Source organism: Roseinatronobacter thiooxidans, from assembly GCF_001870675.1.
In the GTDB taxonomy this organism is placed as follows: domain Bacteria; phylum Pseudomonadota; class Alphaproteobacteria; order Rhodobacterales; family Rhodobacteraceae; genus Roseinatronobacter; species Roseinatronobacter thiooxidans.
The window spans coordinates 1-57,323 of record NZ_MEHT01000010.1; the positions used below are offsets into that span (position 1 = coordinate 1).

Here is a 57,323-nt window from a genome sequence, read left to right on the forward strand (position 1 = left end):
GCGGCTGTTTCTTAGGAAGGCACCGTTTCAGGGACACCAGACCATATAGCAGACCAAGTTTGTCAGCTGGCAATGGTGAGGGGCAGTCACCGAGTTTAAACTAACTTCGTTTCATTATTAGTGACTTACATTAATCTCGGTCAAATTTTTGGAACGAGGTGCATTTACCTCTTGTTGTCGGATCACGTCCAAACCACCGCAAGAGGAGTTCAACCCATGCTTGAGAAAACGACGCGAGCCGCCCTTCTGGGCTCTGTCGCAGCGTTCGTCATCGGCGGCGCACATGCCCAGACTGCAGATCAGGCCGAAGGCGATATGTCATCGGAAGCCTGTGTCGCGCTGGCTGATCGCCTTTCGGGCGACGACGAGATCGAAGCAGATATGCGGACCGACATCGAAACCGTCATCGCTTCAGGGGATGTCACGCAATGCCAGGTCGTATTCACAGCGTGGGAAGAAGAAGGAACGATCAGCCGGGAATCTCTCGAACTTGTCGGCAGCGAACAGGTCACCGAGCGCATGATCGTGCAACAGGAGATCGAGGTTGATGCCGACGTTGCTGTATATCAGCCGCCTGCTGAAGTCGATGTGGATACAGGAACGCCGGAAGTCGTCTGGACGATGCCACGCCAAAGCGCGACAGTGAACGAGCAGGCACCGGAGATCACCATTCGGCAGGCCCGGCCCACAGTGCATGTCGAGCTCCCGCAACCGCGGATCACGGTTATGATCCCGGAGCCTGAAATCACAGTCACCTGGCCTGACTCGACGCTCGATATGTCCGAGCTGGAACCGATGATCGAAGTGCGCATACCCGAACCAGTTGTGACGGTCAGCATGCCGGACCCGGTGATCGAGCTGACGATCGGCGGCGCTGGCCCGTCCGAACTGACAGAACTTGAAGATGGCCGTTTCGCGCCGCAAGGCGCAACAGAAAGTGACCTTGAGCCTCGGATCACGCTTCACGGGCAAGACGCGACAGTGAGTCCTGGCCAGGAAGCAGAGTCACCCGAGATCGTTTTCAATCGGGGCGAACCGGTAATCACCTATGAAGGGCAAGACCCGGAAGTGACCGTTGAAGTTGTCGGTGAACCAGAAGTTCGTATCTCCACAGGGCGGCAGGATGGCAACGAGGATGCAATTGCCCCCGACGATGCGGTGGATCGGGACGACGCCGCCGCTGATGACGGTGCATCTGCCTTGCAGGATGGTGCTGCGGACGGTGATGCGCAAATGCAGGACTGACTTTCCTGGATCAACTGAACTTCAGTTTTGGATGAAAAAGACTTCCAGTCAGCAATAAACCGCCCTTCACGCCGGGGCGCTGCGCAAAACGAGGAGCGGGGCCTGCATTCCCGCCCCCTTTTCGACCGCTGAAAAGGAACATTGAACGACACTCCGAAAGCCTTGGTTCTGTTTGTCCCCCACTCCGAAATTTGAAAGGACTGAATATGTCACATACGTCACCGACGCTCGCAACCTTTACGATTGCTCTGTTTGCGACGCACGCTCAGGCTTCCCCACCGGTGGAGACATCTCAGAGCACTGATACATCTGGCCTTTACCTTGCTCAGGCAGAGACAGGAGATAATTCAGCTGCGCCCGACGCAGAGAATGATACGCCCGATATTGAACCCCAGGCCGCTGCGTCAGGGTCACTCGAAGACAGGGATCAAAGCGGGATGATCACACCAGAGGCGTTCCGTTTCTCGGGGTCGATGGCATCCTTGTGGACGCCGCAAATGGTCGAAGCCATAAATCAGGACATTCATGTCACCATGCCCCTGATGATCCATTCGCAAGAGTATTTTGATGAAGGGACTTATGTCTGGGACGCTTGGCCGATCCGTAATCCGGACGGCTCCGTCACTGAATTTGACGGTTGGGTGGTCATGGTGGCACTGAGTTCAACCTGGAACGAAGTCGAGGAAACGGGCAACGCCTTCTACACTCTTTCGGAACTGCGCTATTGGTATACCCGCGATGGGGAATGGCGCCCAGGCGGCAGGATCTTCGAGCGCGAAGAGGGTCTTGGGTCGCGCCAATGGGCAGGCTCAGCATTGTATGATCCTAATACGGATGAGGTCACGTTGTTCTACACCGCCGTGGGCGATCCAGATGCCGCAAGCCTTGAGGAAGACGAAGCGCCGGGCACAGTTTCGATCTTCAACGAAGCGATAGGTCGCCCGTCAACTGTGCAGCGCCTTGCCTCTGCGACCGCGACAGTGGCCGTGACGGATGATGGCATTGCTTTTGAAAATGTCGGGGACCATCGCATCATCGGCGAAGCGGATAGATTCTGGTATGACACCTATGAGACCTACCTTGCTTCCGAAGCGGTTTATGGCTTCCGCGACCCGGAATTCTTTGTCAATCCACTGACGGGCGAAGAACACATCCTGTTCACTGCCAACGCAGCCGGTGTACCGGGGCCGTATAATGGCACGGTCGGGATGCTGACGCGCAATGACGAAGGCGACTGGGACATGGAGCCGCCGATCCTGATCTCGGCCGGGGTGAATTCGCAGCTTGAGCGGCCTCATGTTGTGACGCGCGAAGACGGGCTGTATCTGTTCTTCTCAACCCATGACTTCACTTTTTCGCCCGAAGTTGCCGGACCACGCGGGCTTTATGGATTTCGGGCCGCTTCGGGCAATATTCGCGGGCATCTCGTGCCGCTGAACGAGCACGGGCTGGTTGCCGCCAACCCGCGCAGTGCGCCCGCGCAAGTCTACTCTTACCTCGTTCTGCCAGATGGCCGCGTTATGAGTTATCTTAATGTGCTTTGGGGCTTTGCCCAGCGTCCGGAATACGAAGATCTTGAGATGTTCGGCGCACCTGCCCCGATGTTCCAACTTTCGCTGGACGGGAACACGGCCATGGTTGCCGCGCAGGATGCCGATGCGGATGATTAAGCTCTTGCCGCCAGTGGTCGCGCTGGCGGCGTCCCTTGCCATTATGGCAAGTGCCGATACGCTTGTGCAGCGCGGTGACGGCTGGACCCTTGGCGAAATCAGCTTGACGAGCCCCTATGCACAGCGCGCGCTGGTTCCGATTGACGGCGCTGACGACATGTTTCGTTTTGACGGCAACTCCAACTGGCTGGAAGCGGAGGCAGGTATATCACTTGACCCGTCGCGCGGCGTGGCCGCAGGGGCGTGGCTTGCACTTGCCTCCCCACCCGGTGACACGGCGGCCATTGTGTACCTTGCCGAAGATGGCTTTCTCCTTGGCCTCAATCGTTGGCGGCAACCCGAAATCCGATTGGGCGGCCTTAGGGTCGCAGGCAATGATCCCCTGCCGGTCGGAGAATGGGTTCACGTTGCAGGCGATTACGATGGCGAAACGCTGCGCCTGCGGGTGGACGGTGAAGAGGTGGCGCAAGCCAATGGAGATTTCACTGACCCGGTTGAAGGCCTTTTCGCTATCGGTCGGGCGCTGGATGCGGGATTTCAACAAGGCACGCATCCCCTGGGCGTGATAAACGGTGTGATGAGTGAGATCACATTCCGGCAAACTGATGATCCCGTGGTGCCCCGGCAATCGCCCCCAAGGCCCCCCAATCTGGACACCCCCGAAAGTTGGTTTGCAGATGATCCTGACAGGCCCCGCACTTTCACGCTGGGTGCAACCGGCTGGGCAAACGAGCCGCACGCCCTGACATGGCGCAACGGCATGTGGCATGTTTATTTTCAGGCCAATCCAAACGGAGCCTTCTGGCGTGACATTGTTTGGGGGCATCAAACCTCGGCTGATCTGGCGGAATGGACACGACAGAAACCTGCGTTGATGCCAACCACCGGATTTGACCGGCGCGGTGTTTGGGTGGGCAACTGGATTCCTGACTACGATCCGCCATCTGTTGTCTACACCGGCGTGAACGGTGAATGGGCCGGCATCGGGTTGGCTAGGGCAGATGAGCACGGTAGCCTGAACCTTGTGCAGGTCGTCGAGCATGATACACCTTCCGAGCTTCAGGACATGCGTGACCCTTGGGTCGTGCGCATCGATGATGGCTGGCTCATGCTGATCGGCACAGGGTCGGCAGACCATACTGAAGCACTCGTCTACAGTTATCGCTCGGACGATGGCGAAACATGGAAAAGGGCGGGGCTGTTTGATACCGGCGGCACCCAGATGCCGGGCCAGTATTGGGAATTGCCAGTCTTGCTGGAGATGGGTGACACTTGGATGCTGATGGGAACACCTGTGGTCGAAGGCGTGCCCGCGCGCACGCTGTATTGGCTGGGGTCGTTCGACGGAACCCGGTTTGTGCCTGACGACCCCGAACCCCGGCAGCTTGATATCCTTGCCACCTACCGTGCCCCTACATTTGCGCGCGGCCCCGAGGGTGATCTGATTGCCATCGGGATAATCGCAGATGAAATACGAAATGAACAGCAGCGCCACGAGTCGGGCTGGGTGCATGTCCTGACCCCTGCGACACAACTTGCGCTTTGCGGGACGGAACTGCGCACTCTTTGCCAAACTTTTGCACAGCCCTATGCAGACCGCTTTTCGCAGACGCTGGACGAAGGCAAGGATGCGACGCAGGTCAGTTTTGCGACTGAAGGGCAGCCCATCCTTATGAGCGCCGAAATTGACGCACCCGGTGTTGGACTGGTCCGGATTGCAGTGCGGGTTGCCGCAGATGGAGAGCCAAGTGCCGAGTTGACAATTGATGCGAGAACAGGCGTTGTCCAGTTGGATTATTCGCGCGGGGCGACCAAGCCTCTCGGGCGGCCTTCCATCATCCGGGGTAGCATAGACTCAAGTGATACTCTCAAACTGGATTTGTTGATAGACGGTGCCGCCGTGTTCGGGACCATCAACGGACGACCCCTTGCATTTCTTGCTTTTGCGATAGCCCAAGACCGGAACGAGTTGACGCTTTCAGCCGAAAATGGTGCAAGTATCAGGTTGTACCATTTCGCTGGAGAAGAGCAGCGGTTGTAAGTGTCAGCATCATGCGAATTTCCAAAGTAACTGCGTTCACTGATTGTGGGCACAATGCCTTGGCCCTGATTCAAAACGGCGAGGCTCTCGCGCCAATACGGATGATGTGGGTCAACCATGGGTCACGCTCAATCATCTGACCACGCCGACTTTTCCAGCGCCGGGTCGCCTGTAGGAGATGCTGCGACCTGCACCTGTGATCGCTAACGGCGATACATGAGACAACCAAGCAACAGCTTGGCCGGATGTGATTGTGATCTTCGATCCGGCTGCGCGCATCGCGGTCACGATGATCACCGTGCAGTCCATTTTGGTGTGGCCAGGCAGCAGCTAGGCCGCGCACAAGTTCCTTGCCTCCTTGCCTCCTTGCCTCCTTGCCTCCTTGCCTCCTTGCCTCCTTGCCTCCTTGTTGATCTGGGTCACCTTCGTGCGGCGAATGGAATGCGTGCCATAGGCCCTCGGCACCAAGCCGACCGAATCTTACGATTTGTGCCTGTACTGGGTGTTGACCAAGCTGGTCATGGCATCCTTGTTGATTATCGTTTGCGAAACCATTCCAGAGCGTTTGCCCAAATCATGTTCCTGCTAACCCTCTCGGGATTCGATCTCCCGAAGCATCTTGTCCAGTTCGGTCTCGATCTCCTCTCGTGCGGCTGTTTCGGCGAGCAACTCGTTTGCTGACCGCGCCAGTTGCTGCATTTGCCGGACACATGCGTCTACCATCTCCTGACGGGACGCGGCAGAGGCCAGCGCCTTCAGAACGTTGAGGGCGTGAAGCGTCGCGGTCCGGTCGGCGGCTACATACTGCCGCATTTCGTCGAACGATCTGTCCAGTATGTCCTCGAAGGAAACGCGACGATAGAGGACCGGATCGTGCGTCCCCGCCTGTTGCACCGGAGCACGCTGCACAAAGGCCACCAGACCAGCGCGAAGCCAATTGAGGCATAGAATCGCCGATTGTGGGTCATTGACACCGGAAGAGAGGGCGCGCCCGAGAACTTCCACAAGTTGGTCGGACAGAAAGAGGATATCCTGCACATCCGTCCGGTTGGCACCCTGTGTATAGCAGTCACGCATATAATTCGAGACAGACTTGTCGCCGCTGCGCGCGTGACGCGCACTCAAGACGGGTTCGCCCGCCACAAGAAAATCTCCGGGAGCCCGATGCAAGATGAACTGTACACAGTGTTTTCGGGCGAAATCAGAAAGATCCTCAATATCAAATTCTTGAATGAACCCAGCAGTCTTCGCGTAAATTGTTAATTCGTCCTTGAATTGCGGGTTTTCGCGCCATGGCTCGATGCTGGCATCTTGAGTGTGACGACCGAGCTGATCTTCCTCCTCCAGCATTCGGACGATCGCGCGATGAAGCTTGTTTCCAATTCCCGCCGTCAGGTTCATGATGTTGATCGATTCAGGAATGTGGTGGATGTAGATAATCAGCGCGCCCACGGCGGCGAGTGTGAACAGGAGCGCGACATAAACCGAAATATGGGGAACGAAGGCGTCAAAGGTGGTGTCAGAGGTTTCCGTGCTCGAGTGGACTGTGCTGAGGACTGTGATGCAATAGACGAAGGTCGCGACAAACACTCCCAGAATAATCTGGTTTGTACGATCGGCCATGAAGTTGCCAATCAGCCGAGGCCCGTAATTGGAACTCGCGAAAGACACGGCGACAATGGTGACCGAAAAGGCAACACCCGCCACACCGAGCGTGGCGCCTGCGAGCGTCGTGAGGATTGCACGGGCCCCATCGACCCCCGTGGCCCGGATAAAGCCGACTGCCTGAATCCAGTCCGAGCCTAACCAAGTATCGATGACTGGTATAAGAATGCCAAGAAAGACGGCACCAAATGTCATCGTGCTCGGCAAGAACCAATAGTTCTGCCGCAGCGTGGCAATCCAACGGAAAATGAAATTATGCATCAATCTTGTCCGAAACTGAGATAGGGCAAGCGACAGCACAGGCTGTGTTTTGAGCGAGTGCTGTCCAAACTGAACGCAAGGGAACAGAATGCGTTCCGCGACACTGCTTCGCATAGCAGATGGGCTTAAAACCGTGACGCGAAGGCTTGAATCTACGCACAGTTGCTTTGCTCGGCAGCCGCTTCTCACAATTACTAAGAGGTGAGTGCCGCATTCGCACCTGACTGCTTTGCGACATCAGTAAAAGCCGCACTGGGTAGAGCAGTAATCTTGCCAATTGGGTGAAGAGAGACTGGTCCCTATCGTATCCAATCCTAGTGGCATTGCGAGGGCGAGAGTGAAACTTCAGACCCTTTGGGTTCGCCATCACTTAGGATCAGCGGGCATGCGCTCGGGCCGGACTTCTCCGCGCAGTGTGTTGGCGGGTGGGGTTGTGATCCGCGCGTGCGGCACGGTGAAGATGGTTTCGGCTAGGGTTGGCATCAATTAGCTTTCGACGCAAATAACGTGACGCGACATCGTGCCTTGATCAGCCGTTTGCTCTGGACGGCTATCATTCGTGTGCCTTCTGTGCTTGTGTCGAAGGGAGGAGTTCCCATGGTCATTATCCAATCGATCAAGCTGGCGTTATTGTTTGTCGGGTTGTCCACTCTCGGGTTGCAGGCGGCAGAGACGAGTTCACCTGCCTCGGCGTTCACCGGGTTGGAGGCGCTGCAGCCTGATATGCCGTCAACTGATCTTAGCCGCTATGCCGGTCATGCAACGCTGATCGTGATCTTTGCGAACAGTCTGGACGATGCAGAATTTATTGCACAACTCGACATCCTTCGCCCGCATGCAGAATATCTGGCGGCGCAGAACGTGGTGCTGCTGACGGACACTTCACCATCTGCAAACGGCCCCCTGCGACAGGCATTGCACCCGCGCGGGTTCAGCTTGCTTCTTATAAATTCACTTGGAACGTTGGCGCAGCGTCGCGGTACCGTGACAGATGCTCAACGGCTGATCCGCCAAATTGATCAAATGCCATAAAATTTCCTGTCAGGATTTTGTCAACGTCGGCCAAGCACAAGCTTGATTGCGATCCAGATTGGATGCAGCATGGGCTGTCAACCATCCGCACGTCTGGTTGACATAGGGGGGAGACGGGCATGCTTGACAAATCCCAGCAGAGCGTAATGCTTGAAATGCGGCGCAAACTGTTTGGCTATGCCTGCGCACTCAGTCGCGACATTGCCAGCGCAGAAGATCTTTACCAGGACACCCTGTTACGCGCCATGTCCGCAAGGGCCGCACCGGATAACCAAATTGCTTACCGCGTCTGGTTGTTTCGGATCATGCGTAATCTCTGGATTGACAGGCTGCGCGCCGAAGGACGGCTTCCGGAATTTGATGACACCACCGAAATCGATGATCTGTCGGCCAGCAAAGGCGATGACCTTGTGGTGAATGCACTGGCTGTGCGGCAGGCGTTTCAACGTTTGTCCAAGGCGCATCGCGATATTCTGGCGCTGGTTGATATTTGTGGCTTCAGTTATGCAGATGCTGCAGAAATGCTTGATGTACCGACCGGGACGATCATGAGCAGAATAAGTCGCGCCAGAAAAACTCTTGCAGAACTCATGCAAGAGGAGGTTCACATCATCAGCTTGCCATTGCGCCGCGTGCAACGAAAGCTGGGAAACACAAGATGAAGCCCGAGGTTTCCGACCTTGTTCTCAATGCCTTTGTCGATGGCGAATTGCCCTCGGCTGAAGCTGCGCGGATTGCAACGATGGTCGCGTCAGATCCTTTGATTGCGCAACGGGTCGCGCATTTGCATCATATGAAAGCTGCCTTGTCCACGATGTCAGATGATCTGGTGTTGCCAGCATCAGAGCTGCCAATAGGCACAACACACACCCTTAGAGGCGTGCGCGGGTTAGCTGCAGTGTGCGTGTTGCTCTTGGTGGTGTTCTGGTCCGCCCCGGTCTCTCGGCCCGCACAACAAGGCGGCAACCTGCCATTTATGGCGCAACATGACCATTGGGTTTTGCATGGTGCCGAAAGTGCCACTGTTGTTTTACCCGAGAGCTTTGATTGGCTTCGTCCGCTGATGCATGCAAGCGGGTTCACGCTGGTTCATTATGCTCAAGCAGGCAATCTTCAGCACTTTGGCTTCAAAGGGGTAAATGCCTGCCGCCTGAGCCTGTTTGTCACCACGCAGGCTGGCGCTGTCAGCCCCTTGCAGCTGTCATTGACCGAGAAAGTGCAACATGCGCAATGGCATCTCGACACAAAAGCATTCGAAATGATTGCGCGCGACATGGCGCCTGCACGCTTTGCGACAGTTGCGACAAGTCTGCACCGTAACAGCCGCGATCATGCCGCATATGAGGCCTTTCAGATCGCGCTTTTGCAAGCAGCGCGCCTGCCTTGCACAGCTTGATCCGATATTTTTTAGGGGTCCGTGGAATAATGTTCATCCGCAAGACGTCTATCTTGCTAGGGAGGTGGGCTGCGACAAATTGTCCTGGACCTTCCGGCACCGGCACTGAACATGGGAGGATGAACAGCATGCCACGGAAAGAACGCGGACTTATCGAGCTTTATCACGACGATCCGGAACGCGCGGAATATCTTGTTTTTGGGCGGAAGGCTGGCCCGGACCGGCGCGGATTTCTTAAGGGGGCAGGCCTTGCCTCGATGGGGGCCGTGCTGGGCACGACGATCCCCTTCAGCAGCAACATGCCAGCGGGGTTGATGCCCGCGGCACTGGCTGAAACCCTGAGTGAATTCAGCATCGACAGCAAGCATTCCGATATGATCGTGCATAATGACCGTCCGATGAATGTCGAGGCGGCCGCACATCTTCTGGATGACGACGTCACCCCGTTTGACAAGCACTTCATCCGCAACAATGGCACCATGCCGATGCCGATAAGCAAGGCCGACTGGCGGCTGACGATTGACGGCGAGGTGAATGAGGAGCTGGAGTTGAGCTATGATCAGCTGATGGATGACTTCGAGCATGTCACCTTCCGCGCGCAGCTTGAATGCGGCGGCAACGGACGCGCGGGCTTCAATCCGCTTCCACGCGGCAACCCTTGGACAATCGGCGCGATCGGCAATGCCGAATGGACAGGCGTTCGGGTCAGTGACATTCTGCGGCGCGCGGGGCTGCAGCCGTCTGCGGTCTACACCGGGCATTTCAGCTATGACGAGCATCTCTCCGGCGATCCTGATCGCCCGTCGATCTCGCGCGGTGGCCCCATCGACAAGATGATGGACCCGCACACGATTGTCGCGCTGAAGATGAATGGCGAAGATATCCCGATTGAACATGGTTATCCCGCGCGGATCGTTGCGCCGGGCTGGGCAGGCTCTGTCAGCCAGAAATGGCTCACCCGAATCTGGGTGCGCGACCGCGAGCATGACGGGCCGGGCATGACGGGCCTCAGCTACCGAGTGCCGCGCCATCCGGTAGAGGCAGGCGCAGAAGTCGCGCATGAAGACATGATGGTCATGGGGTCAATGATAGTAAAATCTGCGATCACCAATCCTGTGGCAGGTGCCGAGGTGCGCGCCGGCGCGCCCTTTGAGATTCGTGGTCAGGCATGGGCGGGCGACAATCACGTCGTGCGGATGGAAACATCGATCGATTTCGGTGCCACATGGCAAACGGCCGAATTGCACGCGCCACCGAACCGCTATTCATGGCAGCGCTGGCAGCAAACCGTTATCCCGCCAATGGCTGGATATTACGAGGTCTGGGCGCGCGCGACCGACAATCAGGGCAACAGCCAGCCCATGGTCGTGCCGGGATGGAACCCGCGCGGGTATCTGAACAATTCCTGCCACCGCATTCATTTCACGGCTGTGTAAGGGCTAACAGAAAACATGAAGAAACTCTTTTCAACATGCGGGGCGGCCTTTGCCGCCCTGCTCCTCGCAGCGCCGATACAGGCAAGCGCAGAAAACCGCATTACGCGTCTGGCCGATGTGCCCGAGGATTTTGAATTCTACCCCCTTCCCCCCGGTGAAGGCGTTGATGAAGTCTACTATGGCTGCATCGCCTGCCATTCGTTGCGCACAGTCACGAATGGGGGTTATTCGCGGCGGGTGTGGGATGAACTCTTGGACTGGATGGTCGAGGATCAAGGCATGATGGTGCCTGAACCCGATATACGCGAGATCATGCTGGACTATCTGGCAACGTATATCGACGAAGACTGGGAAGGATAATCTGGCATAATGGCTGGAATCTTCCAATGATTGGACAGCACCGCACCGATATTTTTCGCTGCGGTGGCCGCTCTGATACTGCCCCGAGTTTCGCGGTGATAACCGGCTGATTTTCTGCATAAGCGACGTTGAGCAGTAAAGATCGCTGCAACGAACATGAGTGGCCGGCTTGGCGACGCTGCATTGCAGCATGCAATTTCCGCTGAAGGGCAGTAAAGGGCCGGGCACGATGCTGCAACAGCGAAGAAGCCTTCCATGCTGCGGCATGCCTGAATGTCGCTGATGGGCTCAAACCTGTCATTGCGCATCTTTTGTCAGATGGCGAATACAAGGCTATGCCCTCTGATACATGGGTCTGGCTCTGTGTCGGGGATGAACCTGGGGGGCCAAGGTCAAGGGCCGGCGCTGCGGTGCTGGGCCCTGCATCTGCAAACCCGCATCAGGGTTTTCTGCCTTAGCGCTTGGGTGTCTTGCACGCGCCGTCCAGCAGGCGCGCGGCCACTTGGGCGCGGCCGAAGCTGCGGGCGGTCCGGGCGCGCTGTTCCAGCGCAGCGGCGCGCTGCCCGGCCAGCGTGATGTTCAGGCGCATTTGCTGCGTGCTGACCCAGCGCATATGCGCCTGTTGCACGGCAAACATTGCCGCATCGGGGCTGGGGGGCTGATCTGCGCGCAGGCGGGCCAGTTTCTCGCGCGTGTGGGTGCAGGCGGCATTCAGCCGGTTCAGCCGCGCCATGTCACGCTCGCACACCAATTGTGCAAGGGCGCATAGCCGCTGCATGCGTGTCTTGCGGCTCATCTCCATCCGGTTGCTGCCTTTTGGCGCATCGCTTCGGCAAACCGGATGGCGGCGGCCACGGCGCCGTAATGCTCGGGGCGGATTTCCTGATCCAGTTCAACTGTGGCATGCAAGGCGCGGGCGGTCGGGGGGTCGGAATGGATTGGAATGCCTGCATCTTGTGCCCGCTCGCGGATGCGGGCGGCGATTTCATCAACGCCCTTGGCCAGACAGACGGGCGCGCCCGCGTCCGTTGCGGCCCATTTCAGCGCCACCGCGTAATGTGTCGGGTTCACAATGACCACGCTGGCCTCGGCCACGGCATCCAGCATGCGATTGCTTGCAATCTCGCGCCCGCGCCGACCCCGCTCGGCCTTGGCATGGGGGTCGCCCTCGGATTGTTTATGCTCGTCGCGCATGTCTTTGTGGGACATTCGGTTGCGGCGCAGATGCTCGGCGCGTTGCCAGAAGAAATCGATCACGCCGATGGAGAGTTTGACCACAAAGACCAGCGCCAGAAAGCGGATGACAAGGTGCAGCAATTCGGAACTGGCCAGTGCCGGTGTCAGCTGCATGCTGGTCAGAATAAAGGGCAGATTCTGCAACAAAAACAGCCACATAACTGCCGAGATGACCGCCAGTTTGACCGCGCTTTTGGCAAATTCAAACAAGCCCGTGCGCCCGAATTTGTTTTTTGCATTGGCGACAGGGTTGATGCGCGCGGCTTTGGGCAGCAGCTTTTCAGGGGCAAAGATAACTGCTCGCTGCGCGAATAATCCCGCCCAGACCAGCAGAAAGGGGATAAGCAGCATTGGCAAGACCGCCAGCGCGACATGGCCGATCAGCGCGCCTGCCACAGGCGCTGCATTCTCGCGCATCAGGGCAGAATGTCGCTCTGCTTGTGAGAGTAAAACCAGCCCTGAATCGCCCAGTTGCGTTACGGAAAAATGCCCGGTTGTGAGAGCGGCAATCAACAGGCCCAGAAACGCGGCAGCGGCGTTGAGGTCGGTCGAGCGGGGAATCTCGCCCTTTTGGCGCTGTTGCTGCAGCTTGCGTTCTGTCGGCTCGAACTGTTTTTCGCCGCTTTGGTCGTCTTCGCTCATGGGGGTAGCCCTGCAGGGTCGAACAGGAAGCCGGTAAAGGCCGCGTGCCAGATCGGCAGCATGAGGGGGGCTGTCAGAAACAGCACCGCCAGGCCCGCCCATGTGATGGCGGGTGCGCCGACAAAGGCCACCATAAGCTGCGGCATGGCTTTGTTGATGGCCCCAAGTGCCACATAGAAGATCAGCGACAGGATCACGAAAGGCATGGCAAGTGTGAATGCCAGCGAGAACGCGCGCGCAATATGGGCGGTGCCCCATTGCCCAAGGCTGGAGGCATCTGGAAACCGCGCGGGCGGGAAGATGCTGTAGGACAAGATGATCAGTTCCGCCAAAGATATGTGCAGCCCCAGCGTGACCGCCAGCGCAAGCCCCGCCACGACAAGGATTTGCGACATGGCAGGCTGCGGGTCCACGCCCGCGCCGCCGAAGAATTGCGACAGCGATGTGGCTTGCGCCGCAATGGAACCGGCCGTCTGCAAGGCGATTGTGAACAGTCGCAAGCCTATGCCCAGAACCAGACCGGCCAGCGCCTCGGCGGTGATGAGGGTTAGCAGCGCGCCGGGATGCGTGGGGGCGGCGGGCATCATTGGTGCGAGTGCCGGGGCCGTGATGGCAGTAAAGGCCAGTGTTATGCCCAGCCGCACCCTGACGGGGATGACCTGCTCTCCAAAGGCGGGAACCAGTGCCATCATCGCGCCGATGCGGATGAAAACGCCGAAACTACTGGCGGCGGTGCCCGCCAGTTCCGTACTCAGCGCCTCCAGCAGTTGGAAAATCTCGGAATTCATGGCGCGATGGTTCCGACCAGCGCGGGCCGTGCATCTGCCCCGATTTCTTCATAGGACAGCACCGCGGCCGCAAGGCCCTTGGCGGACAGGGCCGTGTGCAGGAACCGGCGGCGACGGGCCGATGTGACAAGGGCAGGGCTGACGCCTGTCTGTGCCAATTCGCCAAGCTTGCGGGCAATCTGGTCGGTCAGGCGGGTGAAATCTTCGGGTGGCAGCGCGACATCGCTGGCGCCAAACTCGCCCGATAACTGATAGGTCGCAAACACCTCTTCCCAGTCTGGCGCAAGCTGGATCAGGGGCAATGTGCCATCGGCGCGTTTCAGGGGGGCGACCAGTTGGAAGCCAAGGCGCTGGCGCACATGTTCGCACACGGCCTCTGGCCCTTGCAACAGGGTGCGGACTTCGGACATCGCTTCAAGGATAAGGGGCAGATTGCGGATAGAGACACGTTCATCCAGCAGCAGGCGCAAAACACCCAGCAGCAGATCGACCGGCACTTTGTCGGGGATCATCTCTCCCAGCAGGCGCTTGTTTGCCTCGGCGCGGGCGGTATCGGAGATGCTGGTCAATTCATCCAGCACGCAGTGCAGGCTTTTGAAGGTCAGAAGGCGCGCGAAATTGGATTTCAGAACTTCCAGCAGATGGGTGGCCAGAACCTCGACAGGGCTGACGACCGTGGTGCCCGACAGGGTGGCATCTTCCTGATGTGCGGGGTCGATCCAGCGCGCCGGGGCTTGATAGACCGGCTCTTTCACGCTTTCGCCCGCGATCGCAAATGCGGCGTCATCTTGCACAAGCGCAAGCATTTTGGTGGGGCGCAAACGGGCGCGGCCCTGCTCGACCCCGTGGATGAGAATGGCATAGGTGCCTGCGGGCAGCGATGCGTCATCGGTCAGGCGGATTTCCGGCAGGATCAGGCCAAATTCGCGCGCCACATGGGTGCGGATATTCGAGATGCGCCCGTCCAGACCAAGGGCAGGGTCCAGCACCATCGGCACAAGGTCGGGGGCAAATTGAACATGGATTTCATCAAGTTCCAGAACATCGCCCATGCCGCGCTTTGGCGGCTCTGGCAACGTGTCGGGCGGGGTGGCGGCGGCGAGGTCCGCTTGGGCAAGCCTGCCTTGCGCCAGCCATGCCAGCCCCACCAGCACGGCGGCACCTGTCACAAAGGGGATGAAGGGCAGGCCGGGGATGAAGGCGAACAAGGCCATCAGAAACCCCACTGTGGCAATCGCCGAAGGGTAGCGGCCAAGCTGTTCAAACAGTTGCGCATCTGTCGCCCCGTTCGCGCCGCCGCGTGCCAGCAGCAGGGCGGCAGCGATAGAGATGATGACGGCGGGAATCTGGCTGACCAGCCCATCGCCCACTGTCAGGATGGCATAGGTTTCAAAGGCCGCGCCAATGCTCATCCCATGCATCAGGGTGCCGTTGATCAGGCCCATGACGATATTGAGAAGCGTGATCAGCAAACCTGCAATCGCGTCGCCCTTCACGAATTTGGACGCCCCGTCGAGCGAGCCGTAGAAATTCGTCTCGGCCTGTTCGGTTTCGCGCCGCCTGCGTGCCTCGGCGTGGTCGATGGCCCCTGCCGACATGTCGCTGTCAATGGCCAACTGTTTGCCCGGCATCCCGTCGAGTGCGAAACGCGCGCCCACTTCGGCCATGCGGCCCGCACCTTTGGTAATGACAATGAAATTGACGATCAGCAGCACAAGAAAGATGACCACGCCCAAGAAAACAGAGCCGCTCATCACAAAACTGGCGAATCCCTGAATGACCCCGCCCGCTGCATGGGTGCCGGTATGGCCTTCGCCAATGATCAGCTTGGTGGAGGAGACATTGAGTGACAGCCGCAACATGAGCGAGGCCAGCAGAACCGTTGGAAAAATCGAGAAATCCAGCGGGCGCTGGATGAACAGGGTGACCGTGAACATGAGGATCGCAAGCGCGAAAGAGGCCGCAAGCCCAAGGTCGAGCACCCAAGCAGGGATGGGCAGGATCATCATGGCGATCACCGCCATAAGGGCGAGGGCCAGCAGGATTGTCGGTTTGAAGATTTCCTGCGCGCTGGGCATGGTCATGGCCTGCCCTGCGCAAGGTCGATCAGACGGCGGCTGTGGCCCAGCCCGTTGATCGGCACAAGCGATCCCATATGCGCGCCATCTGCCGGTGCCAGCACAGCATAAGGGTTGGTTCGGCTTGGCGGGGGGGCGGTTTGTGCCTGTGTTGAAGTTCGGGCGCGCATTGCGCGGAAGCGCGCCATATAGCGTTGGGCATGCTGGGGCGTGGCTGAATGATAGGCCCCTGCGGCAAGATCCCATGCGCCAAGTCGTGCCTTGTGCCGCGCCAGCAGGCGGGCGGCGTAATCGGCGTTTTGCGCGGGGTCGAGCATGGCATCGACAGACGAAAAATTTTGCCCATGCCAGCGATAATTGATCTGGAAACACCCCAGATCGATATTGCGATACCCTGCATCCAAGCTGGCGCGGGCATGGGCGCGCGCGTCAGCGCGGGTGCCAAACCAATGGCCCCGACCTGTGGCATGAATGGCCCAAGGCCAAGGTTCCAACTGTCCCGCGCGGGTGCGGCCTGTTTCCACCAGCGCCACTGCGCGCAGCACATCCAGCGGCACGCCGTGGCGCGTTGCCGCCCTTTGGGCTGCAACCTCGCACAGGTGGGCGGGTTGGGTGGCGCGCCCAAGGACAGGCCAGACCAGAATGCCAAGAATAATCGCGCCCGCAGAGATAAAGCAGGCCAGTTGCAGCAGTTTTCGTGCGGTGCGGTTGTAAGGTGGCGTCATGCTTGGTCCTGCGAAATCGGCGCGGTGGCGCGGGTGCAGGAGGGATTAAGCCTGATTCTGGTTTACATCCGGTAACCGCAGCGCATGTTCGCGCGGCAAAAATACATTCTGTCAGGTCACCTTGGCGCGCTGGTGGAATTCGGGCCTGTCCCAGCGGTTTTCCCGAAGGATGGCGCAAAGCTTATCTGCCGCCTGTTCTACATCCTGCTGTGACAGATAAAGCGGCGTGAACCCGAAGCGCAGGATATCGGGCGCGCGGAAATCGCCAATCACGCCTTCGGCGATCAGCGCCTGAATGATGGCATAGCCATGCGGATGACGAAAACTGACCTGAGAGCCGCGCTGTGTGCCCTCGCGCGGAGAGGCCAGCGCCAGATCGGGGCACTCTGCCGCGACACGGGTGATGAAAATTTCCTGCAATTCCAGCGAGCGGGCGCGCAGATCGGCCATATCGACCCCGTCCCAGACATCGAGTGCGGCATCAAGGGCGGCCAGTTGCAGGATCGAGGGGGTACCCACGCGCATGCGGTCAATGCCTGCGCCGGGACGATAGTCCAGATCAAACGCAAAGGGCGCTTCATGCCCCAACCAGCCCGACAGCGCGGGCCGCACGCTTTCGGCCAGACGCGGGGCCACATAGATGAATGCAGGGCCACCGGGGCCGGAATTGAGGTATTTGTAGCTGCACCCCACTGCGAAATCGGTATCAGCCCCTGTCACATCGACTGGGATGGCGCCAGCGGAATGGGCCAGATCCCAGACCACCAGCGCGCCCATCTGGTGCGCGCGCGCGATCAGGCGGGCCATGTCATGCTTGCGGCCTGTGCGGTAATCCACCTCGGTGATCATCAGCACAGCGATTGTTTCATCTATCGCGTCTTCCACCGCTTCTGGCGCGACAGTCTTAAGCCGGTACTCCGGCCCCAAGGTGCGGCACAGCCCGTCGGCCATATACAGATCAGACGGGAAATTGCCGCTATCCGACAAGATGACGCGGCGACCCGAGCGCAACTCCAGCGCCGAGGCCAGCGCCTGATAGACCTTTATCGACAAGGTGTCGCCCATCACCACGCTGCCTGCGGGCGCGCCGATCAGCTTGCCCACCCTGTCGCCCACGCGGGCGGGCAGGTCCATCCAGCCGGCCTTGTTCCAGCCGGTGATCAGCATCTCACCCCACTCGGCGCGGATGGTCTGTTCCACGCGCGCAGGCACGGCGCGGGGCAGGGGGCCAAGGGAATTGCCGTCAAGATAGATCACCCCCTCGGGCAGATCGAACATGGCGCGGGTGGCGGTGAAATCTGTCATGGTCTTATTCCTTCGGGTTGCGGGCATATCGGTGCCGCGTTCGCGCGCCAAGGTCAAGGCCAGCGCAAGGGGCTTGAAATGGGAATGCAAATAATCGAATGTGATTTTATTTGGAGGAGAGACCCCATGCGCGCTTTTCTGGCCACCTGTCTGACCGCCGGACTTGTTCTTGCCAGCCCTGTCCGTGCCAATGATCTGGCCGACGAGATTTCAGCCTATCTGGATTTTGCCAGCTATACCGAAGGGGTGATCATGGTCGAGCAACTGACCCCCGATATTCTGCCTGATGTCACCTTTGTTGACACACGCAATGCGGGGGAATTTGCCGAAGACGGGATCGAGGGCGCGGTACATATCGAATGGCGCGAGATTGTGGACAGGCTGGATGAACTGCCAAGCCGTGGCATGGTGGTGGTCTATTGCAACACGGCGGTGCTTTCGACGCAGGCGATGCTGGTTGCGCGGCTTCTGGGGCGCGCGAATGTGCTGGTGCTGCAAGGCGGGCTGGCCGCGTGGACCGCAGAGCAGGGCCAGGGTTAAGAAAGCAGGCGCAATTTGCGACATCTTGATTATCCGCCGGTCTGGCTGATCGGCGCATTGGCCCTTGTGTGGTGCGAAACAATGTTCGTGCCGCAGCTGCTGGGCCATGCCTATATTCAAGGGGCGGGCACACTGCTGGTGCTGCTGGGGGCGGTTTTGTTCGGGCTGGCGGGCTGGGCGTTCTTGCGCGCGCGTTCCACCATCATCCCGCACCAGACGCCGCAACGGCTGATCACCACGGGAATATTCCGCTTTTCGCGCAATCCCATCTATCTGGCCGATGTACTGATTCTTGTCGGGCTGTCGCTGCGCTGGGGCGCGGTCGGGGGGCTGGTGCTGGCGCCTGTGCTGGTCTGGGTGCTGCACGCGCGCTTTATCAAGCTGGAAGAGGGGCGGATACTGCGCGCGTTTGGCGCAGATGCGCAGGCCTATTTTGCCCGCACGCGGCGGTGGCTGTGACAGGGCTGGCCGCCAAGCTGACAGCGGCGCTGCAAGACCATGCGCGGCGTTGTGACGCGTGCGAAGCATGCAACACGATGCAGCCGTTTCGTATTATTGCCCGCTTGTGAAAGAATGTTGCGCAGGTTATGGAAGCGCGGTGCCATCAAACCATGTTTACACAAGCAGAATATGGTGAACCTGAACGAAAGGGGGACGACGCGTGAAAGTCGGGGCGTTAAAGGAAATCAAACCGGGCGAGGCGCGGGTCGCGTTGACACCGGACAGTGCGCAGCAAATCCAGAAGCTGGGCCATGCGTGTTTTATCCAGTCAGGCGCGGGTATCGCGGCGGGCTTCAGTGACGAGCTGTATGAAAAAGCTGGTGTCACGGTCGTCAAAGACGCGGCCGCATTGTGCGAGGCGACAGATGTCGTCATCAAGGTGCGCGAACCAGAAATGGACGAAATCAAGCTGCTGCGCACTGGCCAGACGCTGATTTCATTCTTCTGGCCCGCCCAGAATGCGGAAATGCTGGAAGCCGCGAAAGCGCAGGGCGCAACCGTTATTGCGATGGACATGGTGCCGCGCATCAGCCGCGCGCAGAAAATGGACGCGCTGTCCTCTATGGCCAATATCGCGGGCTACCGCGCGGTTATCGAGGCGGGCAACAATTTCGGGCGCTTCTTCACCGGGCAGGTGACAGCAGCGGGCAAGATCCCGCCCGCGCGCGTGCTGATTGTGGGTGCAGGTGTGGCCGGTCTGGCTGCCATCGGCACATCCACCAGCCTTGGCGCGATCACCATGGCTTTCGATGTGCGCCCCGAAGTGGCCGAACAGATCGAGTCGATGGGCGCGGAATTCGTGTTCCTAGAGTTCGAGGATAACGCGACAGACGGCGCTGAAACAGGCGGCTATGCTGCCCCGTCCAGCCCTGAATTCCGCGAAAAGCAGTTGGAGAAATTCCGCGAACTGGCGCCCGATGTCGATATCGTCATCACCACTGCGCTGATTCCCGGACGCCCTGCGCCCAAGCTGTGGACCGAAGATATGGTCCAGATGATGAAGCCCGGCTCGGTGATTGTCGATCTGGCAGCGGAAAAGGGCGGCAACTGTGATCTGACAGTCATGGATGAACGTCTGGTCACGGAAAACGGTGTCATCATCGTCGGCTATACCGATTTCCCGTCACGCATGGCGGCGCAATCCTCGACGCTGTATTCAACCAATATCCGCCACATGCTGCATGACCTGACGCCTGCGAAAGACGGTGTCATCAACCACAATATGGAAGATGACGTCATTCGCGGCGCAACCGTCACGCATGAAGGCGCGGTCACCTTCCCGCCGCCGCCGCCCAAGGTAAAGGCCATTGCAGCCAAGCCGAAGGAGAAGGTCAAGGAACTGACAGCAGAAGAAAAGCGCGCCAATGAAGTGGCCGCGTTCAAAGCGCAGACCAAGTCACAAGTCGCGCTTCTGGCGGGTGGTGCGGCGTTTGTTCTGGCTGTGGGAATGGTTGCGCCTGAATCCTTCATGCGCAATTTCATCATTTTCGTGCTGGCCGTGTTCGTGGGCTTTCAGGTGATCTGGAAAGTGTCACATTCGCTGCACACGCCGCTGATGGCCGTGACCAACGCAATTTCCTCGATCATCATCGTGGGGGCGTTGTTGCAGATCGGGTCAACCTCTGGGCTGATCACGATTCTTGCGGCGCTGGCGCTTCTGATGGCGGCAGTGAATATCTTTGGCGGATTCATGGTGACACGGCGCATGCTCGCCATGTTCCAGAAGTCCTGACGGCAGGAGGAATAAGAGATGGATTTCGGATTTACAGTTGCGGCCTATGCGGTTGCGACAGTTCTCTTTGTCCTGTCGCTTGGCGGTCTGTCAGGACAGGAAAGCGCCAAACGCGCCATCTGGTATGGTATTGCGGGCATGACCGTGGCGGTGCTGGCCATGCTGGTTGGCCCCGGCTCTGGCATGTGGGGGCTGACGGTTGTGCTGATTGCAATCGGCGGCATTGTCGGCTGGCAATTGGCCACGCGCGTGCAAATGACGCAGATGCCCGAGCTTGTGGCCTTCATGCACTCGCTGGTTGGGTTGGCGGCGGTTCTGGTGGGCTTGAACGCGCATCTTGAAATCGGAAGCGTGGCGCAGATTTTCGCGGAAAATGCCTTGCCCTTCCCGCAGCCCGAAGGGCTGATGTCGGTGCCTGCCTATGAACTATGGCTGAGCCTGAGCAATTTCGCAGCGATCATCGGCAAGAAAACCGCTGTTGAAGTGACGATTCTGCGTGTCGAATTGATGATCGGCATCTGGATCGGGGCTGTGACCTTTACAGGGTCAATCATCGCCTATGGCAAACTGGCGGGCCGCGTAGACACGGCCGCCAAGCAATTGCCCGGCGGGCATATGCTGAATGCGGGCGCGGCGGTTCTGTCGGTTGTGTTTGCGGGGCTGTATCTGGTCTATGCCGACAGTGCAGGCGCGTCGATCCTGATGCTGGTAGTGCTGACAGCGCTGGCGCTGTTTATCGGCTATCACCTGATCATGGGCATTGGCGGGGCTGACATGCCGGTGGTGGTGTCGATGCTCAACAGCTATTCCGGCTGGGCGGCGGCGGCCATCGGCTTCTCGCTTGGCAATGAATTGCTGATCGTGGTGGGCGCGCTGGTCGGGGCTTCGGGCGCAATCCTGAGCTACATCATGTGCAAGGCCATGAACCGCAGCTTCATCAGCGTGATCCTTGGCGGCTTTGGCGGCACAACCGGCCCACAAATGGCAGTTGAGGGCGAGCAGGTTGCGATCAACGCTGATGGTGTTGCAAGCGCGCTGAACGAGGCTGACAGCGTGGTTATCGTGCCCGGTTACGGCATGGCGGTGGCACAAGCCCAGCAAAGCGTGTCGGAACTGACCCGCAAACTGCGCGCCAAGGGCAAGAATGTGCGTTTCGCCATTCACCCCGTGGCGGGCCGTTTGCCGGGGCATATGAACGTGCTGCTGGCCGAAGCCAAAGTGCCCTATGACATCGTGCTGGAGATGGACGAGATCAATGACGACTTCCCATCGACAGATGTGGTGATCGTCATCGGCTCCAACGACATCGTGAACCCTGCCGCACAAGAAGACCCCAACAGCCCCATCGCGGGCATGCCGGTTCTGGAAGTGTGGAAGGCGAAACAGGTATTCGTGTCCAAGCGCGGGCAGGGGACAGGCTATTCCGGCATCGAGAACCCGCTGTTCTACAAGGACAACACGCGGATGTTCTACGGTGATGCGAAAGCGTCTGTGGACAGCCTGTTGCCGATGATCGATTGATCTTTGGTCGAGAGTTGCGGAAAAGGCCCCCGGTTCGGGGGCCTTTTTTGTTGGGCGGTTATTCGGGTTTGGGCGGGGGGCGGTAGGTGTCGGGGTTGGCCTGCCATTTTCGCCATTCTTTGTCGTAGTTGTGTGAGCCATGATCTGGCAACTCCCAGTCCGGCCAATGATCGGGGCTGTGGGTGCCATTGGGCAGGATCACGCTGGCATCGCCAAAACAGGACATGATCTGCTTCTCGAACATAGGCACTGTAGTAAAATCCAATTTTCTCAGCGCGGCGCCTCGAAAACTAGCCGAGTTAAGAACGGTGAAACTATCCATTCGGGTCTGCGAAAGATTCGTCCCCTCCATCTGTGCGGCCCAGAGGTACGCGCTTTCCATCCGCAAATGCAAGAGATCTGCTCCCTCCATCCGCGCCTCGCTGAGGTCCGCCCCCTCCATCCGCGCCAGAGAAAGGTCTGCCCCCTCTATCCGCGCCTCCATGAGCACTGCCCCCTCCATCCGTGCTTCCGAAAGGTCCGCACCTTCCATCCGCGCCTCAAAAAGATTTGCCCCCTCTATCCGAGCACCCCAGAGACTCGCGCCTTCAAGCCGCGTGCCGTCAAACCGCGCACCGGAAAATACTGCGTCTGATCCGTTTGGTTGCTTCGCCGCCATATCGGCGCCTTGCAGGTTGGCCCCGCGTAGGTCCAGCCGATAGCCGCGATAGTCGCGGAGCTTGGTTTTCCATTCCTCGAGTCCTTCTTTGAATGCCATCTTTGCCGCTTTGCCCAAGGGCGGGTCGCTGGGATCATCGGGTAGGCGCTTGAAATCGAGATCAAAGGGCCAGAACTTAGCCTGTGTCGGTGGGTTGGGCCATGCAGCCTCGACGCGGCGCTGGTCCTCGTTGCGTCGTCCGATCACAGTCAGCGCAAGCTGCACGTCGGCGCGGGGTTTGGACAAGTTGGCCGCCCAGCGTTTGGTTGCAGCCACCGAAATATTGTCTTCTAGGTAAAGTGGATGAACGTTGTATTGCTCGCAAAACCACTCATCGAAATGTTCTTCTGGCATTTCTGGGTCTTCGCGCTCTTCCTCGTAAAGAACACGCAAGCTCTTCTTGGCTTCTGACCCCCGCGCGTTCTCGCGGATATAGGCGCAGAGGATTTCCATCACCCGCACATGGTCGCGGCCCTTGTCATGCATCGTTGAATCCTGCGCGATGCGTTCCAGCGACAGAATCGCGCCCATGCGTACTTCGATATTAGGGACCGTTCTTTCAACTTGAACCGGCTTGCCGTCTGCATCCAACGAGTATTGCTTTTCTGTCTTCTCCGACCCCAACTGCTCGACCGCCTTATTGATGCGGTCGGTCATGTGGCCTTCCTGCTCTAGCCGCTGGGTCTTGTGGCGTAGATAGGTGCCATAGATCACGAAAGGCGCACCCAAGAATGCGGCAATCAGCGCGCCGAGGCCAAGCGAACCTGAGGCAAGGGGTGCGCCCTCCACCCCGTTGAACACCTGCCATACTCCCCAGAGCGTCGCGCCCAAAAGCCAGACCCAGACTGGAAACAGCCCCAAAGCCGCCGCCTTGAACCAGCTTTCAAAGGTGACAGGCTGCGCACGCTCCGCCCCGAACAGCATCAGCCAGACCAGCGCCACAACGATTAGAGCCAGAACGCCCGCAAGAAGTGTATGCACCCCCTGCCATGTCAGAAAATACAGGGTCACGGGGTCAATGTTCATAGGAAAATCTTTCGGTAAAATGAGGCTAGAGTAGCGACTGCGGCTTTCTTGCGCAACTATGGCGGGTTCAGGGGGGGGGGCGGTTTGCAACAATGATTTGTGGCGAAAATACAAGTGTGCAACAGTGTGCGAATTCCAAGCGTTTTCATTTGCTGCGTTGCAGAATATGCTGAACGGATACCCATGCAAAAGGCTCTCTCCACCATGCCGCCGATCGAGGACCACCCCCAGCGCTATACGCTTGTGAATGAACTGCATGCGCGTCCTGCGGCCAAGATTTCCGCACCGGGTGTTGCGGTGTTTCTGGCGGTCAAGCCCGCGCGCGATGCCTCCAAGCGCGACCGTGGGGCGGATCGCGCGCATCTGCTGTCGCTGCTGGACCGGCACGGTGCTGGCCATCCGGCACCCGATGCGACGCATCATTCCGCAGAACTGGGCCGCCACCATCTGAAATGGGAAAGCCATACAGAGTTTGTGACCTATACTGCTTTCGAGCAGGGCATGGCCGAGCGGCCTTTTGACCCCGCCGCCTTTGATGTGTTTCCGGACGCGTGGTTGCAGGATGCGCCCGGAACGCGCCTGACCTCGATCCTGTTCCAGATCGAGAACATGTCTGACGACATTACAGAGATGGCCGAGAAATTGCAGGACTGGTTTGTGCCTGAAAGTCTGGCTGCGTCCTATGTGCTGGATGGCACCGCCATCATTGCCAGCGATTTCCGCATTGACCGTGCGGGCCATATAAGGATGGCGGTGTTCGTAAAGCCCGGCACTGGCGGGCGGCGTGTGGGGCGTATTTTGCAGCGCCTGTGCGAGATTGAAACCTATAAGACCAGTTCCATGCTGGGCCTGTTGCGTGCGCGGAGCCTGTCTTCGCAGATGGCGGCGCTGGATGATGAATTGTCGCGCTTGACCCGCGCCATGATGGAACCTGACAAGCGGTCTGAAGATACGCTGGAAGCGCTGCTGCGCATTTCGTCCGAGTTGGAAAACATGATGGTCGAGAATTCCTTTCGCTTCGGGGCGACAGGGGCGTATGAGGCGTTGGTGAACCAGCGCATCGAGGTGTTGCGCGAAGCGCGGTTCAATGGCCGCCAGACGCTGCAAGAATTCATGACCCGCCGCTATGACCCTGCGATGCGCACTGTCAAATCGGCCGAAGCACGGTTAAGCAAGATGGCAGAACGCGCGATGCGCGCGGGGCAGTTATTGGGCACGCGGGTGGATGTCGAACGCTCGGCGCAGAACCAGAAGCTGCTGGAAAGCATGGACCGCCGCGCCGATCTGCAACTGCGGTTGCAAAACACGGTCGAGGGGTTGTCTGTTGTGGCGATCAGCTACTATGCTGTCAACCTTGCCAGCTATGTTGCCATGCCCATGATGGAGCCGTTCGGCATTTCGCGCGGGGTTGCGATGGCCATTCTTGCACCCCTTGTGGTGCTGGGGGTCTGGGGCATGGTACGCCGCATCCGGCGGCATTTTGACTAAACATTCTTGCGCATACATCGCGTGTCGATAGGGCGCTTTGCAGGGCGTCAGTCTTGGCGCGCCTCTGCAATGCGGGCGGCAAGCCGGTGGATTGCCGCGACAACCTCTTCCGGTTTTGCATGATGGGGCATATGCCCCACCCCTTCCAGCCGGGTCAGGGTGACGCTCTCGACCTCTGCCTCCAGCCGCGCGGAGTGGTATTGCAGACCCACTGTGGTGTCGCTGGTGCCGTGCAAAACCTCAATCGGCATGGTCAGGGCAGGGTAGCCGCCTGCCATCGCATCGACATGGCGTTTCAAACTGTCGATCTGGCTTGCATTCAGGCGCAACTGTTCTGCGCGCAAGGTCAGCGCCAACCCCAGATGATCAAGATACCCTTCGGGCACAGGGTCGGGGGCAAATACCCCTTCAAGGCTACGCTCGACCGCGCCGCGCGGGGCGAAGCGCGAGATCAGCGGCAACACAATATGCTGCCCCAATGCAGAGGCGCTGAGTTTGTACCAGATGCCCAACTCGCCCGGCCATGGATGCGAGGCAGGCGCCAGCAATGTCAGGCCCGCCACATCATTGGGTGCGCGCAAGGCCCATGCAAGGGCGACCGCCCCGCCATAGGAATGCCCCAGCACAATAGGGTCTTCCAGACCCAGCGTCGCTGCGGCCACGCGCAGAATGTCGGCTTGCACCACAGGGCTGTCAGGGCCGCCGAAATCGTCGGAAAATCCGAAACCGGGACGGTCAAAGGCGATGACGCGAAAATCATCTGCCATCCGCGCGATCAGATCAAAGCTGAAATCGCGCGAATTGCCATTGGCCCCGTGGATCATAACCAGATCCGGCCCCTGACCCTGAATCACGGCATGAATGCGCCCTTGTGGCAGGTCAATAAAAGCCCCCTGCGGCGCAGTGTCGGCATGGGCCATAGGGTCCTCCAGCGCAGTTGAACAGGCCGCGACAATCGCGGTGCTCAGGGCAAGCCCTGCAAGTTTATTGGCCGATATGCGCAAGGTCATAGGGTGTTGTCTGGTATATCTCGTTGATCCAGTTTCCATATAGAAGGTGGGCGTGACTTCTCCAGCGGTTTAGCGGCACTCTCTCGGGATCGTCATCTGGGTAGTAGTTCTGCGGTATATTGATCGGCTTGCCCGCTTCAACATCGCGGTCATATTCTTCTTTCAGCGTGGTGCTGTCATATTCAAAATGGTTGAACACCATCAGCGCCCGATGCGCGGGATCGGATACCAGACAGGGGCCAACCTGATCTGAGGCGATGAGCGTGTTCAGGGCCGGGATGGCATCAATCTCGGCTTGCTGCATGCCGGTCCAGCGGCTGACAGGGATCAGCAGATCATCCGAGAAGCCCCGCAAATAGGGCGAGGCGGGCGTCAGAATGCGGTGGCGGAAACAGCCAAAGGCTTTGGCGTCCAGCAAATGCTTGTTCACCTTGTGGAAATGCCACAGCATGGCCATACCGCCCCAACACACCCCGAATGTCTGGTGGACATGGGTTTGTGTCCATTCAAACACTTCGGTCAATTCATCCCAATAGGTGACATCTTCATAGGCCAGATGCTCGATCGGGGCGCCGGTGATGATCAGCCCGTCAAAACGTTCTGACTTCACCTCCTGAAAGGGGCGGTAGAATTCGGCCATATGTTCGGCGGCGGTGTTTTTCGTCTCATGTTCCGACATGCGGATCAGCGAGAATTCGATCTGCAAGGGCGTGGCCCCGATCAGGCGGGCGAATTGCGTCTCGGTCTGGATTTTCTTGGGCATCAGGTTCAACAGCCCGATGCGTAGGGGCCGGATATCCTGCCGCGCGGCGGCCTGCTCTGACATGACCATAACCCCTTCGCGGGTCAGCACGTCAAAGGCAGGCAGGGTTTCAGGCAGTTTGATGGGCATGGGTCGTCCTTAGTCTGGCAGCTTCTGGGCAATCAGCGATACGAAATCCTGCGCCTCGCGGATCTGGGCCACCTCTTGCGCGCTGACACTCAGCCCCCAGTTGCGCGCCATTGCGGCGTAGCGGGGCGCGCGATGGGCCAGCGCGCGGGCATAGGTCCAGCGCACGAAAGCGTCAGGGTCGATCTGCGCCTCGGTCTGTCCGGTCTGGTGCTGGTAATCTGCCCAAGCTGCTTGCAGGAACGCGGGCTGGTAATACATGGGCTTGGGTGCGCGGTCGAAGCGGCGGATCAACTCTTCGGTATGCGCCTCGGACCCCTCGATCCAGATGGGCAGCACATGGCCAGAGAGCAGGGTCATCAAAGGGTCTTGGGGATCATCGGGGTTGATCACTTCGCAGATTGACCCGCCTGTGTCGCAGACGAAATTCGCATAGCCATACAGCGCCTTTGCGCGGGCGATGAAATGGGGCGTGTCGGAGAGCGCTGCAATTTCCGCTGTGCGGTGCTGGTCCTGACGCTGCATATAGTCGTCAAAGCGCAACCCGCCGCGGTCGGGGTTGCCGGGCTTGCCCAGATAGGTCGAAAGCGGGGCCAGATTGTCGAAGGTGATGTTCGAGCTGATATAGACCGAATCCGACAGCAACAATTCCCGCAAGAGCGGCACTTTCATCGCTTCAATCTTGAAATTATCGGCAATGTATTCGCCCATATAGCGCGTGCCGATGCGGTAATCGATGGAGTAGTGAAACCAGCCGCCACCTTCGCGCAGCAGATTTGCCAGATGGGTTTTGCCAAGCCCCGACATGCCGAACAGCATAACCTGTTTGCGCGGCGCATCGAGCCAGTCAGTGGCAGTAGGGTAGAGCATGGGGCGCGTCCTTGAACTGTGGGGTTTTGGGTATCCAGTGCGCCGTGTATCGTCAAGACCGCATGAAAAAGGCCCTGCCAGCGCGCGGGCTGGCAGGGCCGGTTATGTGCAGAGGCAAGGTTACTTAGAAGCGATAGCCGATGCGGATACCCGCGCCGATAGCAGAGTTTTTGCTGAACTGGCTGCCCAGCGTGGTTGTGGCATTCCCGATGCGCGCATATTGCATGCCGCCACTGATGGTGACGTTATCGATGGTATAGGATGCCCCCAGACCCAGTGTCAGGCGATTGCCTGTCGGACCAAGGTTGCTGGTCGGGTTTCCATTGCCGGTGTCATATGCCAGCGAAACAGAGCCTGACCAGTTCTCGTTGAAGCGACGCCCTACGCCGAGTGTATAGGTGGTCGAGTTCTTTTGATATGCAACCAACGGCCCTCTGGGAGCACCACCACTAAGCGGGTTTGGGCTGGCGGCATAATCTGGGGGGGTGATGTCAAATTGTTTCCAGTTCACCCAACGCACCGACCCAAAAACAAGCGTGTCTTCTGCAACACCCGTCTGGAATTCAAGATTCACAGATTGTGGTAGTTTGGAGTTGAAGGTGTCTGCCGGTACGGGTGAAACGCCTGTTTCAGTTGCGCGGAAAGTATGTGTGATGCTTGAATTATAGGTCAATGCCACGCGCAAGGCAATTTCCGGCATTTCGTAGGCGACCCCAAGCAGGTAGCCCCATGCCTGATCGGTCTGTGTTGAGAGCGCGTAATTCAGCACTGGTGAGACAGCAATCTCGGCAGTTCCTTTTGTCCAAGAAGAGCGGACCCCTGCATGCGCACTGAAGCCCCCTTCAAACTTATATCGCAGAATTGCAGTTAAAGTCGTATTCTCGACTTTCCCGAGTGATCCTGCCAAGGCTGACCCGCTTGGGTACAGAGTATCTGCGCCAAAGGGCTGATCCAGAACAATCGCATATGCGATTTGTTCGCTAATATCGCCCTTAAGGCCAAGAGAGCCGCTTACGAAACTGCGCGCGATATTGCCAGTTGGTTGTCCCTGCAAGGGAGTACCAGCAACTGTGGCAAGCGATCCGCTTACGCTTGGGCGTGCGTAGCTTGCGCCCATTTCCAGATAGTTGCCCTGCTGAAACAGGATATTCATGGATTGCGGACTGCGCTCAATCCCCCCGGCAAGCGCAGGCGACGCGACAATGGCCATCAGGCCCGGAACTAGATATTTATACACGGAAAACTCCTCCTTTTTTCCGAACTTCTCCGCTTGCGCGGCTCCTCGTGGTCGTAACCTTGACGCGGTCCAGTGTGGCTTGTCACACCTGACCGAAGGTCAATTTGCGTAGTAATTCTGGATCGTGTTCAAACTGCAACGCCGGTTGCTAGTCTGGTGCAGGGCGAAGCGTTGTTATTCCAACTGCGCCGCCGCGCGCAAGTTCCGGATCAAGTGTCATCGGGATATATTCACCCCGCCGCCACAGATCGCCCAGATCGTCATAATGGCGCGACAGGGGGTGGCCGGACTGGCCTGTCGAGAGAATGAAAACCGAGTTTTCGGGGTCTGCGAAGTCATAGACACCGCGATAGACGGCGCCATGGATATTGGCGAAGGGTTCCGGTTCCTGGCCAGAGGTGCGCGCGCGCATCAGCGTGTGGTCGCCGCCAGATGTGGACTGGCGGATATTGACGAAATGGCGCACGAGCGGCACCTCGCCCAGCACGGAATGCCTGTGGGTTGCCATATGCGCATCGCCCCAGCGCCAGCTTTGGACATTGTCGCCATACCGCTCTGTCAGGCGCAGCAATGCTTCGTCCAGCGCGGTGATGGCCATTTCGGTGCAGGTTTCACGCACCGAGGATTGCACGATATTGCACCACTCGCCCGCCCCGTCCGTGTCGCGGAACACGCGTTCGATGAACACCGGATCGACATGGGTAAAGCTGTCGGCCAGCGGCCCCAACTCATCCCGGATCAGGCGGGTTTGCAGCGCGCGCATCCATGCGGCATAGATCAGCGGTTCTGGCAGATGCTCGTTCATCTCGCCGTTCCAGTCGGCCATCAGGCGCAGGGCACGCTGGCGCAAATGCGCGCGGGTGCCTGCCGGTGCCGCGTCACCCGAGAACCACAGATCTGCGGCCACCAGCGGCAGCAGCAAGCGCGCAGCAGGGCTGACCGTGTCAAGTTGCGCTTCGATAAAGCTGTCGCGGGTATGCACATTGCGCGCGCGCATCAGGTGCAAAAACCGTGCGATGCGTTGCGTGTCGCCCCAGTCATGGCTGACATGCAGCGGGAAGGGGCGATCAAGGATTTTGTTGTTGGTATTGCCGAGAATGCCGCTTTCCGGGTCCAGAAACTGCGGATTTGCCGAATAGGGCAGAGTGCCAAGCCAGCGGTTCTCGGCGCGCCAGCCGGGGGCGGGCATGCGGCCTTGGGTTTCATGCTCTGCGCTGCGTCGCGGCATGCGCCCGATGGTCTGCATGGCCACGCGCTCTCGCGTGGCGAGGATCAGGTTTTGCGAGGGGGCCACGAACAGCTCGCCCGCCGCCAAGGCGTCTTCGATGGTTTGCGCGCGCATCAGGCGCATGGCGGCGGACATGGTGGTGTCTTCCGCCTCCAGTGCAGTCCAGCCAAGGCTGGCAACATGGCCCGGCGGTGTGATTGTGCCCAGATCATACAGCCCCCCCGACAGGACAGGGCCGTTTTCAGACCAGCGCAGCGTCAGGGTGACGGGGTCTTCATCCTTGATACGGATGATCGTGCCGCGCGTCTCGAACTCTGCCCAGCCGTCTGGGGTGCGGTATTGGGTGGGGGCGTCGGGGTTCAGTTCTTCAATGAATATGTCGCTGTCATCCATATAGGACGAGGTAATGCCCCAGCCCAACGCCTCGGACCGGCCAGACAGGATCGCAGGGATACCCGGAATGCTGGCCCCGATCACCCCGCCGCTGTCCAGTTCCAGCCGTGCCAGATACATCAGCGCGGGCGCTGTCAGTTCCAGATGCGGGTCATTGGCAAGGATCGCGCCATCACTTGCCGCACGCGCGGGCGTGGCGGCAAAGCTGTTGGACGCGCCTGCCAGCGTGTGGGGCCGGATGGGCGACAAGGGATCACTCAGCGCCGCCGCGCGCGCATCGGGCGAGATTTCAGGAAAGATCGACGCGTAATCGGGCAGGACAGCCAAGCCAGAGCCGGGCGCGTCCGGCATCAGATCGCGCAAGCGTTCTTCAGGGACCAGAAGCGAGGTGCGCGCGCGCAACACCTCGCGCGTGATCTGCCCGTTCAGTTGCACAGATAACAGCTTCAGAATGGCCAGCGAATCCGCAGGCTGCCACAGGGGCATCTCGGCGTTGAAGACGAAAAATTCGGGCGCGCCGCGTCCGCGCGCGCGGTCATTGCTTAGCCGCAGCCACGCATTCACCCCATCCGCATAGGATTGCAGCGCGGCCTGTGTCTGGCTGTCCTGTGCCGCCACCGAACTGCGCGCAAGGCCATACAGGTCCAGTCTGCGCATCAATTCATCTGTGCGGATCGTGCGGCGCCCGAACATTTCCGACAGCCGCCCTTGTGCGGTGCGCCGCATCATCTGCATTTGCCATAGCCGGTCTTGCGCATGGGCAAAGCCCAGCCCGAAAAACACATCTGTCTCATGCTCGGCAAAGATATGGGGCACGTTATGGGTGTTGCGAATAATCTCAACCTCGCCCTGCACCCCCGGAATCGTAAAGGTTTCGGTGTAATCAGGCAGCGAGCGCGCAAGGAAAAAATACAGCCCCAACCCGATAAGCACCGCCAGCGCAGCCAATGCGCCAAAGATTTTCAACAGCCAGCGAAACAATGTGAACATGAGGTGAAAGAGGCTTTATGTTGACGGTGGGGTTGGCCCTGATAGGTATTGCCCCAGCGCCGAAAGCGCAATCACAAGAATTCGAGGAGGATGCAATGGCTAAACTGGCGTTTCTGGGGCTTGGTGTTATGGGGGGGCCAATGGCCGCGCATCTGGCGAAGGCCGGCCATGAGGTAACTGTGTATAATCGCACAACATCCAAGGCCGAAGCCTGGGCTGCAACGCATGGCGGGCGCTTTGCCGCAACCCCGCGCGAGGCCGCGCAAGGTGCGGAATTCGTCATGGCATGTGTGGGCAATGACGATGATTTGCGCAGCGTGTGTCTGGGGGAAGATGGCGCATTTGCTGCGATGGGCAGCGGCACGGTTTTTGTAGATCACACCACAGTTTCTGCGCAAGTCACGCGCGAATTGCATGCCTTGGCCACGGCGCAGGGCGTGGGCTATGTGGATGCGCCTGTATCTGGCGGGCAGGCGGGCGCGGAAAACGGCGCGCTGTCGATCATGTGCGGCGGGGATGCGGCGGATTTCGACCGTGCCGCCCCGATCATGGACGCCTATGCCCGCATCGCACGCCGCATGGGAGAGAGTGGCGCAGGCCAGATTGCCAAGATGATGAACCAGATCTGCATTGCCGGTGCCGTGCAAGGGCTGGCAGAGGCGCTGCATTTCGGCGAGAAAGCGGGCATGGACGGGCGCGCGGTTGTTGAAGTCATCTCTCAGGGGGCGGCGGGGTCATGGCAGATGCAGAACCGCCACGCCACCATGCTGGACGGAGAGTTCAACCACGGCTTTGCGGTGGACTGGATGCGCAAGGACTTGGGCATCTGTCTTGCGGCCGCCGATGATGTGGGCGCGGCACTGCCGGTGACGGCCTTGGTAGACCAGTTCTACAAGGAAGTACAAAGCATGGGCGGCGGGCGTTGGGACACATCCGCGCTGATCGCACGGCTGCGCAAATTCGGAGATGCGTGATGCTGTATGCGCTTGATGGGGTCAGCCCCAGCTTGCCTGAAAGCGGGGACTATTGGGTTGCACCGGGCGCGCATGTGATCGGGCAAGTTGTGCTGTCAGAGGGGGTGTCGGTCTGGTTCGGCTGCACCTTGCGCGGCGATAATGAACCGCTGGTCATAGGAGAGGGCAGCAACATTCAGGAAAACTGCGTGTTGCATACCGATATCGGCTATCCGCTGGCCATCGGGGCAAATTGCACGATCGGGCACAAAGCCATGCTGCATGGCTGCACCATCGGCGATGGCTCGCTGATCGGGATGGGGGCAACGGTGCTGAATGGCGCGGTCATCGGCAAAGGCTGCCTGATTGGCGCAGGCGCGCTGGTGACCGAAGGCAAGGTCATTCCCGACGGGTCGCTTGTGATGGGCGCGCCCGGGCGCGTGGTGCGCGAGCTGAACGCAGAGGCGCAGGCCAAGCTGCTGGCGTCTGCTGCGGGCTACAGGGCGAATATGCGCCGCTATCGCCACGGCTTGCAGCCGCTTGGCTAAGGGGGGGGCGTCAGGTCAAGACCTGACGCCTATGCCCATCTGCATCAATGTGCGGCGCACAGGGGCTGCGGAATACATAACATCCAGCACCTTTGCGCGCATGTCGCGCAAAGGTTGCGCGTGCATCATGGATGCACGGTTGAGCATGCCAACCCCCGCCACCCGCATCGCCACATCGGGGGCGCGGCGGCGGTGATAGGCTGACAGCATGGCAGGGGTTCCCAGTGTCTCTGGTGTTGCCAGCGCCACCAGCGCCGACAAATCCGCCAGCGACATGTTCAGCCCCTGCGCCCCGATCGGGGGCACGACATGCGCGGCTTCGGCCATAAGGGCCGTGCGTTCGCCATGGAACCGCTCTGCAATCTGGCTGATGATTGGCCAGACTGTCAGGCGAGAGGCCAGTTTCAGCGGCCCGAACAGCCCGCAAGAACGGGTGTTCATTTCCTCCTCGAACGCCGCGCGCGGCAGCGCGCTCAGGCGTGCCACTTCGGGGCCGGTTTCCATCCAGACAATGGCAGAGCAGGGTTGGCCGTCCTTGTCGGGCAGGGGCACAAAAGTAAACGGCCCGCCAGAGCGGTGTATCTCGGTCGAGACATTCTCATGCGGGACAGAATGCGTGACCGCAAAGGCCAGTGCCTTTTGCCCAAAGCGCGTGGTGCGCACGCCGATACCCAGCGCTTGGCGCATGGGCGAATTGCGCCCGTCGGCGGCAATAAGCAGTTTCGCCACGACCGTGGTGCCATCGGTCAGGCCGATCAGCGCGGCAGTTTCGCGCGTGGTCAGGCGGCGGGTGCCGATACCGGGGCGAAAGGTGACATTTGGCAATTCCGCCAGTCTGGCCGCGCATTCGCGTTTCAACAGCCAGTTGGGCAGGTTCCAGCCAAAGGGCTGGTCAGAAATATCGGACGCATCAAAGGAATGGCTGACGCGGGGCGTGGGGTCTTCACCGCCCGCATCGACAATACGCATGACTTGCAAGGGCATGGCATGGGCCTGAAACCGCGCCCAAAGCCCCGCTTTTTCCAGAATATCGACGGAGGGTTGCAAAAAGGCCGTACTGCGCAAATCCGATCCGGGGTCGGATTCGGCGATGATGGGGGGCGCAGGGTCTACGCACAGGACCGAATAGCCCAGGCTGCCAAAGGCCGCCGCGGCAGTCATGCCCGCGATGCCACCGCCCGAGATAACCACATCATACTGTTCTCGCATCGCTGCACCTCTTGTTCATTTCGCACAGTGTAGCGCATGGGGGCGCAGGCGCAATGCGGGCACTGTTGCGCGGTGCGCCATCTCAGCCAAACACAATGAAGATCAGCAAGATTACCATGCCGACAGCCGCAGGCACCATAACCGCCACAAGCCCCGGCAACCCCCAGACCATGGTTGAAATCACAAGGACATTCAGGAACACCATAAGGGCCGCCCAAATCGGCCATGGTTCTTCGTCATTGCGCCAGTTGTGCTTTTTATCAGCGGGGTGGTGGTCATTCAGGGCCATTGTCACACATCCTTCGATTACATGTATCGGGGATGTAGGAAATGCCCGCACGACCCGCAGCATGGCACAATGTCGCGCGACCGAAGCGCGCAGGGGCTGTGACGCGCCCCGCGCGCGGGTTTCAGCGTGTCAGCCGAAAACGATAAAGCACAACAGCACCAGCATGGCGATTGCCGCAGGCACCATCACGACGACCAGCCCTGCCACGCCCAATGTTGCCACTGCGGTGACAAGCGTTGCGATCACGAACAAGATCGCTGCCCAGATGCCCCAAGGCTCGTTTGCAGGCAGCTTCGGGGTGGCGGGTGTTGCGGTGGCGGTATGTGTCATTGTCGTTCCTCCAATAAATCTGGGGCGCGTATAGCGCTTGAATTGCTGCAGTGCAGCATGACATTTTGTCGCGCGTGCCAGTTTGGGGGGTGGCGCAGATTTCAGGGGCGCAACAGCGACAGGAACGCTGTCAGATCATCCGTATGATGCTGGATATGGGGCGCATCAAGGCGCTCTGGCGCGACATGGACCGTGCGCATGCCCATGTCAAAGGGGGCCGCCAGATTGCGCGGGTCATCTTCAAACATGGCAGCGCGGGCAGGGTCCAGCCCGTCCAGCGCAAAGACCTGTGCAAAAGCGGATTGTTCGGGCTTGGGGCGGTAATTGGCATGCTCGACGCCATAAATCGCATCGAACAAGCCGCCCAGCCCGCGCGCCTCGGTCACGCGCAGGGCGTAGTCTGCCGACCCGTTCGTGTAGATGATCCTGCGGCCCGGAAGGGCGGCGATATGGTCGCGCAACTGCGGATCGGGGCGCAGGACCGAGAAATCTATGTCATGCACATGCTGCATATAGGGCACAGGGTCGATGCCGTGATCTTGCATCAGCCCAGCAAGCGTTGTGCCATATTGCACCCAATAGCTGTGGCGCAGATGCGCGGCTTCGTCCTGCGACACGCCAAGCGTGTCCATGACATAGCTGACCATGCGCTTCTCGATCTGGTCGAAAAGCCGCATTTCCGGCGGGTAAAGCGTGTTATCAAGGTCAAAGACCCATGCACGCACATCTGTGAAATATTCGGCTGGCATGGCGCGCACAGTAGCGGTTTTCTCTCGAAGAACAAGGTGACAGGGGTTGTCATCTGGCGCGATCCCGTCTTTTGTAAACTTGAGAAGATACAGAGTTATGACATGACTGACACAAAACCCCTGAAAGACGCCTATACGCTGATTCTGGAAGCGATTGATCTGGGTGTATACAAACCCGGTGACAGGCTGGTGGAATCGGAACTGGCCGACCGCTTTGGCGTCTCGCGTACGCCGATCCGCGAAGCGCTGCAACGGCTTGAGACGCAATCGCTTCTGACGCGTGACGGGCGGTCGCTGATTGTGGCTTCGCTGGATCACAACCAACTGGCGGAACTCTACGTCGTGCGATCAGAGCTGGAAGGGCTGGCCGCGCGCCTTGCGGCGCGGCATGCGACACAGGAAGAAGTGCGCCTGCTGCGCGGCATGATCGAGGAAGACCGCGCGCTGATGAACCAGCCCCAAGCGCTAAGCCGTGCCAATAAGCGGTTTCACAAACAGATTCATCTGGCCTCGCATAACCGCTATCTGGTGCAGCAGCTTGACCTTGTGCACCGCTCCATGGCGCTGCTGGCCACAACCTCGCTCTCCTTCGAGGGGCGCGGGTTTCAGACGCTGGAAGAGCATAGCAAGATTGTCGAGGCGATCGCCGCAGGTGACGGCGACCGCGCCTATGATGCGTTGAAGCAGCATATCTCGCTGGCATTCGAGACGCGTCTGCGACAGGATTCCATGGCAGACGCGCGCTACTCGGTCTGACGCTTAGAAAACCTCGCCCAGAAACTCCAGCAAGGCGGCTTCTGCCTTGGCATTGGCGTCCGCGTCCCAGTCATTGGACGATTCCACCGTGAAGGAATGGCGCGCGCCGCCAAAAATGCGGGCGGCGTGCGGGACGTCGGCTTCGCGCAATTCATCCATCAGGGCGGCCAGATCGGCCATGCCGGACACCGGATCGGCAGAGCCGTGCAGCACCAGCACCGCGCCTTCGGTTGCGCTGTAATCCTGACCTTCGGGTGTGCCAAGGCCGCCGTGGAAGCTGACAAAACCTGCCATGTCAAACCCTGCGCGCGCGCCTTCCAGTGCTGCCGCCCCGCCAAAGCAATAGCCTGTCAGAACCATCTGGCCCGGCACATCCTCCAAGGCGCTCGCAGCTTCGGCCCCGGCGGCAATGCGCGCGCGGAATTCCTCGCGGTCAGCATAAAGCGCGCCGGTTTCACGGCGGTAATCGTCCATCCCGTCAAGCACTGCGTCGCGCCCGAACAGGTCCAGCGCGACACCGACATAGCCTGCCGCGGCCATCGCATCGGCGCGGGCGATTTCATGCGCATTCAGCCCGTCCCAATCGTGAATGATCAAGACTGTGCCGCGCGCTGCGCCCTCTGGCAGGGCGATATACCCTTCGAACACAGTATCGCCGACGCTGTATTCAAAATTCTCGGCCATGGTGGCGCTGCCTGCCAGAATGGCGCATGTTGTCACAAGTGAAAGATACCGCATGTTCATGTGTTTTTCCTCCTGTTGAAGGACACAAGGTAGTGCTGCACAGCAAATGCCAAGGCAGGCGCTGCCCGATCAGGCCAGTTTCTGCTTCACCAGCGCGCCTGCCTTGCCGAAATCCATCTGGCCCGCATAATCGGCCTTCAGCGCGGCCATGACCTTGCCGATATCGCGCACCGAATTGGCGCCGGTGCGGGCAATGACTTTGGCAATGGCGGCGGTCATCTCTTCCTCGGTCAGCTGGCGGGGAAGGAAGCTTTCAATCACGCCAATCTCGGCGGTCTCTTTGGCGGCCAGATCAAGGCGCGCGGCTTCTTCATAGGCGCGCGCCGAATCGCGGCGCTGTTTGACCATGCGCGTCAGCACCGCTGTCAGGTCTGCATCGGTCAATTCACTGACGCCCTGATCGCCGCGCGCGGCAATCTCGCGGTCCTTGATGGCGGCATTGATCAGCCGCAGGGTGGCAAGGCGCACGGAATCCCGCGCTTTCATGGCGGTCTTGAGTTCGCTGGAAATCTTGTCGCGCAAGGACATCACGTCGCTCCTGTCTGCACATTGGGGTGAGGGGGCACAGTACCCAAGCGCGCCAATCGCGGCAAGCGCCATGGCTGCGCACGGATAATTGCGACAACAAATGCCATCCCACGCCGGATCGCCTTGATTCTTCGCATCAGCCCCCGTAGAGGTGCCCGCAAATCCGAACAGACGGAGACGCGCCCATGTCTGCCCAGACCCCCAAGCCCACCGCGTGCCTTGCTTTGGCCGATGGGACCATATTTTATGGCCGAGGCTTCGGCGCAACTGGTGAAACAGTGGCCGAGCTGTGCTTCAACACGGCCATGACCGGCTATCAGGAAATCATGACCGACCCGTCCTATGCGGGGCAGATCGTGACCTTTACCTTTCCCCATATCGGAAATGTGGGGGTGAACCCTGACGATGATGAGACACAAGACCCTGTCGCGGCAGGAATGGTGGTAAAATGGGACCCCACCGCGCCGTCGAACTGGCGCGCGGTTGAAGATATGGTCACATGGCTGCAAAAGCGCGGGCGCATCTGTATCGGCGGGATCGACACGCGCCGCCTGACCCGCGCCATCCGCCAGCAGGGCGCGCCACATGTCGCGCTTGCGCATGACCCGGATGGCAATTTCGACATTGAAGCGCTGGTTGCCAAAGCGCGGGCATGGAAGGGGCTTGTGGGCCTTGATCTGGCGCGCGACGTGACCTGTGCGCAATCTTACCGCTGGGATGAAATGCGGTGGGCATGGCCCGAAGGCTATACCCGCCAGACCGCTGCTGTTCACAAGGTTGTCGCCATTGATTATGGCGCAAAGCGCAATATTCTGCGCTGTCTGGCATCTGCCGGATGCGATGTGACAGTCCTGCCTGCAAGCGCCACAGCGCAAGATGTGCTGGCCTTGAACCCTGACGGGGTGTTTTTGTCCAATGGCCCCGGCGATCCTGCCGCCACGGGTGAATATGCGGTGCCAATGATCCGCGATGTGCTGGCGGCAGATTTGCCGGTGTTCGGCATTTGCCTTGGCCATCAGATGCTTGCACTCGCGCTTGGGGCGCAGACGATCAAGATGAACCATGGCCATCATGGCGCGAACCATCCGGTCAAGGATCACGACACTGGCAAGGTCGAGATCACCTCTATGAACCACGGGTTTGCAGTGGACAGCCAGACCCTGCCCGAAGGTGTGGTCGAGACGCATAGCTCGCTGTTTGACGGGTCCAATTGCGGTATCCGCATGAAAGATCGGCCTGTATTCTCGGTGCAGCACCACCCCGAGGCAAGCCCCGGCCCGCAAGACAGTTTCTACCTGTTCGAGCGCTTCGCCGCGTCAATGGCCGCACGCAAGGCGGGCTAGGTTTTTTTGCCCTGGGCATGGCGTCTGGAAACGGTGCCTATTCTGGGCGGCGTTTCAAGCACCCTGCGCGGCGGGCCTGCGGCCCGCTGCTTGCGCGCTTGGTATATACTTGGCGTCTCGCAACGCCTTCTTCACCTTTTCGCCACGCAAGTGCTATTTCGCCAGAACTGGGGCGGGGTGCATCTGTCAGGGGGTACAGGTGCCAAGCGCATCCTTGGGCTGCGGCACAAATACGCCCACCCACTGGGCGCGCGAACTCGCCCCGCTTTCACCTTGAGCAGACACAAGAAAATTTGGCGTATCGGCGCAAATGCCTGTTGGCACAGCGCTGCCTGTGACTTACTGTGGCCCCAGTAACCAGAGGATCAGGACACCCGATCATGGCCAGATCCCAAATTGGGGTGCAGACACAGTTTTCCCGCCCGGTGCGCCAGATTGTCATGATGCTTGTCGTCATTGCGCTGGTCAGCGTTGGCACATGGTTTGCGCTGCCTGCCGTGTCGGGCATTTTCCTGTCCAATGTCTGGTTGAATGGTTTTATCTTTTTTGTCTTTGTCGTGGGCGTCTTTGCGACCTTCTGGCAAGTGATCCAGCTGAACCAGTCGATCATCTGGATCGAAGGGTTCGCATCGGGCACGCCGGGGCATGAAGCGACCGTTCCGCCTGCGCTGCTGATGCCGCTTGCCGCGCTGTTGCGCGGGCGGGGGCGGGGCAGTCAGATCGGGTCCAGTTCGGCCTCGTCCATCCTCGATTCTGTGGCCACGCGGCTGGATGAATTGCGCGACATCACGCGCTACATCATCTCGCTACTGATCTTTCTTGGCCTTTTGGGCACGTTTTACGGGCTGGCCACCACTGTGCCTGCGGTGGTCGATACAATCCGCTCGCTTGCGCCGGAAGAAAACGAGACCGGCATTCAGGTGTTCGAGAACCTGATGACAGGTCTGGAAGCGCAGCTGGGTGGCATGGGCACGGCGTTTTCCTCGTCACTGCTGGGGCTGGCGGGGTCGCTGGTTGTGGGCATGCTGGAATTGTTCGCAGGCCATGGACAGAACCGGTTTTACCGCCAGTTGGAAGAATGGCTCAGCTCGATCACGCGTCTGGGTGTGGTCGGGGATCAGGAACAGGGCGCCGAGATGGGCGCGGTGGTGCAGGTGCTTGATGGCATGGCCGAGCAGATGGAGGCGATGTACCGCCATCAGGTGAATGCCGATCATGAGCGCGCGCAGATCGATCAGGCCCTTGGGGGGCTTGCCGAAGCGATTGAGCGTCTGGCCGCAAATACAGGCGGCGCGGCCCATGCCCCCGATGCCGCAGTCATCCCCGCCTTGCAGCGCATTGCCGAAGGTCAGGACGCGCTGTTGCAATATTTCTATGGCTATGCCGAAGAGCATGGCCCCTCTGCGCAGGCTGAAATCCGGCTGCGCCTGCGCAATATCGACAGCCAGATGTTGCGTATCGCCGAAGAGATTTCGGCCGGACGGGTGGAAACAACCGCCGATCTGCGGGCGGACCTGTCCGCCTTGACACTGGCTGTGCGGCAATTGTCACGGTCCAGCTTCAGTGCCCGCCGGGATGGAGAGTAAGCGATGGCGCTGGCGCGCAGAACAGGGCAGCGGCGCGATGTAAGCGGGGCCATCTGGCCCGGCTTTGTCGATGCGATGACGGCGCTGTTGCTGGTTCTCATGTTCGTGCTGTCGATCTTCATGATCGTGCAATTCGTTCTGCGCGACACAATCACCGCACAAGATACCCAGCTGGAAGGGCTGTCTGCCGAAGTCGCCTCTCTCGCAGATGCGTTGGGATTGTCGCGCGCGCGCGTGGCCTCTCTGGAAGGGGAGGTTGGCGCGCTGGAGGGGGATTTGACCGAGGCGCGCGCGCTGGCTGCGGCGCAAATGGCGCAGATTACCACGCTAAGCGGCGATCTGGCCGCGCGTGAACAAGCCCTTAGCGCCGCGCAGGCCAGCATCACCGATTTCGAGGCCCAGGTCGCAGCCCTGATTGCCGCACGCGACACGGCAGTGGCGCGGGGGGATGCGCTGAGTTCGGATCTGGCCCAGTTGGAGGCTGCGCAAACACAGCTGCTATCCGAACAAGAGGCACTGCAACTGGCGCTTGCGTCATTGCGCGATGAACTGGACGCCGAGGCAGAGGCCGCGCGTCTGGCCGCCGCGCGCGCCGAGGCGGTCGAGGCGGCACTTGCCCAATCACAGGCCGAGGCTGCGGCGCAGGATGCAAGCCTTGCGCAGCTGGCAGCGCAGCTTGCCGCGACCGAGGTGCAAATGCAGGATCAGGCGCGCGTCGAGGACAGTTTGCGCAGCGAGCTGGACGCGGCAGAACAAGCGGCACTGGCAGAGCGCGCGGCGGCAGAAGCGCTGCGCGACAGGCTGGCCAATGTCGAGACCGAGTTGAGTGCCGAGGAACGCCGCCGTCTGGCAGATGCCGCTGCCGCAGAGGCGTTGCGCGCACGGCTGGAAAACGCGGATGCCGAATTAACCTCGATGACATTGGCGCTAGAGGCGCAACGCCTGCGCGCCGAAGAGACATTGACCTTGCTGGCCGCCGCGCGCGCAGGGCAGGCCGAGGCAGAAGCCGCGCTGGAGGCCGAGATGTCAGAACGCGAGCGCCTTGCGGCATTGCGTGCCATGGCCGAGCAATCCTTGTCCGAACGCGACGCCCAAAGCCTTGCCGACCAGCGCCGCCTTGAAGTGCTGAACCAGCAAGTCGCGGCCCTGCGCGGACAGGTGGGCAGTTTACAGGATCTGCTGGGCGATGTGCGCGCGCGCGAAGATGCCTCGCAAACCCAGATCGAAAGTCTGGGCGCGGATCTGAACATGGCCTTGGCGCAACTGGCCGTCGAGCAGCGCGCGCGCGCAGCACTGGAATCGGCCGAGCGCGAGCGGCTGGAGCGGTTCCAGTCCGAATTTTTTGGCCGCCTGCGCGAGGTTCTGGAAGGGCGCGAGGAAATCGAGATTGTCGGGGACAGGTTCGTATTCTCGTCTGAAGTTCTGTTTGAATTGGGCTCTGCCGAGCTGGCACCAGCGGGGCAGGCGCAGATCGCCAATGTGGTGAATATCTTGCGCGATGTGTCCGACCGCATTCCCCCCGAGATAGACTGGATCTTGCGCGTCGACGGGCATACCGACAACCTGTCACTGGGACCGGGGGCGGAATGGCGGGACAATTGGGCGCTCAGTCAGGCGCGTGCGCTGTCTGTGGTGCGCTTCATGACCGACCAGCTGGGCTTCGAGCCGCAGCGGCTGGCGGCAACCGGCTTTGGGGAATACCGGCCCGTGGACCCTGCCAACACCCCCGAGGCCCGCGCCCGCAACCGCCGGATCGAGTTGAAACTGACCGAGCGGTGATCTTGGTGCGCCGCAGTCCCGGCCTTGCGCCGGGACCTCTGGGGTGGTGGGGGGAGACCCCGGCGCAAGGCCGGGGTTGTGGCGTGTGGGCAGTTGAGCGTGCGCGCGAATGGGGGCCGATCCATCTCTCGATCCGCGATGTGCGCGCTATCACCCGCGTGTGTCTGCTCTCGTTTGCGTGATGCCCTTGCGTCAGTGGAAGGAAGGCACTAGGCAAGAGGCGTCACAACCAAAGATCCGGAGATCACTGATGGCCAGACCCAAAATTGCACTGATCGGCGCGGGACAGATTGGCGGCACGCTTGCCCATCTGGCCGCCATCAAGGAACTTGGCGATGTCATAATGTTTGACATTGCAGAAGGCATTCCGCAGGGCAAGGCGCTCGACATCGCGGAATCGGGCCCCTCGGAAGGGTTCGATGGCAGCTTCAAGGGCACGAATGACTATGCCGATATCGCAGGCGCAGATGTCTGCATCGTCACCGCCGGTGTTCCGCGCAAGCCGGGCATGAGCCGCGATGACCTGCTGGGCATCAACCTGAAGGTCATGAAATCTGTGGGCGAGGGCATTGCCGCCCATGCGCCCGATGCGTTTGTCATCTGCATCACCAACCCGCTGGATGCGATGGTCTGGGCGCTGCGCGAATTCTCTGGCCTGCCGCATAACAAGGTCGTGGGCATGGCAGGCGTGCTGGATTCGGCGCGTTTCCGTCATTTCCTGAGCCTTGAGTTCAAAGTATCGATGCGCGATGTCACAGCCTTCGTGCTGGGCGGGCACGGCGACACGATGGTGCCCTTGGTGCGTTATTCGACAGTAGCAGGCATTCCCCTGCCAGACCTGATCGAGATGGGTTGGACCAGTCAGGACAAGCTGGATGCAATCGTGCAGCGCACCCGCGATGGCGGCGCGGAAATCGTGGGCCTGTTGAAGACCGGCTCGGCCTTCTATGCCCCCGCAACCAGCGCCATCGAGATGGCAGAAGCCTATCTGAAAGACCAAAAGCGCCTGCTGCCCTGTGCGGCCTATTGTGATGGCGAATTCGGTCTGAAGGGCATCTATGTCGGTGTGCCAACGATCATTGGCGCAGGCGGGATCGAGAAGGTTGTCGATATCAAGCTGAACAAAGACGAACAGGTGATGTTCGACAAGTCGATCGAAGCTGTCCGCGGCCTTGTTGAGGCGTGCAAGGGTATCGACTCAAGCCTTGCCTGAGATAATCCTGACCTATTCCATTCAAAAGGCCGCGCGACAGCGCGGCCTTTTTTGCAGCGGTCCATAGAAAAATCCGGACAAAATGCCGCATGGCCGGCTTGTGGAAAATATTTGTGATCACACGTTTGAAAACAGTGATCACAAAACTTCGATTTCAGCTAAGTTTGCTTATTTTTAAGAAGATTTTGATTGTTTTTCACTCTGAATCTGCGATGGAGGGGTAAGTAACAGCAGAAATGGGACAGTTTCATGAATATTCATGAGTATCAGGCAAAAGGGCTGCTGCGCTCTTACGGGGTGCCTGTTTCGGAAGGTCGCATCGTTTTCAAGGCCGAAGAAGCAAAAAGCGCAGCGGGCGAGATGGATGGCCCGCTTTGGGTGGTCAAAGCCCAGATCCATGCAGGCGGGCGCGGCAAAGGCAGCTTCAAGGAAGCTTCTGCCGGTGAAAAAGGCGGCGTTCGTCTGGCCAGATCGGTGGCAGAGGCAGAAGAGCATGCCAAAGCCATGCTGGGGCGCACGCTGGTCACGCACCAGACCGGCCCTGCCGGCAAGCAGGTCAACCGCGTCTATATCGAGGACGGATCAGAGATCGAGCGCGAGTTGTATCTGGCGCTTCTGGTTGACCGGGTCAGCAGCCGCATCAGCTTTGTCGTCTCGACCGAAGGCGGCATGGATATTGAAGAAGTCGCCGCCAATACGCCTGAGAAAATCCTGTCTTTCAGCATTGACCCTGCAACCGGAATTCAGGGCTTTCATGGCCGTCGCGTCGCGTTCGCGCTGGGGCTGGAAGGCAAGCAGGTCAAGCAATGTGTCGATCTGGTCAGCAAACTGTACAAGCTTTTCGTCGAACGCGACGCCGAGATGGTCGAGATCAACCCGCTGATCGTCACCGATACGGGGGATCTGAAATGCCTTGATGCCAAGATGGGCTTCGATTCGAACGCGCTCTACCGCCAGTCCGATATTCTGGCCCTGCGCGACGAGACGGAAGAAGATTCCAAAGAACTGGCCGCCAGCAAATACGACCTGAACTATATCGCGCTGGATGGCGAGATTGGCTGCATGGTCAATGGTGCCGGTCTGGCCATGGCGACGATGGATATTATCAAGCTGTATGGGGCCGAGCCTGCCAACTTTTTGGATGTGGGTGGCGGTGCGACCAAGGAAAAAGTGACCGAGGCGTTCAAGATCATCACCTCTGACCCCAATGTGAAAGGTATTCTTGTCAATATCTTCGGGGGCATCATGCGCTGCGACATCATCGCCGAAGGCGTGATCGCAGCGGTGAAGGAAGTCGGGCTGCAAGTGCCGCTGGTGGTGCGTCTGGAAGGCACGAATGTCGATCTGGGCAAGGATATCATCCGCAATTCGGGGCTGAACGTGATCGCGGCGGATGACCTGAAAGACGGTGCGCAGAAGATCGTCAAGGCAGTGAAGGGATAAGACAGATGGCTGTTCTCGTAGATAAAAATACCAAGGTCATCTGTCAGGGCTTCACCGGCAGCCAAGGCACATTCCATTCCGAGCAGGCGATTGCCTATGGCACGCAGATGGTGGGTGGCGTGACACCCGGCAAAGGCGGGCAGGACCATCTGGGTCTGCCGGTGTTCAATTCGGTGCATGAGGCCAAAGCCCGCACTGAAGCGAATGCCTCGGTGATCTATGTACCGCCCCCTTTTGCGGCGGACTCGATCCTTGAAGCGATTGACGCGGAAATGGAACTGATCGTGTGCATCACCGAAGGTATTCCGGTGCTGGATATGATGCGCGTGAAGCGCGCGCTGGAAGGCAGCAAGTCGATCCTGATCGGCCCCAACTGCCCTGGCGTCATCACACCGGATGCGTGCAAGATCGGCATTATGCCCGGCCATATCCACCGCCGCGGTTCTGTCGGTGTTGTGTCACGCTCTGGCACGCTGACCTATGAGGCCGTGAAGCAGACCACTGATGTGGGGCTGGGCCAATCCACTTGCGTGGGCATCGGGGGCGACCCTGTAAAGGGGACGGAACATCTGGATGTGCTGGAATGGTTCCTGGCCGATGACGAGACCCATTCGATCATCATGATCGGCGAAATCGGCGGCAGCGCCGAGGAAGAAGCCGCGCAATTCCTGAAGGATGAGGCCAAACGCGGGCGCAAGAAGCCTGTTGCAGGCTTTATCGCTGGCCGCACGGCCCCTCCCGGCCGGCGCATGGGCCATGCAGGCGCGATTGTCGCAGGCGGCAAGGGCGGTGCCGATGACAAGATCGAGGCGATGAAAAGCGCCGGAATCGTGGTTGCGGACAGCCCCGCCGGACTGGGCGAGGCTGTGCTGAAAGCCATTGGCAAGTAAACCGCAGCGCCCGCAGGAAGGGACACAGCCATGACATTCACAAAAGCAGTGAAACGCGGTTTTGAGAATGGACTGAAATTTTCGGGGCGCGCGCGTCGCCCCGATTATTGGTGGTTTTTTCTGTTTGTCTTTGCGGGCGCATTCGTACTGTCGCTGGTCCAGATGGCCTTGGGTATGACAGGCAACTGGCTGGTGCGTCTGTTCCAGCTGGTCACCTTTGTGCCGTTTCTGGCGGTTGGCTGGCGCAGGCTTCAGGATACAGGGCGACCCGGTTGGTATTTGCTTGTGCCTGTCGCCATTGTCATCCTCTCGGCGATCATGGTTGGCAGTCTCTCGGCCAGTATGATGCAGGGCGGGTTTGGCACCATGATGCCGGGCGAGATGCCCATGGGCCGGATGCAGGGGCAGGGCGGCTTGTTTGCCTTGCTGGCCGTCGCGCAGTTTTTCGCGGGTATCGTTATTATCTGGTGGATGAGCCGCCCCAGCCAGCGTGGCGAAAACAGGTTCGGCCCTGAACCGCGCGTCAAGTAACTGATACTTAACCCTCAAGTACCACAGAGGTGCTCTAATGAATGACCACAGCCCGAACGACCAGATGCATGGCGAGACCTTCCTTGAAGGTCAGAACGCCGCATATGTCGAGGCATTACAGGCCCGACATGCGGCTGACCCCGCTTCGGTAGATGATGTCTGGGCCGCGTATTTTCGTGCCTTGGGCGAAGGGGCGCAAGATGCGCAACGCGCCGCGACAGGGCCTAGCTGGGCGCGCACCGACTGGCCGCAGCAGCCCACAGACGAGCTGACATCGGCCTTGACAGGCGAGTGGCCCACCGCCGCGCCAATGGGCGAGAAGAAAGCCGCCGCCGAGAAGATCACAGCGAAAGCCGCCGCGAAGGGGGTTACCCTGACGACCGAGCAGGTGCGCTCTGCTGTGATCGACAGTTTGCGCGCGCTGATGATCATCCGCGCCTACCGGATACGGGGTCATCTGGTCGCCGATCTGGACCCGTTGGGCATGCGCAAGGAAGAACCCCATCCGGAACTGGACCCGCGCTCTTACGGCTTTACCGAAGCCGATATGGACCGGCCCATCTTCATTGATAACGTTCTGGGCCTTGAAGTGGCCAGCCTGCGCCAGATCATCGATATTCTGCAACGCACCTATTGCGGCACTTTCGCGTTGCAATTCATGCATATTTCAGACCCCGAGCAGGTCGGCTGGCTGAAAGAACGCATCGAAGGGATGGATAAGGAAATCCAGTTCACCAAGAACGGCCGCCGCGCGATCCTGAACAAGATGGTCGAGGCGGAAGGGTTCGAGAAATTCCTGCATGTCAAATACATGGGCACCAAGCGTTTCGGGCTGGACGGGGGCGAAGCGACCATTCCCGCGATGGAACAGATCATCAAGCGCGGCGGTGCCTTGGGCCTGAAAGAGGTTGCCATAGGCATGCCGCACAGGGGCCGGTTGAACATTCTGGCCAATGTGATGGGCAAGCCCTACCGCGCCATTTTCAATGAATTTCAGGGCGGCAGCTTCAAGCCTGAAGATGTCGATGGCTCTGGCGATGTGAAATACCATCTGGGCGCGTCATCGGACCGCGAATTTGACGGCAACACTGTGCATTTGTCGCTGACAGCAAACCCGTCGCATCTGGAAGCGGTCAATCCGGTTGTGCTTGGCAAGGTGCGCGCCAAGCAAGACCAGATGAACGATGCCGAGCGCCGTCAGGTTGTGGCCGTGTTGCTGCATGGTGATGCGGCCTTTGCGGGGCAGGGTGTTGTGGCCGAAGGCTTTGGCCTGTCGGGCCTGCGCGGGCACCGCACGGGCGGCACGATCCATATTATCGTCAATAACCAGATCGGCTTTACCACTGCGCCGCATTTCTCGCGCTCCAGCCCCTATCCGACCGATATTGCGCTGATGGTCGAGGCGCCGATTTTCCATGTGAATGGCGACGACCCCGAAGCGGTGGTGCATGCGGCCAAAGTGGCGACAGAGTTCCGGCAGAAATTCCTGAAAGATGTGGTGATCGACATCTTCTGCTATCGCCGGTTCGGGCATAACGAGGGGGATGAACCAATGTTCACCAACCCCGCGATGTATACCCGCATCAAGAAGCATAAATCGACGCTGCAACTGTATACCGAACGTCTGGTCGCAGACGGGTTGATCCCCGAAGGCGAGATCGAGGATATGAAAGCCGCGTTTCAGGCATTCCTCAATGAAGAATTCGAGGTGGGCAAGACCTATAAGCCCAACAAGGCCGACTGGCTGGACGGGCGCTGGTCGCACCTGAACCGCGAGGGCGAGGAATACCAGCGCGGCGAGACATGGATCTCGTCCCAATCGATGGCCGAGGTTGGCGCGGCCCTGACGCGCTACCCTGAAGGGTTCAATATCCACAAGACCGTCGCGCGCCAGTTGGACACCAAGAAAGAGATGTTCGCCTCTGGCAAAGGGTTTGACTGGGCAACCGCCGAGGCGCTGGCCTTTGGCAGCCTTGTCACCGAAGGTTATCCGGTGCGGCTGGCAGGGCAGGATTCAACCCGCGGCACATTCAGCCAGCGCCATTCGGCCTTTGTCGATCAGGAATCCGAGGACCGTTACTACCCTTTGAACAACATCAAGGAAGGGCAGGCCCGCTACGAGGTCATCGACTCGATGCTCTCGGAATATGCGGTGCTGGGGTTTGAATATGGCTACTCATTGGCCGAACCCAATGCGCTGGTCATGTGGGAAGCGCAGTTTGGCGATTTCGCCAATGGCGCACAGATCATGTTCGACCAGTTCATCAGCTCTGGTGAAAGCAAGTGGTTGCGCATGTCTGGTCTGGTCATGCTGCTGCCGCACGGGTTTGAAGGGCAGGGGCCGGAACACAGCTCCGCCCGGTTGGAGCGGTTTTTGCAACAATGCGCGCAGGACAACTGGATTGTTGCGAACTGTTCAACGCCAGCCAATTACTTCCACATTCTGCGCCGCCAGATCCATCGCAGCTTCCGCAAGCCGCTGGTGCTGATGACGCCGAAATCGCTGCTGCGCCACAAGCTGTGCATCTCTGAGGCTGCGGACTTTACCGAAGGGTCAAGTTTCCACCGCGTGCTGTGGGATGACGCGCAAAAGGGCAATAGTGACACGCAGTTGCAGGCGGATGACAAGATCAAACGCGTGGTCATGTGTTCGGGCAAGGTCTATTTCGACCTGCTGGAAGCACGCGATGCGCGCGCGATTGACGACATCTATCTGCTGCGGGTCGAGCAATTCTACCCTTTCCCTGCCATGGCCCTGCTGAAAGAGCTGGAACGCTTTCCAAACGCAGAGATTGTCTGGTGTCAGGAAGAGCCGAAGAATCAGGGCGCGTGGAGTTTCATTGAACCGAATATCGAATGGGTTCTAAGCCGATTGAACGGTGCAACCAAACGTCCGCGCTATGTCGGGCGCACGGCCTCTGCATCGGTCGCCACAGGGCTTGCCAGCCAGCATAAAGCACAACAAGAAGCGCTCGTGAACGAAGCGCTGACAATCGAGGGATAACAAACACATGTCCACCGAAGTTCGAGTCCCCACATTGGGCGAAAGCGTGACCGAGGCCACTGTGGCCACTTGGTTCAAGAAACCCGGCGATGCGGTCGCCGTGGATGAAATGCTGTGCGAATTGGAAACCGACAAGGTGACGGTTGAAGTGCCATCACCTGTCGCCGGAACGCTGGGTGAAATCGTCGCCGCGGAAGGCGAGACAGTGGGCGCAGATGCGCTGCTGGCGATGATCTCAGAGCCGGGCAGCTCTGACGCGCCGACACCTGTCGCACCTGCGAAAGCGGCTGCCAAGGATGCGACCACAGCATCCGAGACAGTGGATGTCATGGTGCCCGCATTGGGCGAAAGCGTATCTGAAGCAACTGTTGCAAGCTGGTTCAAGAAACCCGGCGACACGGTCGCGGTGGATGAAATGCTGTGCGAGTTGGAAACCGACAAGGTTTCGGTCGAGGTGCCATCACCGGCAGCAGGCGTGCTGGCCGAAATTCTGGCCGAAAGCGGCAGCACGGTCGCGGCAGGCGGCAAGCTGGCAGTGATTTCAGGCAGCGCGGAAGGTGTCAAAGCCGCCGCCCCGCAGGCCGAGGGCAGCAATGCTGGCAGCGGCGCGCGCGATGTGGAAGACGCACCATCGGCCAAGAAGCTGATGGCAGAAAAAGGTTTGTCTGCCGATCAGGTGACAGGGACAGGGCGTGACGGTCGGATCATGAAAGAAGATGTCCAGAATGCCGCGGCGGCCCCAGCGGCTACGCCGGCTGTGCCCACCCCGGCAGCCCAACAAGCCCCGCGCCCGGCTGTGCCCGCAGATGATGCGGCCCGCGAGGAGCGCGTCAAGATGACCCGCTTGCGCCAGACAATCGCGCGCCGCCTGAAAGAGGCGCAAAACACCGCCGCCATGCTGACCACCTATAACGAGGCGGATATGGGCGGCGTAATGGAATTGCGCAACGCCTATAAGGACCAGTTCGAGAAGAAACACGGCGTCAAGATGGGCTTCATGTCGTTCTTCGTCAAAGCCTGCTGCCATGCGCTGATGGAAGTGCCGGAGGTCAATGCCGAGATTGATGGCACGGATGTGGTTTACAAGAACTATGTCCATATGGGTGTTGCGGTCGGCACGCCTTCGGGACTGGTCGTACCCGTGCTGCGCGATGCGCATAAGATGGGCTTTGCCGAGATTGAAAAGCGGATTGGCGATTTCGGCATGCGCGCCCGCGACGGCAAGCTGACCATGGCCGAGATGCAGGGCGGCTCGTTCACGATCTCCAATGGTGGGGTCTATGGCTCGCTCATGTCCTCGCCCATCCTCAACCCGCCGCAATCGGGTATTCTGGGCATGCACAAGATTCAGGAACGCCCGATGGTTGTAAAAGGCCAGATCGTGGCGCGGCCCATGATGTATCTGGCGCTGTCCTATGATCACCGCATCGTCGATGGCAAAGGGGCGGTTACCTTCCTCGTGCGCGTCAAGGAAGCGCTGGAAGATCCGCGCCGGTTGTTGATGGATCTTTGAATTACACTTTCGCAGGGTGCATGCGCGGCATGCACCCTGCCCAGAGTTGGAATGCTGGTAGCAGGAAAAGGCCCTCATGACCCCTGAACTGACAGCGCTCACCCTCGCGGCGATTTTGCAGATCGTGCAATTCATCCTCTTTGCCCTTCCGGCGAATCTCGAACTTGGCACGCGCTATACGGGCGGCAGCCGGGATTATGCCCCCGACAAACCCATGTCGAAACGCACCGCACGCCTGCAACGCGCGTTGAACAACCATTTCGAGGGGCTGATCCTGTTTGGCATCGCCGCCACCGTGATCACGGTGTCAGACCAGTCCAGCACCCTGACGGCGGCCTGCGCCTATGCCTATCTGATCGCGCGCATCCTCTATATTCCTGCCTATGCTTATGGCCTGAATCCGTGGCGCTCGGTCATCTGGGCGGTCGGGTTCATGTCCACTTTGATCATGTTGATGGTTGCACTTTTCTGATGCTCCTTCATCCTTGTCCAAATATCCTCGGGGGGTGCGGGGGGCAGACAGCCCCCCGCCTGCTTCGCCGAAAAAGGAGGAACTACCCATGACCTATGATGTAATCTTCATCGGCGCTGGCCCCGGCGGCTATGTTGGCGCGATCCGTGCTGCCCAACTGGGCCTGAAAGTTGCCTGTATCGAGGGGCGCGAGAGCTTGGGCGGAACCTGCCTGAATGTGGGCTGCATTCCCTCCAAGGCGCTTTTGCACGCCACCCACAGCCTGCATGAGGCCGAGCATAATTTCGAATCCATGGGCCTGACAGGGGCCAAGCCCAAGGTCGATTGGAAGAAAATGCTGGGCTACAAAACCGATGTGATCGGCCAGAACACCAAGGGCATCGAATTCCTGTTCAAAAAGAACAAGGTGGAATGGATCAAGGGCTGGGCGAAGGTGCTTGCGCCGGGCCGCGTGCAGGTGGGCGAACAGACCTATGAGGCGAAGAAGATCGTCATCGCCTCCGGCTCTGAATCCAGCCCGTTGAACGGGGTCGAGGTGGATGAGAAAACCATCGTCACCTCCACCGGCGCGCTGGAACTGGGCAAGATCCCGAAAAAGCTGATTGTCATCGGCGCAGGCGTGATCGGGCTGGAGATGGGGTCGGTCTATGCCCGCCTTGGGGCAGAGGTGACAGTTGTCGAATATCTGGACCGGATCATTCCGGGCAATGATGCCGAAGTCGCCAAGGTATTTCAGCGGCTTCTGGCCAAGCAGGGCATGAATTTCATTCTTGGGGCGGCTGTGCAATCGGCCACGGCCACCAAGGCCAAGGCCAAGGTCACCTACAAGCTGCGCAAGGATGACAGTGAACACACGCTGGAGGCTGACACTGTGTTGCTTTCGACAGGGCGCCGCCCGTTTGTTGACGGGTTGGGGCTGGATGCGCTGGGGGTCAAGATGACCGCGCGCGGGCAGATCGCCACAGATGCGCATTACAAAACCAGTATCGACGGCATTTACGCGATTGGCGATGTGATCGAGGGGCCGATGCTGGCGCATAAAGCCGAAGACGAAGGCATGGCCGTGGCCGAGATTCTGGCAGGGCAGGCGGGGCATGTGAATTACGGCGTCATCCCCGGTGTGATCTATACCTGGCCCGAAGTGGCTTCGGTCGGAGAGAATGAAGAAACCCTGAAAGAGGCGGGGCGCGCCTATAAGGTTGGCAAGTTCAGCTTCATGGGCAATGGCCGTGCGAAAGCGAATTTCGCAGGCGACGGGTTTGTGAAAATTCTGGCAGACAAGGAAACAGATCGCATTCTGGGCGCACATATCATCGGCCCTTATGCAGGCGATTTGATTCATGAAATCTGTGTGGCGATGGAATTTGGTGCCGCGGCCGAAGATCTTGCGCGCACCTGCCACGCCCATCCCACCTATTCCGAAGCCGTGCGCGAAGCGGCATTGGCTTGCGGCGATGGTGCGATTCACGCCTGAAAATACAAGACACCACATGGGGCTGGCGTCGGGGCAGAACTGGCCGCCAGCCCCCAACATGACAAGGAATTCAAACTATGCTGACGCTAGAGCAGGCACAGACGATCATCGCCGCCACCCGTGCCAAAGGCCGCGAGATGGGGTTAAAGCCACTTTCTGTGATTGTCCTTGATGCAGGCGGGCATGTGCTGGCCTTTGAACGCGAAGATGGTGCCTCTCCGGGGCGGTTTGGCATTGCGCATGGCAAGGCTTACGGCGCAGTCATGCTGGGCATGGCAGGACGCGCGCAAATGGCGCGCGCCGAAGCGCAGGCTTATTTCATGGCGGCGGTAAACGGGGTTTATGGCGGGCAGGTTGTCCCAGTGCCCGGCGGGGTGCTGTTGCGCGAGAATGGCACTGTGATCGGCGCGATGGGCGTGACGGGCGACAGCTCTGACAATGATGCAGAAGCAGCCTTGGCCGGTGCGCAAGCCGCCGGACTCGACGCCGAAGCGTGATTCGCTGCCGCCCCCGAGAGAAAATAAAAAACCCTGAGCATGTTCTCAGGGTTTTTTTGTCTGACTCGTGCGCAGTTCGCCTGCGGCGCATTCATGACATCAGGGTATCGGTGAATCTTTTGTGGGTGAGTGGTTTTTTCAACGTAGCGTCACAGATCGCGCGGCGTTCTGAGCCTGAATCGTCACGCTCTGTTTCGTCAGACAGCAGGAAAATTTTGCAATCAGGGCGTGTCTGCCGGATGCCCAGACATAATTCAATCGCGGCATGCACGCCGCCGACATGTTCTATATCGACAATGATAAAGTCGAATTCAGCCCGTTTTTCGCTTAGCCATGTCAGGGTTTGCGTGCAATGCGCCAGCACCATGACAGTGATGCGGGCTTGTTCATAGGCCCAGTCCTGAATGTCACGTGCGTCGTCGCAATAGGGCATGAATGCAACAGCAACGCCTTTGAAGGCTGGAAGCCCTTTTTCAGCAAAGACTTTCGCATCATGCATCATTCTTGCCGCCCTTGGATTATCTTGGATCAATAAAATACAACCTTAAGGATACTTTGTGCGAGAACAATCTCATGGTCAAGGCATCGTTCCGTTATTTCAAAGAGATTTTGTCTGGGTGCGCAGAAATAAGCCTGCGCTGCTGAAGTGAACTTCGGGGGCGATGGAATGTCGCAAAACTTTTGCCGGACGGGCCATAAACCCTGCACAGATCAGATTTGAACGGCGCATCTGGTCCCATCGACTTATGCGGCGCGCGCGTGGTTCTGTGGTCTGTCCATTGCTGGCAAAGCAATGCAAAAAGGGCGCACCAGTAGGTGCGCCCTTGCAACAAAAGCCGGTTTGGCTGGTTATTCTTGCTGGCCCATGAACATGAGAAGGAACTGGAACATGTTCAGGAAGCTGATGTAAAGGCTGAGCGCGCCATCAACAGCGGCTTTGTCCAGCCATTCCTGATCGCCATTTGCAGCATGCGCCACATATTCGCTTTTGATGGTTTGTGTGTAGAATGCTGTCAGACCTGCGAAGATCAGAATGCCGATGGCCGAGATGGCAAACATCATGGCAGGGCTTTGCAGGAACAGGTTTACAATCATGGCGACGATCAGGCCGATCACACCCATGATCAGGAATGTACCCATTCCCGACAGGTCTTTCTTGGTGGTGTAGCCATACAGGCTAAGGCCGCCAAAGGCGATGGCTGTCACGAAGAAGGTCTGCGTGATCGAGTAGCTGGTGAAGACCAGAAAGATCGAGCTGAGCGATAGGCCAATGGCGCTGGCAAAGACGAAAAAGCCAAGCTGCACGCCTGCGGCAGATGCGCGGCGCATCAGCGCGCCCCAGCCGAACAGAATGAATGCCAGCGGTGCAAACATGATCACCCAGCGCAGCGGCGACATGTAAATGGCACCGCCAAGGGTGTTCAGCATGGTGCCGTTTGGCAGTTGCGCAACAGCCATGCTTGGGTCTGTTGTTGTCGCAAGGCCGGAAATTGCCCATGCCGCGGCGGCTGTGATCAGCATGCCCACAGACATGGTTCCGTAAACTTTATTCATGTGGGCGCGAAGGCCCGCATCAATCTCGGCGGCGCGGGTGCCGCTGACCCGCTGTGCACGCATCGTGTTGAAGTCTGACATACTTACCTCCGTAATTGGTGCAGACTGGGAAGCCCCAGCCTGTCTTGGCTGTAATATCGTCAACTCCAGCAGAGGTTTCAAGCATTTCCGGAGTAAAATGGACAGGAATTGGTCACAAATTCCCCAACTGCGTGCCGGTTGTTCAATCTCTGATGCCAATCACCACTTTTCCTGTCGATTTTCGACTGCGCAATAACTCGAATCCCTCTGCAAACTGGTCCAAAGGCAGGGTGTGGCTGATATGCGGGTGCAAATGCCCTGTCGCATACCACCCTATGAGTTTGGACAGCGAGGTGGTCAGGGCATGCGGTGCGAATTTCAGATAGGCGCCCCAATAGAGACCGATCACAGTCAGATTCTTGACCAGCAATATATTGGCCGGAAATTGTGGAACAGTGCCGCCAGCAAAACCGATGGCAAGAAAACGCCCCTCGGGGCGCAGGGCGCGCAGGGCAGGGGTGGCAAGCGGCTCTCCGATCGCATCATAAACCACATCAACCCCGCCCGCATCCCTGAGCGCGGCGCGCAGGTCCAGACCTTCGCTGTCAAGGCAGAGGTCCGCACCGGCCTTGCGCGCAATCTCCAGCTTGTCGGCGCCGCGTGCCACCGCAATCACGCGCGCCCCAAGCGCCTTGCCAATCTCGACCGCTGTCAGCCCCACACCCCCTGCCGCGCCAAGTACCAACAATGTCTCGCCTGCTTGCAGCCTTGCGCGATGTTCCAGCGCCAGATGCGAGGTGCCATAGGCTACAAGAAACCCCGCAGCCTGTGTGAAGGGCATGGCATCTGGTATCGGCACACAGCAGTCTGCAGGGCAGCAGACCTGTTCCGCCAGCCCGCCCTTGCCGGGAAAGGCCGCAACCCGCATTCCGGGGCGCAGACCCTCGACGCCAGCCCCGACGGATGCGATTGTTCCTGCAACTTCCATCCCCATGACAAAGGGCAGATCGGGGCGTTCCTGATATTGACCGCGCGTCATCAATAAATCGGCGAAGTTCAGGCCGCATGCGGCCACAGTGATGACAACCTCACCGGCAGCCGCTTGGGGGGCGTCAATTTCAACAAGTTGGGGCAGCGTGTCGGTTTCAGTCAGCAGTACAGCGCGCATGATATGGTCCTTCCGATAGGGAACGCCAGATTTGCCGAGAGAACGGCAAAGCGCAAGCCATATGACTCAGTGCGATTCGCATTGCGCAAAACTCGCCCTTCGGTTGTTCGCAGTATGGTTTGCATTTTGCGAATATTTTGGCGCGCGCGCATAAAAGTCTTTTCTCAAGGCGTGGGATGCGGCACAACCTAAGTATGTGCCGGGGGCTGCGTGTTCGCGTCACATAAAGTTGTGTATAGCCGAAGAAACGATCTGTGTAGGTAGATGGTGTTTTATTTTCGGTGATTGGTGCAGAAGCCGTTTTTTTAAAAAATTGATAATGTTCGGCATTACAAAATAAGTGAGGGACAAATGACTCATCTCGTGGATTCGCATGTTGGCCAGAAAATTCGCCAGCGCCGATGGATGGTGGGAATGACACAGCAGCAGCTGGCTGAATCGGTTGGGATCAAATTTCAGCAAATTCAGAAATACGAGACGGGCATGAACCGCGTGTCTGCATCTCGGCTGTGGGACATTTCGCGCGCTTTGGGCGTGTCGGCCAGCTTCTTTTTCGAGGGGTTGTCCGAGAATGCCAACGAACCCGCCGCAGAAGATCAGATCCTTCAACAAAAAGAAACGCTGGAATTGCTGCGCAGCTACTATGCAATTCCAGAAGGGCAGCGGAAGCGGTTTTTGCATCTGGCCCAATCACTTGGCGATTTCAGCGCAGCCTCTTGAGGGTGCG

At 59.3% G+C, this 57,323-nt stretch carries 51 protein-coding genes; 29 read left to right on the plus strand and 22 right to left on the minus strand.

Annotated elements, in window-relative coordinates:
• The first annotated feature begins 216 nt into the window (after positions 1-216).
• The 3 genes from BG455_RS06540 to BG455_RS06550 all read left to right on the plus strand — a co-directional run bounded on the left by BG455_RS06540 (position 217) and on the right by BG455_RS06550 (position 4,956).
• Positions 217-1,245, plus strand: a complete 1,029-nt coding sequence (locus tag BG455_RS06540; protein ID WP_071469189.1) for a hypothetical protein — start codon at positions 217-219, stop codon at positions 1,243-1,245.
• A gap of 437 nt (positions 1,246-1,682) precedes the next feature.
• Positions 1,683-2,915, plus strand: coding sequence for a glycoside hydrolase family 68 protein (locus tag BG455_RS06545; RefSeq protein WP_071469190.1), 1,233 nt, complete (start codon positions 1,683-1,685; stop codon positions 2,913-2,915).
• Entirely contained in the window at positions 2,908-4,956 is a 2,049-nt protein-coding gene (locus tag BG455_RS06550; protein ID WP_071469191.1) for a LamG-like jellyroll fold domain-containing protein, read from the plus strand. Before BG455_RS06545 ends, BG455_RS06550 begins: the two co-directional genes overlap by 8 nt.
• Positions 4,957-5,541: 585 nt before the next feature.
• On the opposite strand, the gene BG455_RS06555 is transcribed toward BG455_RS06550, so the two are convergent.
• Positions 5,542-6,882: a DUF2254 domain-containing protein gene (locus tag BG455_RS06555; RefSeq protein WP_071469192.1), complete on the minus strand. Its 1,341-nt coding sequence runs from the start codon at positions 6,880-6,882 to the stop codon at positions 5,542-5,544.
• Between the two features lie 597 nt (positions 6,883-7,479).
• Here BG455_RS06555 and BG455_RS06560 point away from each other — a divergent pair.
• The 5 genes from BG455_RS06560 to BG455_RS06580 all read left to right on the plus strand — a co-directional run bounded on the left by BG455_RS06560 (position 7,480) and on the right by BG455_RS06580 (position 11,106).
• Positions 7,480-7,914, plus strand: a complete 435-nt coding sequence (locus BG455_RS06560) for a DUF4174 domain-containing protein (protein WP_071469193.1) — start codon at positions 7,480-7,482, stop codon at positions 7,912-7,914.
• A 119-nt stretch (positions 7,915-8,033) separates the two neighbouring features.
• Positions 8,034-8,576: an RNA polymerase sigma factor gene (locus tag BG455_RS06565; protein WP_071469194.1), complete on the plus strand. Its 543-nt coding sequence runs from the start codon at positions 8,034-8,036 to the stop codon at positions 8,574-8,576.
• Entirely contained in the window at positions 8,573-9,310 is a 738-nt protein-coding gene (locus tag BG455_RS06570; protein ID WP_071469195.1) for an anti-sigma factor family protein, read from the plus strand. Before BG455_RS06565 ends, BG455_RS06570 begins: the two co-directional genes overlap by 4 nt.
• A 128-nt stretch (positions 9,311-9,438) precedes the next feature.
• The gene (locus tag BG455_RS06575) at positions 9,439-10,746 is read left to right on the plus strand and encodes a sulfite oxidase (RefSeq protein ID WP_071469196.1); all 1,308 of its coding nucleotides are present in this window, start codon (positions 9,439-9,441) and stop codon (positions 10,744-10,746) included.
• 15 nt (positions 10,747-10,761) lie between these two features.
• Positions 10,762-11,106 (plus strand): hypothetical protein, encoded by a 345-nt coding sequence (locus BG455_RS06580; RefSeq protein WP_071469197.1) that lies wholly within the window; start codon positions 10,762-10,764, stop codon positions 11,104-11,106.
• Positions 11,107-11,560: 454 nt separating this feature from the next.
• Here BG455_RS06580 and BG455_RS06585 read toward each other — a convergent pair whose 3' ends face one another.
• From BG455_RS06585 to kynU, 6 genes are all read right to left on the minus strand, one after another.
• Positions 11,561-11,902: a hypothetical protein gene (locus BG455_RS06585; protein ID WP_071469198.1), complete on the minus strand. Its 342-nt coding sequence runs from the start codon at positions 11,900-11,902 to the stop codon at positions 11,561-11,563.
• Positions 11,899-12,984, minus strand: a complete 1,086-nt coding sequence (locus tag BG455_RS06590; protein WP_071469199.1) for an EscU/YscU/HrcU family type III secretion system export apparatus switch protein — start codon at positions 12,982-12,984, stop codon at positions 11,899-11,901. Before BG455_RS06590 ends, BG455_RS06585 begins: the two co-directional genes overlap by 4 nt.
• Positions 12,981-13,772 (minus strand): flagellar biosynthetic protein FliR, encoded by a 792-nt coding sequence (locus tag BG455_RS06595; protein ID WP_084386169.1) that lies wholly within the window; start codon positions 13,770-13,772, stop codon positions 12,981-12,983. Before BG455_RS06595 ends, BG455_RS06590 begins: the two co-directional genes overlap by 4 nt.
• Positions 13,769-15,856 carry a flagellar biosynthesis protein FlhA gene (flhA, locus tag BG455_RS06600; RefSeq protein WP_071469200.1) on the minus strand — a complete coding sequence of 696 codons (2,088 nt, stop codon included), beginning with the start codon at positions 15,854-15,856 and terminating at the stop codon, positions 13,769-13,771. The genes BG455_RS06595 and flhA overlap by 4 nt, the downstream gene beginning before the upstream one ends.
• Positions 15,853-16,575 (minus strand): transglycosylase SLT domain-containing protein, encoded by a 723-nt coding sequence (locus BG455_RS06605; RefSeq protein ID WP_084386170.1) that lies wholly within the window; start codon positions 16,573-16,575, stop codon positions 15,853-15,855. Before BG455_RS06605 ends, flhA begins: the two co-directional genes overlap by 4 nt.
• 111 nt (positions 16,576-16,686) lie before the next feature.
• Complete coding sequence (kynU, locus tag BG455_RS06610; protein ID WP_071469262.1) at positions 16,687-17,880, minus strand: kynureninase; 1,194 nt, start codon at positions 17,878-17,880, stop codon at positions 16,687-16,689.
• A 126-nt stretch (positions 17,881-18,006) separates the two neighbouring features.
• Here kynU and BG455_RS06615 point away from each other — a divergent pair, with 126 nt between their 5' ends.
• The 4 genes from BG455_RS06615 (at position 18,007) to BG455_RS06630 (ending at position 22,174) form a co-directional block, all read left to right on the plus strand.
• Complete coding sequence (locus tag BG455_RS06615) at positions 18,007-18,420, plus strand: rhodanese-like domain-containing protein (RefSeq protein ID WP_071469201.1); 414 nt, start codon at positions 18,007-18,009, stop codon at positions 18,418-18,420.
• A 15-nt stretch (positions 18,421-18,435) separates the two neighbouring features.
• Positions 18,436-18,879 carry a methyltransferase family protein gene (locus BG455_RS06620; protein WP_071469202.1) on the plus strand — a complete coding sequence of 148 codons (444 nt, stop codon included), beginning with the start codon at positions 18,436-18,438 and terminating at the stop codon, positions 18,877-18,879.
• A gap of 202 nt (positions 18,880-19,081) precedes the next feature.
• Positions 19,082-20,653: a Re/Si-specific NAD(P)(+) transhydrogenase subunit alpha gene (locus BG455_RS06625; RefSeq protein ID WP_071469203.1), complete on the plus strand. Its 1,572-nt coding sequence runs from the start codon at positions 19,082-19,084 to the stop codon at positions 20,651-20,653.
• A gap of 18 nt (positions 20,654-20,671) precedes the next feature.
• Positions 20,672-22,174, plus strand: a complete 1,503-nt coding sequence (locus BG455_RS06630) for an NAD(P)(+) transhydrogenase (Re/Si-specific) subunit beta (RefSeq protein ID WP_071469204.1) — start codon at positions 20,672-20,674, stop codon at positions 22,172-22,174.
• 58 nt (positions 22,175-22,232) lie between these two features.
• On the opposite strand, the gene BG455_RS06635 is transcribed toward BG455_RS06630, so the two are convergent.
• Complete coding sequence (locus BG455_RS06635; RefSeq protein WP_084386177.1) at positions 22,233-24,155, minus strand: pentapeptide repeat-containing protein; 1,923 nt, start codon at positions 24,153-24,155, stop codon at positions 22,233-22,235.
• Here BG455_RS06635 and BG455_RS06640 point away from each other — a divergent pair.
• Positions 24,102-25,385, plus strand: coding sequence for a DUF3422 family protein (locus BG455_RS06640; protein WP_071469206.1), 1,284 nt, complete (start codon positions 24,102-24,104; stop codon positions 25,383-25,385). The genes BG455_RS06635 and BG455_RS06640 overlap by 54 nt on opposite strands.
• Before the next feature lie 47 nt (positions 25,386-25,432).
• Here the strand turns inward: BG455_RS06640 and BG455_RS06645 are convergent, their stop codons facing one another.
• The 5 genes from BG455_RS06645 to BG455_RS06665 all read right to left on the minus strand — a co-directional run bounded on the left by BG455_RS06645 (position 25,433) and on the right by BG455_RS06665 (position 32,002).
• Positions 25,433-26,395, minus strand: coding sequence for an alpha/beta fold hydrolase (locus BG455_RS06645; protein ID WP_245735490.1), 963 nt, complete (start codon positions 26,393-26,395; stop codon positions 25,433-25,435).
• Positions 26,370-27,287 carry a homoserine O-acetyltransferase MetA gene (metA, locus tag BG455_RS06650; RefSeq protein WP_071469207.1) on the minus strand — a complete coding sequence of 306 codons (918 nt, stop codon included), beginning with the start codon at positions 27,285-27,287 and terminating at the stop codon, positions 26,370-26,372. Before metA ends, BG455_RS06645 begins: the two co-directional genes overlap by 26 nt.
• Before the next feature lie 9 nt (positions 27,288-27,296).
• Positions 27,297-28,154, minus strand: a complete 858-nt coding sequence (locus tag BG455_RS06655) for an ATPase (protein WP_071469208.1) — start codon at positions 28,152-28,154, stop codon at positions 27,297-27,299.
• Between the two features lie 124 nt (positions 28,155-28,278).
• Complete coding sequence (locus BG455_RS06660) at positions 28,279-29,391, minus strand: OmpP1/FadL family transporter (protein ID WP_143079885.1); 1,113 nt, start codon at positions 29,389-29,391, stop codon at positions 28,279-28,281.
• 148 nt (positions 29,392-29,539) lie between these two features.
• Positions 29,540-32,002 (minus strand): penicillin acylase family protein, encoded by a 2,463-nt coding sequence (locus BG455_RS06665; RefSeq protein WP_071469210.1) that lies wholly within the window; start codon positions 32,000-32,002, stop codon positions 29,540-29,542.
• A 17-nt stretch (positions 32,003-32,019) separates the two neighbouring features.
• Here BG455_RS06665 and BG455_RS06670 point away from each other — a divergent pair, with 17 nt between their 5' ends.
• The gene (locus tag BG455_RS06670; RefSeq protein WP_111361348.1) at positions 32,020-32,976 is read left to right on the plus strand and encodes an NAD(P)-dependent oxidoreductase; all 957 of its coding nucleotides are present in this window, start codon (positions 32,020-32,022) and stop codon (positions 32,974-32,976) included.
• Positions 32,976-33,503 (plus strand): gamma carbonic anhydrase family protein, encoded by a 528-nt coding sequence (locus tag BG455_RS06675; protein WP_071469211.1) that lies wholly within the window; start codon positions 32,976-32,978, stop codon positions 33,501-33,503. Before BG455_RS06670 ends, BG455_RS06675 begins: the two co-directional genes overlap by 1 nt.
• A gap of 15 nt (positions 33,504-33,518) precedes the next feature.
• On the opposite strand, the gene BG455_RS06680 is transcribed toward BG455_RS06675, so the two are convergent.
• From BG455_RS06680 to BG455_RS06695, 4 genes are all read right to left on the minus strand, one after another.
• The gene (locus BG455_RS06680; RefSeq protein WP_071469212.1) at positions 33,519-34,712 is read right to left on the minus strand and encodes a UbiH/UbiF family hydroxylase; all 1,194 of its coding nucleotides are present in this window, start codon (positions 34,710-34,712) and stop codon (positions 33,519-33,521) included.
• Between the two features lie 82 nt (positions 34,713-34,794).
• Positions 34,795-35,001 carry a hypothetical protein gene (locus tag BG455_RS06685; protein WP_071469213.1) on the minus strand — a complete coding sequence of 69 codons (207 nt, stop codon included), beginning with the start codon at positions 34,999-35,001 and terminating at the stop codon, positions 34,795-34,797.
• 129 nt (positions 35,002-35,130) lie between these two features.
• Entirely contained in the window at positions 35,131-35,331 is a 201-nt protein-coding gene (locus BG455_RS06690; protein ID WP_071469214.1) for a hypothetical protein, read from the minus strand.
• Positions 35,332-35,432: 101 nt separating this feature from the next.
• The gene (locus BG455_RS06695) at positions 35,433-36,080 is read right to left on the minus strand and encodes a pyrimidine 5'-nucleotidase (RefSeq protein ID WP_071469215.1); all 648 of its coding nucleotides are present in this window, start codon (positions 36,078-36,080) and stop codon (positions 35,433-35,435) included.
• A gap of 102 nt (positions 36,081-36,182) precedes the next feature.
• Here BG455_RS06695 and BG455_RS06700 point away from each other — a divergent pair, with 102 nt between their 5' ends.
• Positions 36,183-36,836 (plus strand): GntR family transcriptional regulator, encoded by a 654-nt coding sequence (locus BG455_RS06700; RefSeq protein WP_071469216.1) that lies wholly within the window; start codon positions 36,183-36,185, stop codon positions 36,834-36,836.
• Positions 36,837-36,839: 3 nt separating this feature from the next.
• Here BG455_RS06700 and BG455_RS06705 read toward each other — a convergent pair whose 3' ends face one another.
• Positions 36,840-37,580, minus strand: a complete 741-nt coding sequence (locus BG455_RS06705) for a dienelactone hydrolase family protein (RefSeq protein WP_071469217.1) — start codon at positions 37,578-37,580, stop codon at positions 36,840-36,842.
• Between the two features lie 69 nt (positions 37,581-37,649).
• Complete coding sequence (locus BG455_RS06710) at positions 37,650-38,108, minus strand: GatB/YqeY domain-containing protein (RefSeq protein ID WP_071469218.1); 459 nt, start codon at positions 38,106-38,108, stop codon at positions 37,650-37,652.
• Between the two features lie 185 nt (positions 38,109-38,293).
• Between BG455_RS06710 and carA the strand changes: the two genes are divergently transcribed.
• The 12 genes from carA to BG455_RS06770 all read left to right on the plus strand — a co-directional run bounded on the left by carA (position 38,294) and on the right by BG455_RS06770 (position 53,853).
• Entirely contained in the window at positions 38,294-39,451 is a 1,158-nt protein-coding gene (gene carA, locus BG455_RS06715; protein ID WP_071469219.1) for a glutamine-hydrolyzing carbamoyl-phosphate synthase small subunit, read from the plus strand.
• 380 nt (positions 39,452-39,831) lie between these two features.
• Entirely contained in the window at positions 39,832-41,037 is a 1,206-nt protein-coding gene (locus tag BG455_RS06720; RefSeq protein WP_071469220.1) for a biopolymer transporter ExbB, read from the plus strand.
• A gap of 3 nt (positions 41,038-41,040) precedes the next feature.
• Positions 41,041-42,816, plus strand: a complete 1,776-nt coding sequence (locus BG455_RS06725; RefSeq protein WP_071469221.1) for a peptidoglycan -binding protein — start codon at positions 41,041-41,043, stop codon at positions 42,814-42,816.
• A 250-nt stretch (positions 42,817-43,066) separates the two neighbouring features.
• Positions 43,067-44,029 (plus strand): malate dehydrogenase, encoded by a 963-nt coding sequence (gene mdh, locus BG455_RS06730; RefSeq protein ID WP_071469222.1) that lies wholly within the window; start codon positions 43,067-43,069, stop codon positions 44,027-44,029.
• Between the two features lie 249 nt (positions 44,030-44,278).
• Complete coding sequence (gene sucC, locus BG455_RS06735; protein ID WP_071469223.1) at positions 44,279-45,472, plus strand: ADP-forming succinate--CoA ligase subunit beta; 1,194 nt, start codon at positions 44,279-44,281, stop codon at positions 45,470-45,472.
• 5 nt (positions 45,473-45,477) lie between these two features.
• The gene (sucD, locus tag BG455_RS06740) at positions 45,478-46,362 is read left to right on the plus strand and encodes a succinate--CoA ligase subunit alpha (RefSeq protein WP_071469224.1); all 885 of its coding nucleotides are present in this window, start codon (positions 45,478-45,480) and stop codon (positions 46,360-46,362) included.
• A gap of 30 nt (positions 46,363-46,392) precedes the next feature.
• Complete coding sequence (locus tag BG455_RS06745) at positions 46,393-46,893, plus strand: DUF805 domain-containing protein (RefSeq protein WP_071469225.1); 501 nt, start codon at positions 46,393-46,395, stop codon at positions 46,891-46,893.
• A 37-nt stretch (positions 46,894-46,930) separates the two neighbouring features.
• Positions 46,931-49,897, plus strand: a complete 2,967-nt coding sequence (locus BG455_RS06750) for a 2-oxoglutarate dehydrogenase E1 component (RefSeq protein ID WP_071469226.1) — start codon at positions 46,931-46,933, stop codon at positions 49,895-49,897.
• Positions 49,898-49,904: 7 nt separating this feature from the next.
• The gene (gene odhB, locus BG455_RS06755) at positions 49,905-51,410 is read left to right on the plus strand and encodes a 2-oxoglutarate dehydrogenase complex dihydrolipoyllysine-residue succinyltransferase (protein WP_071469227.1); all 1,506 of its coding nucleotides are present in this window, start codon (positions 49,905-49,907) and stop codon (positions 51,408-51,410) included.
• Positions 51,411-51,486: 76 nt separating this feature from the next.
• Positions 51,487-51,882 (plus strand): MAPEG family protein, encoded by a 396-nt coding sequence (locus BG455_RS06760; RefSeq protein WP_071469228.1) that lies wholly within the window; start codon positions 51,487-51,489, stop codon positions 51,880-51,882.
• Positions 51,883-51,970: 88 nt separating this feature from the next.
• Complete coding sequence (gene lpdA, locus BG455_RS06765) at positions 51,971-53,356, plus strand: dihydrolipoyl dehydrogenase (RefSeq protein ID WP_071469229.1); 1,386 nt, start codon at positions 51,971-51,973, stop codon at positions 53,354-53,356.
• Between the two features lie 77 nt (positions 53,357-53,433).
• Entirely contained in the window at positions 53,434-53,853 is a 420-nt protein-coding gene (locus BG455_RS06770) for a GlcG/HbpS family heme-binding protein (RefSeq protein ID WP_071469230.1), read from the plus strand.
• A gap of 91 nt (positions 53,854-53,944) precedes the next feature.
• Here the strand turns inward: BG455_RS06770 and BG455_RS06775 are convergent, their stop codons facing one another.
• The 3 genes from BG455_RS06775 to BG455_RS06785 all read right to left on the minus strand — a co-directional run bounded on the left by BG455_RS06775 (position 53,945) and on the right by BG455_RS06785 (position 56,596).
• Positions 53,945-54,355, minus strand: a complete 411-nt coding sequence (locus BG455_RS06775; RefSeq protein WP_071469231.1) for a hypothetical protein — start codon at positions 54,353-54,355, stop codon at positions 53,945-53,947.
• 347 nt (positions 54,356-54,702) lie between these two features.
• Entirely contained in the window at positions 54,703-55,488 is a 786-nt protein-coding gene (locus BG455_RS06780; protein WP_071469232.1) for a Bax inhibitor-1/YccA family protein, read from the minus strand.
• Between the two features lie 142 nt (positions 55,489-55,630).
• Complete coding sequence (locus BG455_RS06785) at positions 55,631-56,596, minus strand: NADPH:quinone oxidoreductase family protein (RefSeq protein ID WP_071469233.1); 966 nt, start codon at positions 56,594-56,596, stop codon at positions 55,631-55,633.
• Positions 56,597-56,947: 351 nt separating this feature from the next.
• Here BG455_RS06785 and BG455_RS06790 point away from each other — a divergent pair, with 351 nt between their 5' ends.
• Positions 56,948-57,316, plus strand: coding sequence for a helix-turn-helix domain-containing protein (locus tag BG455_RS06790; protein WP_071469234.1), 369 nt, complete (start codon positions 56,948-56,950; stop codon positions 57,314-57,316).
• Positions 57,317-57,323 lie beyond the last annotated feature (7 nt).

What these genes read in the sequence shown, in the direction of transcription:
- BG455_RS06540 (WP_071469189.1), top strand. Translation starts at nt 217, where the DNA reads ATGCTTGAGAAAACGACGCGAGCCGCCCTTCTGGGCTCTGTCGCAGCG.
- BG455_RS06545 (WP_071469190.1), top strand. Translation starts at nt 1,683, where the DNA reads ATGATCACACCAGAGGCGTTCCGTTTCTCGGGGTCGATGGCATCCTTG.
- BG455_RS06550 (WP_071469191.1), top strand. Translation starts at nt 2,908, where the DNA reads ATGATTAAGCTCTTGCCGCCAGTGGTCGCGCTGGCGGCGTCCCTTGCC.
- BG455_RS06555 (WP_071469192.1), bottom strand. Translation starts at nt 6,882, where the DNA reads ATGCATAATTTCATTTTCCGTTGGATTGCCACGCTGCGGCAGAACTAT.
- BG455_RS06560 (WP_071469193.1), top strand. Translation starts at nt 7,480, where the DNA reads ATGGTCATTATCCAATCGATCAAGCTGGCGTTATTGTTTGTCGGGTTG.
- BG455_RS06565 (WP_071469194.1), top strand. Translation starts at nt 8,034, where the DNA reads ATGCTTGACAAATCCCAGCAGAGCGTAATGCTTGAAATGCGGCGCAAA.
- BG455_RS06570 (WP_071469195.1), top strand. Translation starts at nt 8,573, where the DNA reads ATGAAGCCCGAGGTTTCCGACCTTGTTCTCAATGCCTTTGTCGATGGC.
- BG455_RS06575 (WP_071469196.1), top strand. Translation starts at nt 9,439, where the DNA reads ATGCCACGGAAAGAACGCGGACTTATCGAGCTTTATCACGACGATCCG.
- BG455_RS06580 (WP_071469197.1), top strand. Translation starts at nt 10,762, where the DNA reads ATGAAGAAACTCTTTTCAACATGCGGGGCGGCCTTTGCCGCCCTGCTC.
- BG455_RS06585 (WP_071469198.1), bottom strand. Translation starts at nt 11,902, where the DNA reads ATGAGCCGCAAGACACGCATGCAGCGGCTATGCGCCCTTGCACAATTG.
- BG455_RS06590 (WP_071469199.1), bottom strand. Translation starts at nt 12,984, where the DNA reads ATGAGCGAAGACGACCAAAGCGGCGAAAAACAGTTCGAGCCGACAGAA.
- BG455_RS06595 (WP_084386169.1), bottom strand. Translation starts at nt 13,772, where the DNA reads ATGAATTCCGAGATTTTCCAACTGCTGGAGGCGCTGAGTACGGAACTG.
- flhA (WP_071469200.1), bottom strand. Translation starts at nt 15,856, where the DNA reads ATGACCATGCCCAGCGCGCAGGAAATCTTCAAACCGACAATCCTGCTG.
- BG455_RS06605 (WP_084386170.1), bottom strand. Translation starts at nt 16,575, where the DNA reads ATGACGCCACCTTACAACCGCACCGCACGAAAACTGCTGCAACTGGCC.
- kynU (WP_071469262.1), bottom strand. Translation starts at nt 17,880, where the DNA reads ATGACAGATTTCACCGCCACCCGCGCCATGTTCGATCTGCCCGAGGGG.
- BG455_RS06615 (WP_071469201.1), top strand. Translation starts at nt 18,007, where the DNA reads ATGCGCGCTTTTCTGGCCACCTGTCTGACCGCCGGACTTGTTCTTGCC.
- BG455_RS06630 (WP_071469204.1), top strand. Translation starts at nt 20,672, where the DNA reads ATGGATTTCGGATTTACAGTTGCGGCCTATGCGGTTGCGACAGTTCTC.
- BG455_RS06640 (WP_071469206.1), top strand. Translation starts at nt 24,102, where the DNA reads ATGCCGCCGATCGAGGACCACCCCCAGCGCTATACGCTTGTGAATGAA.
- BG455_RS06635 (WP_084386177.1), bottom strand. Translation starts at nt 24,155, where the DNA reads ATGCAGTTCATTCACAAGCGTATAGCGCTGGGGGTGGTCCTCGATCGG.
- BG455_RS06645 (WP_245735490.1), bottom strand. Translation starts at nt 26,395, where the DNA reads ATGACCTTGCGCATATCGGCCAATAAACTTGCAGGGCTTGCCCTGAGC.
- metA (WP_071469207.1), bottom strand. Translation starts at nt 27,287, where the DNA reads ATGCCCATCAAACTGCCTGAAACCCTGCCTGCCTTTGACGTGCTGACC.
- BG455_RS06655 (WP_071469208.1), bottom strand. Translation starts at nt 28,154, where the DNA reads ATGCTCTACCCTACTGCCACTGACTGGCTCGATGCGCCGCGCAAACAG.
- BG455_RS06665 (WP_071469210.1), bottom strand. Translation starts at nt 32,002, where the DNA reads ATGTTCACATTGTTTCGCTGGCTGTTGAAAATCTTTGGCGCATTGGCT.
- BG455_RS06670 (WP_111361348.1), top strand. Translation starts at nt 32,020, where the DNA reads ATGTTGACGGTGGGGTTGGCCCTGATAGGTATTGCCCCAGCGCCGAAA.
- BG455_RS06675 (WP_071469211.1), top strand. Translation starts at nt 32,976, where the DNA reads ATGCTGTATGCGCTTGATGGGGTCAGCCCCAGCTTGCCTGAAAGCGGG.
- BG455_RS06680 (WP_071469212.1), bottom strand. Translation starts at nt 34,712, where the DNA reads ATGCGAGAACAGTATGATGTGGTTATCTCGGGCGGTGGCATCGCGGGC.
- BG455_RS06685 (WP_071469213.1), bottom strand. Translation starts at nt 35,001, where the DNA reads ATGGCCCTGAATGACCACCACCCCGCTGATAAAAAGCACAACTGGCGC.
- BG455_RS06690 (WP_071469214.1), bottom strand. Translation starts at nt 35,331, where the DNA reads ATGACACATACCGCCACCGCAACACCCGCCACCCCGAAGCTGCCTGCA.
- BG455_RS06695 (WP_071469215.1), bottom strand. Translation starts at nt 36,080, where the DNA reads ATGCCAGCCGAATATTTCACAGATGTGCGTGCATGGGTCTTTGACCTT.
- BG455_RS06700 (WP_071469216.1), top strand. Translation starts at nt 36,183, where the DNA reads ATGACTGACACAAAACCCCTGAAAGACGCCTATACGCTGATTCTGGAA.
- BG455_RS06705 (WP_071469217.1), bottom strand. Translation starts at nt 37,580, where the DNA reads ATGAACATGCGGTATCTTTCACTTGTGACAACATGCGCCATTCTGGCA.
- BG455_RS06710 (WP_071469218.1), bottom strand. Translation starts at nt 38,108, where the DNA reads ATGTCCTTGCGCGACAAGATTTCCAGCGAACTCAAGACCGCCATGAAA.
- carA (WP_071469219.1), top strand. Translation starts at nt 38,294, where the DNA reads ATGTCTGCCCAGACCCCCAAGCCCACCGCGTGCCTTGCTTTGGCCGAT.
- BG455_RS06720 (WP_071469220.1), top strand. Translation starts at nt 39,832, where the DNA reads ATGGCCAGATCCCAAATTGGGGTGCAGACACAGTTTTCCCGCCCGGTG.
- BG455_RS06725 (WP_071469221.1), top strand. Translation starts at nt 41,041, where the DNA reads ATGGCGCTGGCGCGCAGAACAGGGCAGCGGCGCGATGTAAGCGGGGCC.
- mdh (WP_071469222.1), top strand. Translation starts at nt 43,067, where the DNA reads ATGGCCAGACCCAAAATTGCACTGATCGGCGCGGGACAGATTGGCGGC.
- sucC (WP_071469223.1), top strand. Translation starts at nt 44,279, where the DNA reads ATGAATATTCATGAGTATCAGGCAAAAGGGCTGCTGCGCTCTTACGGG.
- sucD (WP_071469224.1), top strand. Translation starts at nt 45,478, where the DNA reads ATGGCTGTTCTCGTAGATAAAAATACCAAGGTCATCTGTCAGGGCTTC.
- BG455_RS06745 (WP_071469225.1), top strand. Translation starts at nt 46,393, where the DNA reads ATGACATTCACAAAAGCAGTGAAACGCGGTTTTGAGAATGGACTGAAA.
- BG455_RS06750 (WP_071469226.1), top strand. Translation starts at nt 46,931, where the DNA reads ATGAATGACCACAGCCCGAACGACCAGATGCATGGCGAGACCTTCCTT.
- odhB (WP_071469227.1), top strand. Translation starts at nt 49,905, where the DNA reads ATGTCCACCGAAGTTCGAGTCCCCACATTGGGCGAAAGCGTGACCGAG.
- BG455_RS06760 (WP_071469228.1), top strand. Translation starts at nt 51,487, where the DNA reads ATGACCCCTGAACTGACAGCGCTCACCCTCGCGGCGATTTTGCAGATC.
- lpdA (WP_071469229.1), top strand. Translation starts at nt 51,971, where the DNA reads ATGACCTATGATGTAATCTTCATCGGCGCTGGCCCCGGCGGCTATGTT.
- BG455_RS06770 (WP_071469230.1), top strand. Translation starts at nt 53,434, where the DNA reads ATGCTGACGCTAGAGCAGGCACAGACGATCATCGCCGCCACCCGTGCC.
- BG455_RS06775 (WP_071469231.1), bottom strand. Translation starts at nt 54,355, where the DNA reads ATGATGCATGATGCGAAAGTCTTTGCTGAAAAAGGGCTTCCAGCCTTC.
- BG455_RS06780 (WP_071469232.1), bottom strand. Translation starts at nt 55,488, where the DNA reads ATGTCAGACTTCAACACGATGCGTGCACAGCGGGTCAGCGGCACCCGC.
- BG455_RS06785 (WP_071469233.1), bottom strand. Translation starts at nt 56,596, where the DNA reads ATGCGCGCTGTACTGCTGACTGAAACCGACACGCTGCCCCAACTTGTT.
- BG455_RS06790 (WP_071469234.1), top strand. Translation starts at nt 56,948, where the DNA reads ATGACTCATCTCGTGGATTCGCATGTTGGCCAGAAAATTCGCCAGCGC.